At 38.1% G+C, this 57,671-nt stretch carries 59 protein-coding genes, 1 tRNA gene and 1 pseudogene (1 of these 61 only partly in view); 35 read left to right on the top strand and 26 right to left on the bottom strand.

Translation table 11 applies throughout. From position 1 onward, the window contains the following. Positions 1 to 1,031: 1,031 nt before the first annotated feature. From glgX to SAGCYANO_RS39615, 5 genes are all read left to right on the top strand, one after another. Positions 1,032 to 3,152, top strand: coding sequence for a glycogen debranching protein GlgX (gene glgX, locus SAGCYANO_RS39635; protein ID WP_202225037.1), 2,121 nt, complete (start codon positions 1,032 to 1,034; stop codon positions 3,150 to 3,152). A 508-nt stretch (positions 3,153 to 3,660) separates the two neighbouring features. Continuing rightward, positions 3,661 to 3,999 (top strand): anti-sigma factor antagonist, encoded by a 339-nt coding sequence (locus SAGCYANO_RS39630; protein ID WP_202225036.1) that lies wholly within the window; start codon positions 3,661 to 3,663, stop codon positions 3,997 to 3,999. Between the two features lie 696 nt (positions 4,000 to 4,695). Further along, a complete protein-coding gene (locus SAGCYANO_RS39625; protein WP_202225035.1) occupies positions 4,696 to 6,135 on the top strand; it encodes a PP2C family protein-serine/threonine phosphatase in 1,440 nt (479 codons plus the stop codon). Positions 6,136 to 6,174: 39 nt separating this feature from the next. Continuing rightward, on the top strand, positions 6,175 to 6,597 hold the full coding sequence (locus SAGCYANO_RS39620; RefSeq protein ID WP_202225034.1) for an ATP-binding protein: 423 nt from the start codon (positions 6,175 to 6,177) through the stop codon (positions 6,595 to 6,597). A gap of 330 nt (positions 6,598 to 6,927) precedes the next feature. After that, positions 6,928 to 7,089 carry a hypothetical protein gene (locus SAGCYANO_RS39615; RefSeq protein WP_202225033.1) on the top strand — a complete coding sequence of 54 codons (162 nt, stop codon included), beginning with the start codon at positions 6,928 to 6,930 and terminating at the stop codon, positions 7,087 to 7,089. A 58-nt stretch (positions 7,090 to 7,147) separates the two neighbouring features. Here SAGCYANO_RS39615 and SAGCYANO_RS39610 read toward each other — a convergent pair whose 3' ends face one another. The 3 genes from SAGCYANO_RS39610 to SAGCYANO_RS39600 form a co-directional block, all read right to left on the bottom strand. Then, positions 7,148 to 7,717, bottom strand: a complete 570-nt coding sequence (locus SAGCYANO_RS39610; protein WP_202220848.1) for an ISAs1 family transposase — start codon at positions 7,715 to 7,717, stop codon at positions 7,148 to 7,150. A gap of 75 nt (positions 7,718 to 7,792) precedes the next feature. After that, positions 7,793 to 8,020 (bottom strand): hypothetical protein, encoded by a 228-nt coding sequence (locus SAGCYANO_RS39605; protein WP_202219317.1) that lies wholly within the window; start codon positions 8,018 to 8,020, stop codon positions 7,793 to 7,795. Continuing rightward, positions 8,007 to 8,246 carry a transposase family protein gene (locus tag SAGCYANO_RS39600; protein ID WP_202219316.1) on the bottom strand — a complete coding sequence of 80 codons (240 nt, stop codon included), beginning with the start codon at positions 8,244 to 8,246 and terminating at the stop codon, positions 8,007 to 8,009. Before SAGCYANO_RS39600 ends, SAGCYANO_RS39605 begins: the two co-directional genes overlap by 14 nt. 396 nt (positions 8,247 to 8,642) lie before the next feature. Between SAGCYANO_RS39600 and SAGCYANO_RS39595 the strand changes: the two genes are divergently transcribed. Both SAGCYANO_RS39595 and SAGCYANO_RS39590 read left to right on the top strand, forming a co-directional pair. Then, positions 8,643 to 9,548: an LD-carboxypeptidase gene (locus tag SAGCYANO_RS39595; RefSeq protein WP_202225032.1), complete on the top strand. Its 906-nt coding sequence runs from the start codon at positions 8,643 to 8,645 to the stop codon at positions 9,546 to 9,548. 15 nt (positions 9,549 to 9,563) lie between these two features. Continuing rightward, positions 9,564 to 9,809 carry a hypothetical protein gene (locus SAGCYANO_RS39590; RefSeq protein WP_202225031.1) on the top strand — a complete coding sequence of 82 codons (246 nt, stop codon included), beginning with the start codon at positions 9,564 to 9,566 and terminating at the stop codon, positions 9,807 to 9,809. Positions 9,810 to 9,937: 128 nt separating this feature from the next. On the opposite strand, the gene SAGCYANO_RS51125 is transcribed toward SAGCYANO_RS39590, so the two are convergent. After that, complete coding sequence (locus tag SAGCYANO_RS51125) at positions 9,938 to 10,267, bottom strand: hypothetical protein (RefSeq protein WP_375340085.1); 330 nt, start codon at positions 10,265 to 10,267, stop codon at positions 9,938 to 9,940. 84 nt (positions 10,268 to 10,351) lie between these two features. Between SAGCYANO_RS51125 and SAGCYANO_RS51120 the strand changes: the two are divergent. From SAGCYANO_RS51120 to SAGCYANO_RS39555, 7 genes and pseudogenes are all read left to right on the top strand, one after another. Continuing rightward, positions 10,352 to 10,441: pseudogene (locus SAGCYANO_RS51120) on the top strand (IS1 family transposase); the annotation flags it as partial. A 101-nt stretch (positions 10,442 to 10,542) separates the two neighbouring features. Beyond that, a complete protein-coding gene (locus tag SAGCYANO_RS39580; protein WP_202225030.1) occupies positions 10,543 to 11,397 on the top strand; it encodes a hypothetical protein in 855 nt (284 codons plus the stop codon). Between the two features lie 44 nt (positions 11,398 to 11,441). Continuing rightward, positions 11,442 to 12,398 carry an NACHT domain-containing NTPase gene (locus tag SAGCYANO_RS39575; protein WP_202225029.1) on the top strand — a complete coding sequence of 319 codons (957 nt, stop codon included), beginning with the start codon at positions 11,442 to 11,444 and terminating at the stop codon, positions 12,396 to 12,398. A gap of 14 nt (positions 12,399 to 12,412) precedes the next feature. Further along, positions 12,413 to 13,210, top strand: a complete 798-nt coding sequence (locus SAGCYANO_RS39570; RefSeq protein ID WP_202225028.1) for a hypothetical protein — start codon at positions 12,413 to 12,415, stop codon at positions 13,208 to 13,210. An 88-nt stretch (positions 13,211 to 13,298) separates the two neighbouring features. Next, positions 13,299 to 13,982, top strand: coding sequence for a hypothetical protein (locus SAGCYANO_RS39565; RefSeq protein ID WP_202225027.1), 684 nt, complete (start codon positions 13,299 to 13,301; stop codon positions 13,980 to 13,982). Further along, a complete protein-coding gene (locus SAGCYANO_RS39560) occupies positions 13,973 to 14,140 on the top strand; it encodes a hypothetical protein (protein ID WP_202225026.1) in 168 nt (55 codons plus the stop codon). Before SAGCYANO_RS39565 ends, SAGCYANO_RS39560 begins: the two co-directional genes overlap by 10 nt. 71 nt (positions 14,141 to 14,211) lie before the next feature. Then, positions 14,212 to 14,922 carry a hypothetical protein gene (locus SAGCYANO_RS39555; RefSeq protein WP_202225025.1) on the top strand — a complete coding sequence of 237 codons (711 nt, stop codon included), beginning with the start codon at positions 14,212 to 14,214 and terminating at the stop codon, positions 14,920 to 14,922. Here the strand turns inward: SAGCYANO_RS39555 and SAGCYANO_RS39550 are convergent. Beyond that, entirely contained in the window at positions 14,919 to 15,212 is a 294-nt protein-coding gene (locus SAGCYANO_RS39550; protein ID WP_202225024.1) for an IS1 family transposase, read from the bottom strand. The genes SAGCYANO_RS39555 and SAGCYANO_RS39550 overlap by 4 nt on opposite strands. Beyond that, positions 15,199 to 15,615, bottom strand: a complete 417-nt coding sequence (locus SAGCYANO_RS39545; protein ID WP_237397136.1) for a hypothetical protein — start codon at positions 15,613 to 15,615, stop codon at positions 15,199 to 15,201. Before SAGCYANO_RS39545 ends, SAGCYANO_RS39550 begins: the two co-directional genes overlap by 14 nt. A 456-nt stretch (positions 15,616 to 16,071) precedes the next feature. On the opposite strand from SAGCYANO_RS39545, the gene SAGCYANO_RS39540 reads away from it, so the two are divergent. The 4 genes from SAGCYANO_RS39540 to SAGCYANO_RS39530 all read left to right on the top strand — a co-directional run bounded on the left by SAGCYANO_RS39540 (position 16,072) and on the right by SAGCYANO_RS39530 (position 19,740). Further along, a complete protein-coding gene (locus tag SAGCYANO_RS39540; protein WP_237397135.1) occupies positions 16,072 to 17,115 on the top strand; it encodes an RNA-guided endonuclease TnpB family protein in 1,044 nt (347 codons plus the stop codon). Beyond that, positions 17,087 to 17,395 carry a hypothetical protein gene (locus tag SAGCYANO_RS46775; protein ID WP_237397134.1) on the top strand — a complete coding sequence of 103 codons (309 nt, stop codon included), beginning with the start codon at positions 17,087 to 17,089 and terminating at the stop codon, positions 17,393 to 17,395. Before SAGCYANO_RS39540 ends, SAGCYANO_RS46775 begins: the two co-directional genes overlap by 29 nt. A gap of 176 nt (positions 17,396 to 17,571) precedes the next feature. After that, entirely contained in the window at positions 17,572 to 19,404 is a 1,833-nt protein-coding gene (locus tag SAGCYANO_RS39535; RefSeq protein WP_202225023.1) for an ABC-ATPase domain-containing protein, read from the top strand. Between the two features lie 132 nt (positions 19,405 to 19,536). Beyond that, positions 19,537 to 19,740 carry a hypothetical protein gene (locus SAGCYANO_RS39530; RefSeq protein ID WP_202225022.1) on the top strand — a complete coding sequence of 68 codons (204 nt, stop codon included), beginning with the start codon at positions 19,537 to 19,539 and terminating at the stop codon, positions 19,738 to 19,740. A gap of 396 nt (positions 19,741 to 20,136) precedes the next feature. On the opposite strand, the gene SAGCYANO_RS39525 is transcribed toward SAGCYANO_RS39530, so the two are convergent. After that, positions 20,137 to 20,682, bottom strand: a complete 546-nt coding sequence (locus SAGCYANO_RS39525; protein ID WP_202225021.1) for a pentapeptide repeat-containing protein — start codon at positions 20,680 to 20,682, stop codon at positions 20,137 to 20,139. Positions 20,683 to 20,741: 59 nt separating this feature from the next. After that, a complete protein-coding gene (locus SAGCYANO_RS39520; RefSeq protein WP_202225020.1) occupies positions 20,742 to 22,571 on the bottom strand; it encodes a hypothetical protein in 1,830 nt (609 codons plus the stop codon). 94 nt (positions 22,572 to 22,665) lie between these two features. Here SAGCYANO_RS39520 and SAGCYANO_RS39515 point away from each other — a divergent pair, with 94 nt between their 5' ends. The 8 genes from SAGCYANO_RS39515 to SAGCYANO_RS39490 all read left to right on the top strand — a co-directional run bounded on the left by SAGCYANO_RS39515 (position 22,666) and on the right by SAGCYANO_RS39490 (position 29,574). Next, positions 22,666 to 22,917 carry a type II toxin-antitoxin system ParD family antitoxin gene (locus tag SAGCYANO_RS39515; protein WP_375340083.1) on the top strand — a complete coding sequence of 84 codons (252 nt, stop codon included), beginning with the start codon at positions 22,666 to 22,668 and terminating at the stop codon, positions 22,915 to 22,917. Beyond that, on the top strand, positions 22,892 to 23,017 hold the full coding sequence (locus SAGCYANO_RS48640; RefSeq protein WP_255502883.1) for a hypothetical protein: 126 nt from the start codon (positions 22,892 to 22,894) through the stop codon (positions 23,015 to 23,017). Before SAGCYANO_RS39515 ends, SAGCYANO_RS48640 begins: the two co-directional genes overlap by 26 nt. Positions 23,018 to 23,166: 149 nt before the next feature. Continuing rightward, positions 23,167 to 26,070 carry a tetratricopeptide repeat protein gene (locus SAGCYANO_RS39510; RefSeq protein WP_202225019.1) on the top strand — a complete coding sequence of 968 codons (2,904 nt, stop codon included), beginning with the start codon at positions 23,167 to 23,169 and terminating at the stop codon, positions 26,068 to 26,070. A gap of 4 nt (positions 26,071 to 26,074) precedes the next feature. Then, on the top strand, positions 26,075 to 26,266 hold the full coding sequence (locus tag SAGCYANO_RS39505; RefSeq protein ID WP_202225018.1) for a hypothetical protein: 192 nt from the start codon (positions 26,075 to 26,077) through the stop codon (positions 26,264 to 26,266). A 219-nt stretch (positions 26,267 to 26,485) separates the two neighbouring features. Further along, positions 26,486 to 26,644, top strand: coding sequence for a hypothetical protein (locus tag SAGCYANO_RS46770; protein ID WP_237397133.1), 159 nt, complete (start codon positions 26,486 to 26,488; stop codon positions 26,642 to 26,644). Next, the gene (locus SAGCYANO_RS39500) at positions 26,583 to 27,560 is read left to right on the top strand and encodes a CHAT domain-containing protein (protein WP_307786302.1); all 978 of its coding nucleotides are present in this window, start codon (positions 26,583 to 26,585) and stop codon (positions 27,558 to 27,560) included. The genes SAGCYANO_RS46770 and SAGCYANO_RS39500 overlap by 62 nt, the downstream gene beginning before the upstream one ends. Before the next feature lie 488 nt (positions 27,561 to 28,048). Then, a complete protein-coding gene (locus tag SAGCYANO_RS39495; protein ID WP_202225017.1) occupies positions 28,049 to 28,795 on the top strand; it encodes a sigma-70 family RNA polymerase sigma factor in 747 nt (248 codons plus the stop codon). A 2-nt stretch (positions 28,796 to 28,797) separates the two neighbouring features. Continuing rightward, complete coding sequence (locus SAGCYANO_RS39490) at positions 28,798 to 29,574, top strand: DUF1822 family protein (protein WP_202225016.1); 777 nt, start codon at positions 28,798 to 28,800, stop codon at positions 29,572 to 29,574. Between the two features lie 351 nt (positions 29,575 to 29,925). Here the strand turns inward: SAGCYANO_RS39490 and thrB are convergent, their stop codons facing one another. Both thrB and SAGCYANO_RS39480 read right to left on the bottom strand, forming a co-directional pair. Further along, entirely contained in the window at positions 29,926 to 30,843 is a 918-nt protein-coding gene (gene thrB, locus SAGCYANO_RS39485) for a homoserine kinase (protein ID WP_202225015.1), read from the bottom strand. Positions 30,844 to 31,025: 182 nt separating this feature from the next. Next, positions 31,026 to 31,097, bottom strand: a tRNA-Cys gene (locus SAGCYANO_RS39480). A gap of 372 nt (positions 31,098 to 31,469) precedes the next feature. On the opposite strand from SAGCYANO_RS39480, the gene cpdA reads away from it, so the two are divergent. Both cpdA and SAGCYANO_RS39470 read left to right on the top strand, forming a co-directional pair. Then, a complete protein-coding gene (gene cpdA / locus SAGCYANO_RS39475) occupies positions 31,470 to 32,273 on the top strand; it encodes a 3',5'-cyclic-AMP phosphodiesterase (RefSeq protein WP_202225014.1) in 804 nt (267 codons plus the stop codon). Between the two features lie 316 nt (positions 32,274 to 32,589). Continuing rightward, entirely contained in the window at positions 32,590 to 33,453 is an 864-nt protein-coding gene (locus tag SAGCYANO_RS39470; RefSeq protein ID WP_202225013.1) for a DUF72 domain-containing protein, read from the top strand. A 153-nt stretch (positions 33,454 to 33,606) separates the two neighbouring features. Here SAGCYANO_RS39470 and pbpC read toward each other — a convergent pair whose 3' ends face one another. Further along, positions 33,607 to 35,985 (bottom strand): penicillin-binding protein 1C, encoded by a 2,379-nt coding sequence (gene pbpC, locus SAGCYANO_RS39465; protein WP_202225012.1) that lies wholly within the window; start codon positions 35,983 to 35,985, stop codon positions 33,607 to 33,609. A gap of 84 nt (positions 35,986 to 36,069) precedes the next feature. Here pbpC and SAGCYANO_RS39460 point away from each other — a divergent pair, with 84 nt between their 5' ends. Next, the gene (locus SAGCYANO_RS39460) at positions 36,070 to 36,225 is read left to right on the top strand and encodes a hypothetical protein (RefSeq protein ID WP_202225011.1); all 156 of its coding nucleotides are present in this window, start codon (positions 36,070 to 36,072) and stop codon (positions 36,223 to 36,225) included. Between the two features lie 172 nt (positions 36,226 to 36,397). Here the strand turns inward: SAGCYANO_RS39460 and SAGCYANO_RS39455 are convergent, their stop codons facing one another. From SAGCYANO_RS39455 to SAGCYANO_RS39425, 7 genes are all read right to left on the bottom strand, one after another. After that, positions 36,398 to 36,736 (bottom strand): DUF433 domain-containing protein, encoded by a 339-nt coding sequence (locus tag SAGCYANO_RS39455; RefSeq protein WP_202225010.1) that lies wholly within the window; start codon positions 36,734 to 36,736, stop codon positions 36,398 to 36,400. 143 nt (positions 36,737 to 36,879) lie between these two features. Continuing rightward, entirely contained in the window at positions 36,880 to 37,440 is a 561-nt protein-coding gene (locus SAGCYANO_RS39450) for a Uma2 family endonuclease (RefSeq protein ID WP_202225009.1), read from the bottom strand. Positions 37,441 to 37,993: 553 nt separating this feature from the next. After that, positions 37,994 to 38,206, bottom strand: coding sequence for a hypothetical protein (locus tag SAGCYANO_RS39445; RefSeq protein WP_202225008.1), 213 nt, complete (start codon positions 38,204 to 38,206; stop codon positions 37,994 to 37,996). Between the two features lie 237 nt (positions 38,207 to 38,443). Continuing rightward, positions 38,444 to 38,590, bottom strand: a complete 147-nt coding sequence (locus SAGCYANO_RS39440; protein ID WP_202225007.1) for a hypothetical protein — start codon at positions 38,588 to 38,590, stop codon at positions 38,444 to 38,446. Then, a complete protein-coding gene (locus tag SAGCYANO_RS39435; protein WP_202225006.1) occupies positions 38,591 to 38,776 on the bottom strand; it encodes a hypothetical protein in 186 nt (61 codons plus the stop codon). Positions 38,777 to 38,782: 6 nt separating this feature from the next. Further along, on the bottom strand, positions 38,783 to 39,256 hold the full coding sequence (locus SAGCYANO_RS39430; protein ID WP_202225005.1) for a type II toxin-antitoxin system VapC family toxin: 474 nt from the start codon (positions 39,254 to 39,256) through the stop codon (positions 38,783 to 38,785). A 215-nt stretch (positions 39,257 to 39,471) separates the two neighbouring features. After that, entirely contained in the window at positions 39,472 to 39,693 is a 222-nt protein-coding gene (locus SAGCYANO_RS39425) for a hypothetical protein (RefSeq protein ID WP_202225004.1), read from the bottom strand. A 62-nt stretch (positions 39,694 to 39,755) separates the two neighbouring features. On the opposite strand from SAGCYANO_RS39425, the gene SAGCYANO_RS39420 reads away from it, so the two are divergent. Beyond that, positions 39,756 to 39,992, top strand: a complete 237-nt coding sequence (locus SAGCYANO_RS39420; protein ID WP_202225003.1) for a type II toxin-antitoxin system Phd/YefM family antitoxin — start codon at positions 39,756 to 39,758, stop codon at positions 39,990 to 39,992. 2 nt (positions 39,993 to 39,994) lie between these two features. On the opposite strand, the gene SAGCYANO_RS39415 is transcribed toward SAGCYANO_RS39420, so the two are convergent. Then, a complete protein-coding gene (locus SAGCYANO_RS39415) occupies positions 39,995 to 40,192 on the bottom strand; it encodes a hypothetical protein (protein ID WP_202225002.1) in 198 nt (65 codons plus the stop codon). 472 nt (positions 40,193 to 40,664) lie between these two features. Between SAGCYANO_RS39415 and SAGCYANO_RS39410 the strand changes: the two genes are divergently transcribed. Together SAGCYANO_RS39410 and SAGCYANO_RS39405 are read left to right on the top strand one after the other, a co-directional pair. Beyond that, positions 40,665 to 41,816 (top strand): ABC transporter substrate-binding protein, encoded by a 1,152-nt coding sequence (locus tag SAGCYANO_RS39410; protein ID WP_202225001.1) that lies wholly within the window; start codon positions 40,665 to 40,667, stop codon positions 41,814 to 41,816. A 525-nt stretch (positions 41,817 to 42,341) separates the two neighbouring features. After that, on the top strand, positions 42,342 to 43,190 hold the full coding sequence (locus SAGCYANO_RS39405) for a carbohydrate ABC transporter permease (RefSeq protein ID WP_202225000.1): 849 nt from the start codon (positions 42,342 to 42,344) through the stop codon (positions 43,188 to 43,190). Positions 43,191 to 44,823: 1,633 nt separating this feature from the next. Here the strand turns inward: SAGCYANO_RS39405 and SAGCYANO_RS39400 are convergent. After that, complete coding sequence (locus SAGCYANO_RS39400; RefSeq protein WP_237397132.1) at positions 44,824 to 45,192, bottom strand: endonuclease domain-containing protein; 369 nt, start codon at positions 45,190 to 45,192, stop codon at positions 44,824 to 44,826. A gap of 681 nt (positions 45,193 to 45,873) precedes the next feature. On the opposite strand from SAGCYANO_RS39400, the gene SAGCYANO_RS39395 reads away from it, so the two are divergent. Next, positions 45,874 to 46,743: a carbohydrate ABC transporter permease gene (locus SAGCYANO_RS39395; protein WP_202224999.1), complete on the top strand. Its 870-nt coding sequence runs from the start codon at positions 45,874 to 45,876 to the stop codon at positions 46,741 to 46,743. Positions 46,744 to 47,327: 584 nt separating this feature from the next. On the opposite strand, the gene SAGCYANO_RS39390 is transcribed toward SAGCYANO_RS39395, so the two are convergent. The 3 genes from SAGCYANO_RS39390 to SAGCYANO_RS39380 all read right to left on the bottom strand — a co-directional run bounded on the left by SAGCYANO_RS39390 (position 47,328) and on the right by SAGCYANO_RS39380 (position 50,694). Continuing rightward, entirely contained in the window at positions 47,328 to 48,236 is a 909-nt protein-coding gene (locus SAGCYANO_RS39390) for a GUN4 domain-containing protein (RefSeq protein WP_202224998.1), read from the bottom strand. A gap of 160 nt (positions 48,237 to 48,396) precedes the next feature. Then, positions 48,397 to 49,473 carry a glycoside hydrolase family 104 protein gene (locus SAGCYANO_RS39385; RefSeq protein WP_202224997.1) on the bottom strand — a complete coding sequence of 359 codons (1,077 nt, stop codon included), beginning with the start codon at positions 49,471 to 49,473 and terminating at the stop codon, positions 48,397 to 48,399. 291 nt (positions 49,474 to 49,764) lie between these two features. Next, complete coding sequence (locus SAGCYANO_RS39380; protein ID WP_202224996.1) at positions 49,765 to 50,694, bottom strand: cobalamin-binding protein; 930 nt, start codon at positions 50,692 to 50,694, stop codon at positions 49,765 to 49,767. Positions 50,695 to 50,815: 121 nt separating this feature from the next. Between SAGCYANO_RS39380 and SAGCYANO_RS39375 the strand changes: the two genes are divergently transcribed. Both SAGCYANO_RS39375 and SAGCYANO_RS39370 read left to right on the top strand, forming a co-directional pair. After that, entirely contained in the window at positions 50,816 to 51,550 is a 735-nt protein-coding gene (locus SAGCYANO_RS39375; RefSeq protein WP_202224995.1) for a pentapeptide repeat-containing protein, read from the top strand. 1,200 nt (positions 51,551 to 52,750) lie between these two features. Next, the gene (locus tag SAGCYANO_RS39370) at positions 52,751 to 53,599 is read left to right on the top strand and encodes a hypothetical protein (protein WP_202224994.1); all 849 of its coding nucleotides are present in this window, start codon (positions 52,751 to 52,753) and stop codon (positions 53,597 to 53,599) included. 613 nt (positions 53,600 to 54,212) lie between these two features. Here the strand turns inward: SAGCYANO_RS39370 and SAGCYANO_RS39365 are convergent. The 3 genes from SAGCYANO_RS39365 to ptsP all read right to left on the bottom strand — a co-directional run. Next, positions 54,213 to 55,346, bottom strand: a complete 1,134-nt coding sequence (locus SAGCYANO_RS39365; protein WP_202224993.1) for a retropepsin-like aspartic protease — start codon at positions 55,344 to 55,346, stop codon at positions 54,213 to 54,215. Positions 55,347 to 55,604: 258 nt separating this feature from the next. Next, positions 55,605 to 56,249 (bottom strand): dihydroxyacetone kinase subunit DhaL, encoded by a 645-nt coding sequence (gene dhaL / locus SAGCYANO_RS39360; protein ID WP_202224992.1) that lies wholly within the window; start codon positions 56,247 to 56,249, stop codon positions 55,605 to 55,607. A gap of 434 nt (positions 56,250 to 56,683) precedes the next feature. Next, positions 56,684 to 57,671, bottom strand: partial view of a phosphoenolpyruvate--protein phosphotransferase gene (ptsP, locus tag SAGCYANO_RS39355; RefSeq protein ID WP_202224991.1) — the final stretch only. It continues 1,538 nt past the right edge of the window; 988 of the gene's 2,526 nt are visible here — the last part of the coding sequence; its start codon lies beyond the right edge, outside the window; its stop codon occupies positions 56,684 to 56,686.

Raw genomic sequence — 57,671 nt, 5'->3', positions numbered from 1 at the left:
CTCACTTTCGGGAGATGGATGGGGTGATTTATCTATTGTCCAATAGTTATGTTGAGTTTAGATAGAGTCAGACTCAAGGGATAGAACATCCATTCCGCTAGAGCGATCGCTCACTTTCGGGAGATGGATGGGGTGATTTATCTATTGTCCAATAGTTACAGCAGTTACCGCGCATTATTGTTTTACATATCGGGAGTCTAGTCGCAGCTATATACTTTCATGCAACAAAGCCATTAATAATTAATAATTAATAATTAATAATTAATAATTACTGTCCAGTACAAAGTTATTCAAAAAAAATGACTTAATCTCAAGGCTGAAAATATTACTAGAAAAGGCTTGCAGCACATACAGTTGCTAAAGTGCTAGTTTATAACCTTAAGATTGCCGAAAGCTTTAGCTAGCAATAGTTTTTCCAAGAAGTTTGTACTGTCTAGTAATAATTACCTCTCCTTCAAAATAAGAGGATCGACTTAAAGGAAAATTTTGTCTTTTCTCTTGGTCGATTGGATATGGTGAGGAGACCTCGTCATCCCACCCTACGGGAAGCTCCGAAGATAGAACTCCGTTCCGAGATGCGCGTTTCGCGTCAGCGTTGCGTTGCGCCAGCTTTGCGTTGCGCCAGCTTTGCGTTGCGCCAGCTTTGCGTTGCGCCAGCTTTGCGAAGCAAAAGCAAAAGCAAAAGCAAAAGCAAACGACCGCTTTTTCCCTTTTAAAGAAGAGGCTTTAAATCCTAATTATTCGGTAAAATCTTGTTAAGCTGTTTAGCATTTAAAGTAAATATCCAATTTTTGTGAAAGGGACTAGGAAATATAAAATCTATAGGACTTACGCAGATACGCTATATATAGTGCTCAAAACTATTGTCCAATAGTTACTGGGTCCTATACATAGTGCCTTTGCGTAAGTCCTGATCTAAATCCTTCTTAGCTTACCTAAAACCTACAACCTAAAACCTACAACCTAAAACCTACAACCTCTTCCTCCTAAAACCTACAACCTACAACGTATTCTCTCTTTAATCAAAAGTCATGCAATTAGATCGTATTGATATTCATCCTACCCACAGTCACGGTGACTTGAAACTGCGTAGTGGGAAACCCTTTCCATTTGGTGCAACTCTGGTGCCTGGAGGAGTGAATTTTTCCATATTCTCCTCTAATGCTACATCCTGTACATTGGTCTTGTTTAAAAAAGGCGCTCTCCAACCAATGGCAGAAATTCCCTTTCCTGAAGAATTTAGAATTGGGAACGTTTATTGTATGGTCATCTTCGACCTGGATATAGAAAATATCGAATATGGCTACCGGATGGACGGACCGAATAACTTCCAGGAAGGTCAATGGTTCGACAAAAATAAAATTCTCATGGACCCCTACGCCAAGATTATTGGAGGTCGGGATGTTTGGGGAGTTTTTCCTAACTGGGATGACAATTATCAACATCGAGCGAGAATTGCTTATGATGATTTTGACTGGGAAAATGACCGCCCTCTAGAAATTCCACCAGAAGACCAAATTATCTATGAAATGCACGTTCGGAGTTTTACCGCTCATCCCTCTTCTGGAGTCAAACATCCCGGAACATTTGCTGCCATCCGCGAAAAAATTCCCTACCTCAAAGAATTGGGTGTTAATTCAGTAGAATTGATGCCTATTTATGAATTTGATGAATTTGAAAATTCCCGCCCCAGCCCAATTACAGGAGAAATGCTTTACAATTATTGGGGTTATAGTACAGTCGGGTTTTTTGCCCCAAAAGCAGGTTATGCAGCCACAGGTAAGTTAGGAATGCAGATGGATGAGTTAAAAGCTCTCGTTAAAGACCTGCATAAAAATGGGATAGAGGTAATTCTAGATGTTGTGTTCAATCACACAGCAGAAGGGAACGAAAACGGTCCGACTATTTCCTTCCGGGGTATTGACAATAAGGTATATTATATGCTAACGCCAGAAGGTTATTACTATAACTTTAGTGGCTGTGGTAATACTATTAACTGTAATAATCCCATCGTTCGTGGTGTAGTGTTAGATTGTTTGCGTTATTGGGCAAGTGAATATCATATTGATGGTTTCCGGTTTGATTTGGCTTCAATTCTCGGTCGTGACCCCTGGGGAGCACCATTAGCAAATCCTCCACTTTTAGAAACTCTGGCTTTTGACCCAATTTTAGCTAACTGTAAATTGATTGCAGAAGCTTGGGATGCAGGAGGTTTATACCAAGTAGGTTCTTTTCCAGCTTTTGGACGTTGGGCAGAATGGAATGGTAAGTACCGCGATGCAATTCGCAAATTTATTAAAGGTGATTGTACCGTAGGGGAGATGGCACAAAGATTACAAGGTTCCCCAGACCTATATGCTTGGCAAGGTCGCGCTCCCGCAACATCTATTAATTTTATTACCGCCCATGATGGTTTCACTTTAGCCGATATGGTTTCTTACAATGAGAAACATAACGAAGCTAATGGCGAAAATAATAACGATGGTGCTAATGATAACGAAAGTTGGAATTGTGGGGCAGAAGGTTGGACAGATAACCAGGGAATTAATGCTTTGCGTAGCCGTCAGATGCGAAATGCGATCGCAATTATGATGGTTAGTCAAGGTGTACCTATGTTGTTGATGGGAGATGAAATAGGACGCAGTAAACATGGTAATAATAATACCTATTGCCATGACTCGGAGCTAAATTGGCTTAACTGGGAATTTCTCAAAACTAATGCTGAGTTATTTAGATTTGTGAAAAATTGCATTGCATTTAGGAAAGCACACCCAGTATTAAGAAATCGTAACCATTTCAGAAATCAAGATTATATTGGTAGTGGTTATGCAGATATTACTTGGCATGGAACCCAGGCGTGGAATGCAGATTGGTCTGAAAGCTGCCGTACTATTGCTTTTATGGTCTGTGGCAAACATGCTAAAGAAGGAAAACAGCCAGATAACTATATTTATGTAGCAATGAATATGCACTGGGAAACTCAATGGTTTAATATCCCTGGTTTGCCCCAAGGAATGCAGTGGCACGTTTTTGCTAATACTGCCTGTCCATCGCCAGAAGATGCTTGGGAACCAGGAACTGAACCTGTACTGGGAAATCAACAGGGGTTATTAGTTGGCGATCGCTCAGTAGTTATTCTGGTAGGAAAATAATATCATGTCTGGTTGAGACGAAGGAGTCGTAGGGGCGAATGCCATTCGCCCTTCATTAATTGATAATTGATAATGGATAATTGATAATTACCTCGGGTTTTAACCGTTACGGAATTGAATATAAGAAAACATTATTTCTTCTCTTGGTCGATGGTTGCCCAGCGAGAAAACCTCGCCATCCCACCCTACGGGAAGCTCCGAATATCGACCGCTTTTTTCCCCTTAAAAGGGAGGTTTTAAACCAGAATTATTTAATTATTAATTATTAATTATTCGGTAAAAATCCAAAATCAAATCAATTATTATCCATAAATTATCAATTATTCCCCTCCTGGGAGGGGTTAGGGTGGGTTCCCTGTTCCCTGTTCCCTGTTCCCTGTTCCCTCTTTTGGGGGAGATGTCTACTAATTATCCGAACATGATATAACTCAGGAATGATATGATAGAAAAACCAAAAATATTGCTCAGTAGTATAAATTACGACGAAATTAATAAATAAGGGAAAATTATGGCTTTTGAAGCAACTCTAGAAACAACAAACGGCATCGCTAAAATAACTTTATCTGGAGAGCTAGATGGGTCTACCGCTCCAGCTTTTAAGAAAAAAGTAGAGGAAGCAGCAGCCGAAAACCCGAAAAGACTTGTTTTAATAATGAATGACCTAGAATATATGGCAAGTGCGGGTCTACGGGTATTGATTTTTTCTAAACAAAAAATGGGAACAGGTGTTGATATTTATATGGTAGGTGTTCAAGAAATGGTGCTGGATACCATCAAGAAAACAGGTTTCGATCAAAGTATTTATTTACTGGATGAATATGATGCAGCTAAAATAGAGAATATTTGAGAAAAATTTATCCATTGAAGAAATAGTCAGTAGTAGGGGCGAACGGTTGTTCGCCCTTTGAAAGGGGGGAAGCACAAGGGAAAATTGCTTATGAATTAAACCAAACAATTTTAAGCACTCCCGTTGACCGTGGGGTATTAAACCAGCAAAAGACTATATAGAAAATCATAGATTTTTTACAGATAGTTGTAGGTTTCTAAGAAAGGGTGTCAGTTCTCACTCATTAGACATCTCCAGAAAAGAAGCAGTAAGCAGTACGGGGAAAGAATTGATAATTTCTGCACGATCATTGATTTGATTTTTTGGCGTTGGTAATTTGAGGTATGATAGTCTGGATAAGAGCGCTATAGAACTCCGTGACCTTTACGCTCCCCGAAAAACTGTCTCCTTCTATTCCTCTTTCTTCTTCTTTCTTCCCTCCTGACTTCTGTACGGGCGAACGGCCGTTCGCCCCTACTACCTGACTCCTAAGTAATTAAGATTTATATCATACACGCGCTTTACCAACGCCGATTTTTTATTATTGGAGATGTCTATTAGTAACTAGCTATATAAAAATAGGTGGTGGTGCATTGTCATTATTTTTTACGAAGCACGGCAGTGGGAGCATCTTGCTCCCGTACCATATATTCCTTTTTCCTGTATACAATTACTATGCAGGACTACCTAAAAATAAGGCTAAGAATATTATAAACAATGGTATCTACAGAAGAAAACTTGAGAGCAGAAATAGACTCACTACGTCAGGAGATAACTAAACTCCAGGATGAAATGGTGGCTTTCCGACTCGCTCAAAAAGTACTGATAGAAGTCACAACAGGGTGTCATTCCTCACCAGGAGGAATTATTAGAGGAGCTTTACAAAAAACTTTAGACGTTTGTGCTGACGTATCCTGTAATAATGCGGAAAAAGGAAGTTTATTTTTACTAGACCCTGCATCCGGAAAAATTATAGATGCTATTCTGACTCGCTCTGAAGTAACTCCCAAACAACGTGCTAAATTAATTGGTAATGTTTTAGATAAAGGGTTAGCAGGTTGGGTAAGTCGCAATCTTGAGCTAGGATTAATTACAGATACCGAACAAGACGAACGCTGGCTGACTTTACCAGATCAACCTTATATAGTTCGTTCAGCATTGGGTGTTCCAATTATCAATGGCAAAAAAGAGTTGCTTGGAATCATTACCTTGCTGCATTCTCAAACAAATCATTTTACTTCGAGAATGGCAGAGTTAATGCAAACTATAGCGGAACAAATAGGGTTGGTATTAGAAAATGCTAGACTTTATGGGCAACTAGATACTTATTCCAAAGCTCTAGACAATGAATTAGAAAAGGGTAGACAGATTCAAATAGACTTTCTTCCCTACGATCTCCCTAAGTTGGATGATTGGGAAATAGTTGCTTGTTTTCATCCAGCAAAGCAAGTGGCAGGAGATTTTTACGATGCTTTCACATTTGATAACAATCAAATAGGATTAGTAATTGCAGATGTTTGTGATAAGGGAGTAGGGGCTGCATTATTTATGGCTCTATTCCGCAGCCTAATTCGTATTTTTTCTGGGGAAATTCAATTCCAAGGAACTGCAGCTCCCATACTTCAAGCACATAAACCTGTTAATGGTGATTGGATAGGCGAGTCAAATGCAACTAACTTAGCTCACCTGAATGCTCTTCAAGCTGTTCGTCTCACAAACAACTACGTTGCAGAAAAACATTGGCAAATGAGTATGTTTGCCACATTATTTTTTGGGATGCTAGATCCGAAGACAGGTATACTCAGTTATATTAATGGAGGACATGAACCGCTATTTATTGTTAATCAAGATGGTATAATAAAACAACTATTAAATTCTACCGGTCCTGCGGTAGGAATGATGCCAAATATGCAGTTTGGAATTCAGCAGGTTAAGCTAGAAAGGGGAGATATATTAATAGGTTATACTGATGGAGTAACTGAGGCAAAATCTCCCGATGGAAAGTTATTTACAGATAATAAGCTAAAAGAAATAGTAGGAAATCCTGCTAATTCTGCTTCAGAATTGATGGAACGCATTAAAGATAATTTATTTAATTATATGGATGATGCGCCACAATTTGATGATATTACAATGTTAGCGGTGCGTAGAAATTAATGAAAACTATTACTAAAAACTAACTAAAAAAGGAGCATTATGGAACCTTTAATTGTGTCAGGTAGCCTAGACTCTTTAGGGAAAATTGGTCAGTATATTATGTCGGCAGGAAAAGAAGCTGGTTTAGAAAAAAAAGCATCATATAAATTACGTTTAGCAGTAGATGAAATAGCAACAAATATTATTACTCATGGCTATGATGAAGCTGGTTTAGCAGGAGATATTTCTATACAAGCAGAAATAAATGAGCAAAATTTAACTGTTTATATTGAGGATACAGCCATACCTTACGACCCTACTCAAGCAGAAATGGTAACAGAAGAAACTTTACAACAAGCCTTAGAAAAACGGCCTATGGGTGGATTAGGAGTATATTTAGCAAAAGACAGTGTCGATAAGTTTATGTATAAACGAGTGGGTGACAGAAATCGTAATATTTTAGTTGTGAATAGAGTTGTATAGGAGAAGGAAGAAGGAAGAAGGAAGAAGGAAGACGGAAGACGGAAGACGGAAGAAGGCTTAAATTAACAGCAAGAAAAAAACTTAAATTTCCGGCGTTGCTGAATTGAAGTATGAATGCGCGATTGTTTGGTTCTCGCCTTCGCCCCCGCGCATCCCCCTTTCAACAAAAAGCGAAGCATCCTCTGGCTTCCCATTCAACAAAAAGCGAAGCAACATCTGGCTTCCCCCTTTTCAAGGGGGACGGGAGGGGGATTCCAAGGGGGACAGGAGGGGGATTAAGGGGGACTTTTAGAGTTTTATTCCCCCCACGCATTGGGCAGGGCTAATTCATTGTCGCCAGAGAAAAATATTGAGGAGTACAAGTTTGGCCATATTGTCAAGTATTTCATAGTCTTTTCCCTAAATTATCATACTTATACAGGAAAAATTTATGTCACAGACTCAGTCGCGATCGCTAATATCAGTCGCGATCGCCAATACCAGAACTATTGAAATCGAAAACTAGGGGGGAGTGAGGTTCTGTGTATGGGCCAATTTCAATTCTCAATGACTACAGTTCTAGATTTATAATCATCAGAAAAATCTGCTCCAAATCGTGAGCAATGGTACGAATCGCAGTAGTGAGGGAAGAATAACCATGAAGGCGACAGATAGCGATCGCCAACTGACGAATCACAGAAAAATTAGCAGCAGCTTGAGAGTGCCGAATTAGACTTGTGTCCTCTCGAAACACTACATCTTTAACCCAATGTAGTCGATTCTCAATTCCCCAATGTCCCTGAATTCCTACTGCAAATTCTGCTGCACTTAATTTCAGACTGCTAATGTAGTAAGCTGTTTGATAATAGTCAACACTTGCTCGTGTACCCTGACGCTCAACTCTAATCACAGACTTAATTCCTTCCCACTCAGAGCTAATTCCCAACAGATTATTAAACACAGACACTGTTCTACAAACCACACGATTTCTAGATCTATCTTCTGATATATCAACACTACTTGGTTGTGTTTGTTCAGTTGTTAGTTGTACTTGCTGGTACAGTTTTTTTTGATTACCCTTGACTGCTATTGTGTAATGGTTACCTCTGTCAATGATTAACTTGACGGTTTTTTTTGACAATGTAAAGCATCGCAACTAAAAACTACTCCTTCAAGGTTTAAACTAGCCAATATGGCTTGGACAACAGCAATTTCACTACTTTCTTCCCACGTGAAATTGTTCTATGGCTACAGGTACTCCTTGACAATTACTGAACACAGAAACAACATTGACAAAGTCTTGGTAAGAACCATAACAGTCACTGACAGTAGACCTAATACTCTTACCGTCCACTGCTAACCATTCGGCCTCTTGAATTGTTATTTGGTGTTGAGCCCATTGATTGAATACTTGAGCTAATTGAGCAAAATCAATTCTGGTCATAATTCGCCGAAATGTAGACTTCAGTTGGAAAACTCAAAGGCGATAGCTCTAGTTGTTGCTGTAATGCCAGATGATGACGACGAGCAAAATCTTCTAGGGCACAATAGGAGAAACAACCGCTCATTGTACCCATAATTACTAACAGTAATACTAACCATAATGGATAACGTCTCCCTCTAGCAGCTCGAAAATCTGGTAATTGGGCCAATATTTGTAATAAGTTCATTTCTATCTAAGCCCTAATATTGAGAATAGTTAGCTTAACTCAATACTTGACAACAATCATTGTACTCCTCAATATTTTTCTCTGGCGACAATGAATTAGCCCTGCCACGCATTGGGGGGCTAGGGGGGCTTGCATCATACCCAGAATCAGCAACGCCAAATTTCCTATATATACAGGACTTACGCACGAACACTAAATTCAGTGAGGGCGAATGCCATTTGCTAACGCAAAGCTCCGAATGGCGCCCCTACATATGGCGTTTTTAAGGTTGATTTGCGTAAGTCCTGATATATTCATATATTCACCCTTGGGTGTACACAAACGCGTCCGAACGGATATGATATTATTTATCCTTGTTCCCTATTCCCTATTCCCTGACTGAATTCTAATAATAATATGCTAAATCAAAATTGGTTAAAACCAGGTGACTTACTACAAGTTATTTCACCAAGTGGTTGTTTGCGAGAATTAGATGCTTTTGAAAAGGGAGTAGAAATTTGGCGATCGCGCGACTACCAAGTAGAATTAACACCAGGCTATGATGAGGAATGGGGTTATTTAGCAGGTACAGACGAAAGTCGCTTCACTCAATTAGTAGCAGCAATGAGTAATGAAAATTATCCTGGTCTTCTCTGTTCTAGGGGTGGTTATGGTACGACTCGCTTACTCGAAAACTGGCCAAACCTAAATGATTTTTCATTGCCTATCCCTAAATGGTTGATTGGTTTTTCTGATATTACTGCCCTGCTGTGGACTTTTTGTAAAATTAGCAATTTTTCCTGCGTTCATGGTCCATTATTAACTACTTTAGCTGCCGAACCAGAGTGGTCAATTCAACGACTATTTGACTTGGTAGAGGGTCGTTCCCTAGAACCTTTAGAAGGCAATGGTTGGGGTGGAGGTCAAGCCAAGGGCTATTTAATGCCTGCAAATTTGACTGTAGCTGGTCATTTATTAGGCACTAAGTATCAGCCAGATTTGACTGGGACAATTTTAGCTTTAGAAGATGTGAACGAAGCTCCTTACCGTATCGACCGAATTTTGACCCACTGGCGAATGGCTGGGATTTTACAGCAGGTGAATGGTATTGCTCTGGGGCGGTTTAGTCAGTGTTCCCCTGGCCTTATGAATAATACAGAATTCACTGTTGAGGATGTATTGCGCGATCGCCTGTCCGATTTAAACATTCCCATTGTTTCCGAGCTTCCTTTTGGCCACGATGGTCCTAATGCTGCTTTACCTGTGGGAGTAGAAGCTAATCTTGATGGTGACAAAGGTATTCTGGAAATTACTAGGAATTGAAAAAGTTGGAAGTTGTTGGTTAGCAATTACAGCAAATTCCAAGTATATGAAGTACAGATATTAAAAATTAAATCTTCCCAGTGCGAGCATCTTGCTCGCGATGGGTATAGTTCACCAAGAAGGTGGATGCTTTATCAAAATGTTGGCATTTATACCCGCGCTCTCCCGCAGGGGAGCGTCGGGATGAATGCCAATCAATCTTGCGGTTTTACAGATAATCTGTTAACTTACAAATATTGCTTAACTAAAAACCAAGGTTAAGACTACTGTAACTGTTCAATCAAGTCGCCGAGGGGCACTCGGAGACGATAAACGGACACGGAGGAAGCGTGCTTACTGGTTTTGCCAGCATTTTCCAGTGAGGTGTCAACCCGCCCTGAGTCATTTGGTCAGCGAGCGTCTGTTTGAATGATGGATGGGAATCCCGCGCTGCAGGTGCAGGTCAGCGTCGGGAGGATGTCAACATACTTGTTCCCTTGTGATGGGAGTACGACCTCTAAGCATTCTTCATCTTTTCCCTCAAATTGTTCGGGAGATCTATAGCCATAAGTGCCTACAGTTATCCGAGTTCCACCGTGTACTGCTGCTTGAACTGAACCCAAATCGATCAGATAAATTTGCCTAGTACTATGACCACTGCGGTCAGTTAATAAAATATTACTGGGTTTAATATCCCGATGAATAACAGGTGGTTGGCGACTATGCAGGTAATCTAAAATTTTGGTAGTCCTGCATAGTAATGGTAAAATCTAAATCAAAATTGAATTTTCTGGCTATGCACTGTCCTAAATTCCAATCTACTAAAATCATTATCGTTTTCCAAAAAATTAAGTAATCACATTGGAGCAATCTGGAACTTCGTACATCACTATAATTTCACAATTTGTACTTGATTACTACTATGCAAGACTACCCCTAAATCAATTAAATAGTTGTCAAAATTATGGGTTGATTTAATACAAATAACAATATATCCACAATATAAAACTGTATTATGACACTTCCTCCTGACTTGATTAGAATGATCGCAAGTGCAGCAAATCCCATTGCTAGTAAATTATTTGAACGCAATGATGTAGTCATTCAATTAAGAGAGAAATTTAATCTCAAGCATGAAAATCTTCCTGATAACTTTCCAGTTGTATATGCTTATACGCTGGTGGAGTATGGTGTCGGCAAAGAAGAAGCACTACTCAAGTTATTTGAACAGACAGAGATTCAAGATGCTTTTCGATGTGAGTTTAGAGAAAATAATCCAGCACGTTTAGAAGAAGCTATTGAAGAATCAGTTAATTGGGAATTGCTGGATTGGAATACATTAGGAGAACAAATTCAAAAGCTGGCTGCTAATAATCAACAAGATACAACAGAATATATACGAGGAGAAATAGAAGATTTTAGAAAAGTCTTTTACCAGAAAGTATTACCTTTAACTCTCAAACCATCTCAAATTTATCAGGATAGAAGAATACAAGAAATTATAAAAAGTTTGGAACAACTCAAAACCCTAGATGAGCTTCGTGACGGAGTTCGCACAATTCTTGAATTACTTAAAAATGTTTCAAATTATCAAAGTCAGTCTGATTCAACAGAAAGCGTTGCGCTTAATTCTGAATTACATAGAATTCTAAATTTGTATCTAGGACAGTGTTATCGCGATGAACGGGTAGCTAAATTAGATCAAGCAGGAGAAAGAGATTCAGAGCAAGAAACTTATCTGAATAATGTATTTATAGATTTGGATGTTAGTTTACGACAAGGAGTCGAAAAACAAAAGAAATTTATAGAAATTTTCGTAACAGAATCAACAAAATACAACAAGTTAATGAAGAAATTTCTGAGGGAATAAGTGAAGCAGATTTTTTCTACGATGATTCAAGAACATTATCAGTAATGGAATGTCTGTTACAAGAGTTGCATCCTAATATTGTTATCATCGGAGGCCCAGGACAAGGAAAATCAACTTGTGCTCAACAGCTTGCTCAAATACACCGTGCAAAACTGATAAAGGAAGACTACGATGATCGATTTCAGCCTAAAATAGTTCGTATTCCTTTCCAGATAGTTCTTAAAGACTTTGCTCAATGGCTAGCAGATGAACCTGAAATTGATGCCCTAGATTCTTATCTTGCAGAAAAAGTAGGTAAGTTAGCTAAACATCCAGGTGATATTCGTCCTCAAGATATACAAGAGATATTTAGTAAACGAGATTGTTTATTGCTGCTAGATGGACTTGATGAAGTAGTTGAACCAAAGTTAAAAAAGCAAATGCTTAAGAAGATTGAAGACTTCCTAGCAGAGCGAGAATTTTCAACAAAAAGCAATGTAGCAGTAGTAGCAACTTCTCGTCCTAACGGATATGATAACTACTTCGATCCAGAACAATTTATACATCTAGAATTAGAATTTCTCAGCCAAGAAAAAGTTACAGAATATGCTCAAAAGTGGGTAGAAGCTAAAAGATTAACTGATGAAGAAAGTTCTAAAACCTTAAACATACTCCAAGATTGTCAAGACGATAATCATATTCAAGGGTTATTAACAACTCCTTTACAAGTAACTATTATTCTAATAATTATAAAAAGTGGCAGAAGACCTCCTTCACAAAGAGAAGATTTATTTAATGAATATTGGTTAACAATTTTTAGAAGGGAAGAAAGTAAGGATGGTGGTAAAGCTATTATTAAAAGTAATGAAAGTTTCTTGCTCAGTTTACATAGTGTTTTAGGGTACTCTATACATCGTCGCGCTATTAAGAAAAATATTAAATCTTTATTGTCAGAAAGTGAATTTAAAGACTTAGTTACTAATTTTATCAATGGAAAAAAGGTAATTGCACCTCCGCAGTAGAAATTACTCAAGAAATGAATAGTCTGGTTAGGGAGGTGGGAGAAAGATTAGTTTTAATAGTTCAAAAAGAGGCTGGTTTTTACGGTTTTGATCTTCGTTCTTTTCAAGAATTTTTTGCAGCTATATATTTAGTTCAAGAAGCTAAAGACACGAAGCAACGTTTTGATAGACTAACTGCGATCGCTCCTTACGAACACTGGCGTAATGTTGCTTTGTTTGCTGCTGGTAGAATTGCTCGTAATTTTTCTGGAGAAGTTATTCAACTAACTGAGGTATGGCGTTCTATAGATAGAAAAGGAGTAAATCGCTATTTAAAACCTGGTGCGTGGTTGGCTTTACAAATTGCTGCTGATGGAGCATTAAGTGATGAGGCTAATTTACAGTATTCTGCTGTAGATGACGGATTAAAGGTTTTAGAAGCGGGTTTAACTTGGGAACAAAATGCTCAACTAACAACATTAACTGGTAGATTAACGAAAGAAGAAAAACGAAAAATTCTTTGTCCAGTATTAGAAGAAAAACTACGCCTTTTACCGGAATCTTGCTTGATTTCTGGTTTATCTATTTATAGAAAATACTTTGGTGCAAATGATTTCTTTATTAATAAACTAGATACTATACTTGAAGAGCCAAAAAAAGAAGCATTAATAAATTCAGCACTAAATTTAGCTATTAAATATAAGTCATATCCTACCTGGATAGCAAAGAAACTAAAAAACACTTTGATTATTTTGAAGCAAAATTTGAAAATATCTGTTTTGAAGATTTTGAATATTTTAAAAAGTATTAAATCAAGAAGAATTATCAAATGATAGTCGATTAGTTAATTTACTCAAAAGAATTTCACCTAGAAGTATACATCCTCTATATTATCGGGGTGTAAATAAGGATTCTTTATCTTTGTTGATTGCAGAAATTGGTGAGAAAAAAGCTTATTCAATTGGGGAACAACTAATTATTTGCATATTATTGAAATATGTAATTTACCAGCTAGCAAATAATAGAAGTTCTCAGAGCTATCCTTTAATATCAAGAACTAAGAAAATTGATCTAACGATAGATGATCAACAATACGATAAAATTTTTATTTACGATACGCGACTTGATTTCCTTGATAAATTAGGTTCAAGGAAAGAAAAATTGCAGAATCAAATTGAGTATTTATTGCAATATCAAGAGTTATTCCCTACAGTAAAACTTCTATCACAACAGTTACTATTATTACTCAACCCCAACAAAGAAAAATATATTTACGATCTATTAAATTGCTTGTCTCATGTTCAAATTGAGAATTTAGTCGATCAAAGAAATTTATTAGATAGTTTTTTGTCTAATCCACCTCTATTTTTATTCGCAAGTAGATTACAAATTAATCAAGAAAAAGAGGCATTCGATAAACTACTCCCTTTTTTAAGATATGAAAAGCAAGTAGAGATTGCCGAACAAATAGAAAGTACTATTGATAATAGTCTTAAATTCTTAGAAAAAGAGAAAATAGCTAATTTTCTTAAATCTATTTCTTATGAAATTGGTGTATATGATTTTTTTCAAATCTTATTCCTCTTGCTAATCAAATGGGAATAGAGTTAGAAAAATTAATTGATAATTTTATATTTGCTGTAATTTACAAAAACAAGGATAAATATATAGTTTTAGATAAAAAGCTTTTATCTAAAATAATGCCAGACGACAAAGATAAAAATTTGGACTTTGATGAATTTAAAAGATATTACATATTTTAACTTCGTCTGACTTTAAATGGTCTTTAGAAAAAGATGATGTCGAAAGAATAGTTGATTTCTTTGATCGAGTTATGAGCGTTCCAAAGTTTATAAACGAAGAAGATGATAGCAAGTTGATTTTTGGTCTAGGTTTAAAGCTAATTGAGTATACTGAGTCTGATACAAGTTTGCTCAAAGCAATTAATAGTATATCTATTAACAATTATTCAATTAGTCCAATTGCTTTTATATTTGAAATTGAACATTTATTAAATGAAGAAAATATTAAGATTTTAAAAGCATTACTCGAAAGTGAGGATAGAGACTTGTTTTTGAAAGGGGCAGTTATTTGGAAAGCAATATTAGATACAAAGGAAAGTTATTCGCATATATCAAGAAACTTAACAGAACTATTATCTGATATTTCTTTGTCTCCCAGCATAGGAAAAAGAGTATTTCAAGAATACGATAGTAGTTATTATCCTATAGGAATTACTTTGTTAAGGTATTCTGATTATTCCATTGAAAATATTGAAGAACAACAACAGCTTTTAAACTGGCTTATTAATGCTAATAGTGAAGCAGAAGAACAAGAATGGAGTGAATTTATTAAAAAAATTGCTATTAATGATGATGAGCAATCAATCTGGTCTTCTTTTTTGGAAAAAATATTAAGTGAACCCAAACAATTTGGGCATTTAATATTGAGTGTTGCAATGGAACGCTATCAAAGTTTGAATAATGCAGGTAAAATTACAATTTCTGAAGAACAAGAAAGAAAACTTGCTTTACTTTACTATTAACATACATCTGTAACCATCTTTCTGAAACACCTGTAATTATTGCGATCGCGTAGCGTCCCGCAGGCGATCGCAGCCAATGCTAATCGCTCTAACAACATTTTATCAATCATTGCTCTTGTTGCCTGATCAATAGGATCTGTGCTAGGATTCTCGACAAATTGTCGTCCACAATCTAGGCAACGAAACCGAAGCTTACCGTAGTGAGTATGTCCATATTTAATGATTTTAGTAGATTGGCATTTAGGACAGTGCATAGCTAGAAAATTCAATTTTGATTTAGATTTTACCATTACTATGCAGGACTACCAAAATTTTTAATAGCTCTTTGGCGATCGCTTTGATATCGACTTTGCTAAAGGTACGACCAAATTGTATCCAATCAGACAATGATTTAGCCTCAATATAAGTTTGAACTAAGGCAAAACCTTTTCCTAACTCCATCTCCACATCAAAGTAATCCAGGTATTGAGGAATAGAGGGATGTTCAAGAAATTTCAGCACCTCAGCTTCCCGCTCAAACAATTTCAGATTTTCCCAAGTTAAGTCGAGGCTAAATAGCAACAACTTAACCACAACTAATGAATCTGTTTGTAAATCTTTAGCAAGAAAAGTTCTAGGACTAATTTGACCGCCAAGTACAGATTGTATACGATAGCGATCGCCTAAAACTTGACCAATGAATTGCTCCATCATTTTTGCTGTTCATTTAGATAGTTGGACTCGTTGTTTGTCTGATACCCAAGTTTTTATCTTACTTTCAGTATAACTAAATTTAACGACTTTGTCCGATTATACTCAGTAGTAAAATATTTCTTATCTTTATTTTTCTGATTTTCAGGGTTGACATTATAGTTGAGCAAGAGTATCCTTAAAGGTTTGGATAAAATTATAAATTTTGGAAAATAATAGTTATCATTAGACCATAATTACAAATTTTAGTGTAAAGTTTTTGGTTACTGATTAAATATATGTTCTAATCTATAAAGATCGATCATCAAATACAAAATCTAAATTATCAAAAAGGACGAGAGTTTGAAAGCCATGTCTTTTTAAAGCATAGATGAAAAACGAGCGAGGAATTTTAACACCTTAAAAAGTTGTCCGGCATTTATTCTTTAATGTGATCATAATAATATGGAGGTGATCAAGATGTATGGATGTCAACAAGAGTTAATTAAAAGTCCAGACAATGTCCCATTTTTAGAATATTTATGTATCACAGCAAATAAACTTATTAATTGCGGGATTTATTTAGCTAGACAATGGTATTTTAAATTGGGGTATATCACAGGAAAATACGACTTAGAAAAAAAGCTAAAGTCCCATAGTAATTATCAGTTTTTGTATTCTCAAGCAGCACAACAAACTCTTAGGAAAGTAGCAGAAGCATTTAAGTCCTATAAAGAACTTTCTAATAAATACAAAAAAGGAGAATTAACCAATAAGCCTCAATTGCCTAAATACCGTAAAAAAGGAGGGATGGGAGTTATAACTTATCCCAAACAAGCTTTAAAACTTGAAAAGGGGAAAGTAAAAATACCTTTGGTAAGAAAGGTGAAAGCAGCATTTAAAGTTGATAGTTTTTTCTTAGAATTTCCCAGTAATCTTGAGTTTAAAGAAATCAGAGAAATGAGGATTCTACCCCGTAACGGTTGCTTTTATGTCCAATGGGTTTATGAGTTAAAAGCTGCTCAACCTCAGTTAGATCAAGCCAAAGTATTAGGCATTGACCATGGGATTGATAATTGGTTAAGTTGTGTCTCCAATGTCGGGGCAAGCTTCATTATTGATGGTAAATATCTGAAGTCAAAAAATCAATGGTACAACAAACAAATTGCGACAATTAAAGAAGGAAAACCTCAAGGGTTTTGGTCAAATAAATTAGCGTTTATAACGGAAAAACGCAACAGGCAAATGCGCGATGCTGTTAACAAAGCAGCAAGATTAGTGATTAATCATTGTTTAAAACATGGCATTGGTCGAATAGTTTTTGGTTGGAACAAACGACAAAAAGATAGCATTGACATCGGAAGCAAAAACAACCAAAAGTTTGTACAAATTCCTACAGCAAAACTGAAAGAACGGATTACTCAGTTATGTAAATTGTACGGCGTAAAGTTTATTGAAACCGAAGAATCGTACACCTCGCAAGCTAGCTTTTTAGATGGTGACTTCCTGCCAACTAGGGCGTGAAAAACCCAAAAGCTGGAAAGCATCTGGTAAACGAATTAAACGAGGTTTATATCAAACTCAATGCGGTTTATTAGTTAATGCAGATATTAATGGTGCAGCTAATATCCTCAAAAAAGTAGCGACAACTTTGAAATTTTCTCTCAAAGGAGTCAGTAGAGGCAGTTTGATAATGCCTTTAAGAATCCAATGGATGGATTGCTTAAGAATCCCCGCACCTTTAGGTCGGGGAGTATCAAGAAATCTTGATAGTGACCAAAAAATAAGGTCTCCTGTCCCTTGAAGAGGGATGAAAAAGCGGTCCAGGGATGGCGAGGAAACCTTGCCATATGCAATGGACTAAGAGAAAATAAACTTCAGTATTTCAAGCCTTTGACTTTCCTGCGGAATGCGGAGCAAACAGCCAGAGGAACTGATAACTGATAACTGATAACTGAAATGACACCTGATACCTGAAAAATGACTAATCAACAAACTCTGAGGCAGAAACTTTTAGACTTAGACAACTGTAACTACAAAGCTTACAGAGATATTCAAGGTAGTTACGAATTTCCGGACTTTACCTTAATTATTGATTATATTCAGGGAGACCCCTTTGGCGCTCCTAGTAAACTTCGGGTGCAGGTGCCTTATACAGTTGCTGCCTTTCCTCCAGAACTTTATCAAAGTCCAATTCGAGAAATTGCCCTACGGGATTTCCTAACTCGTAAATTTGACAGAATGGCTTATGAGGTTAGTGGACGCCGTGGCACTGGTAAAAGTGGGATGGTGGCAATTACGAAAATGGGACAGGAAGTGCTGGAACGAACATCAGTATACTTGGCTAATATAGACCCTCCAGCTCCTAAAGTTGTTTCTCCAGGGTCAAACCCCGCTTTACAAAGAGGAAAACCGATAAAATTAAAGAACAATCCTCAAAAAGGTGTTGAAGTACGATTAATAGCTGGATTACCTGCAAATGGTCGTCGTATTCTAGGCAGACAGGCAGCAGAAATGTTGTGTGATGATATGCCGTATATTGTTCATCGGAGTCTCAAATATGAACAATTAGATGCTGCTGCTTGTCGTCGTCATGTAGAAACTGTAGAAGATGCAGATTTTTTGCGGAAGCAGTTGGTAGAAAAAAATCTGGTTGCTTTTGTTGCTAATGGTGCAATGTTACCACGTCGTAGCGGGGTTGACGCTCGTCCTTTGTCTTCTGAGAATGTAGTGCCATTTCAGTCTCCTCCATCTTTGGAAGTAGAGTTTGAATGCCCGAATCAAGGTAAAATTTCTGGCATGGGAATTTCTAAAGGGGTTACATTAATTGTAGGTGGTGGTTATCACGGTAAGTCTACCCTTCTCAAAGCTATTGAATTAGGGGTTTATAACCACATTCCTGGTGATGGACGTGAATTTGTCGTGACAGATCCAACAGCGGTGAAAATTAGGGCAGAGGATGGTCGTAGTGTGGCAGGTGTAGATATTTCGCCGTTTATTAATCAATTACCTCAAGAGCGTTCCACTACTCAATTTACTACTGAAAATGCTAGTGGTAGTACCTCTCAAGCTGCAAATATTATGGAAGCTTTGGAGATAGGTATTAAAAACGATAAACCTGAAGAAGTTGCTACAACTGCTCCCATATTGTTAGTAGATGAGGATACGGCAGCAACTAATTTTATGATTCGCGATCGCCGGATGCAAGAACTTATTTCTAAAGAAGGGGAACCGATCACTCCTTTTATTGATAAGGTAAGGCAGTTATATACTGACTATCAAGTGTCAACAATTTTGGTGATGGGTGGTAGTGGTGATTATTTTGAAGTGGCAGATAAAATTATTGCTATGGAAAACTACCAAGCTAAAGAAGTTACAGAAAAAGCTAAAGAGATTGCCGAAAAATACGTTACTGGTCGTACTTCTGAAGGTGGTGAAAATTTTGGTGAAATTCGAGGGCGGATACCACTATCAGAAAGTTTAGACCCCAGTCGGGGACGACGAGATGTGCGTTTAAAAGTACGAGATGTTGATGAGGTTGTGTTTGGTAGCGAGGATGTTGACCTCTCTAGTGTCGAACAGTTAGTGAGTAAAGACCAATTAACGGCGATCGGTGCAGCTATGGTTTATGCTAAAAAACAATACATGGATGGCGATCGAACATTGTCAGAAGTTGTTGATGCTATTATGGCAGATATTGAATCTAAGGGTTTGGATGTTTTGGTTCCTTTTCCCCAAGGAGATTTAGCTATGTTCCGACGTTTTGAGTTGGCAGCAGCGATCAATCGTCTACGGACTTTGAAAGTCAAATAATTAGGGTTTGCTTATGGAAGTCTTTTGGTAGGGGCAGAGAGTCATTTCAGTTATCAGTTATCAGTACCTTTAGCTGAAGCATTGGGATTGAAATACCGAAGTTGATTTTTTCTTGGTCGAAAGGAGCGCATTTTGGGCAAACAAGGGCAGAAAAATCAAGGGACAATTTTTCCTCCTACCTCGTCTATAATATCATGTCCGGTTAAACAATTAGACTTTGGTGGAAGGAAGGCAGGAGGCAGAAGGTTTTCTGCTATTGTCACCTTAATTTTATACACAAACAATGCTACCGGACATGATATAATTCCCATTTCTCCTGTCTCCTACCCCTACTAAAAGACTTTTTCAGCAAACCCTAGTTAAACACGCTGGTGTTGCAAGGCACGCCTGGAATTGGAGATTATGGCTAACTATAAATATCCGTATGGCACAATTCCCATAATCCTGAGAGTAAACTTAAATTTCCTACTGCTATTGATTTGCATAAACTATTGGTAGCAATGGTTAAACCTAATAACTATTGGTATTATGAAGTTTCTAAGTGTGCCCCCCAATATGCTTTAAGGTACTTATCAGAAGCTTGGAAACGTTGTTTTGCTAAAATATCTGGTCAGCCTAAATTCAAGAAAAAAGGTAGAGATGATAGTTTCATTTTGCACTCGCCAACAGTATCTTCTCTAAGTTTTACACCATTTAGTCTAAACTTCAAGCTGGGGAGGAGCGAGGATAAATTTACAGACGTTTTTTCACAGGGAACGGAAAGAAAAGAAAATATCGTACTAAAATTACACCATCAGGTAGTCGGGTATGGTCAAATTTCGTAAACCAAGTTTCTGCCTCCAAAATTGATTGAGATTGATCTAAATCTGCACCAGTTAAATTAGCATTAGAAAGTACAGTATTGCTCAGGTTTGTATTTCTTAAATCAGCCCAGGATGCTTGGGCATCTCTTAAGTTAGCTCGGCTGAGATTAGCTCCTTTTAAATTAGTTGAGTCTAAGTTAACTCCTACCATTTTGGTCTTATGTAATTGTGCTTTTTTTAATGAGGCTTCGCTAAGATTTACTCTGTTTAAATTAACTTCACTTAGATTAATCCCATCTAAATTTAATCCTACTAAATTCGGGTTAATTAATCGAGTTCTCCGAAAATCTTTTCGACCTTGTTTTATCTCTAAATGAAACTGTTCGTTGTAGAGAGTTTCTATGCCAAATAGATTATAGAAACTTGTGACTAAATTCTCAAGAAAATTTTGCTTTTGTCGTTGTATTGGAACCATTTTTGTTACCTCTTTATTGGATTTATATTCGATATTTATTGGTAATTTATAGATCATAATTAGAGATTTACGATGATAGAATTATAGTTTTTGTGGATAGTTTGATCCAGTCGTTCTGCTAAACTGATGCTGGCAGTTAATACCTCCTCAAGATAGCCAATTGGTCGGGTGGCTAATGGTAAATTTAGAGGCGCATATTGTAGGTAAGCTTGAACATATTCAACAGTTTTAATTAGTTGCTTAACCCGGTAATCTTTGTGAAAGTAACGGGAGGCGAAAGCTTTAATAGAATCACAACCTTGATGGATTAAATTTCTGCCTGCCACAATTTCTAAATCACTGCTACTATTTTTGAACTGATGATAACCATTTTTTACCTGTTCTAAAGCTTTTTCAATTGTTTCCAAATCTTCTTGTAAATATCGAGTTTTTTCCATTTCTCTTGCGTATTTCACATACTCGACAAATGGTGGATATTCACAACGTCCGGTCTGTTTTAGATCCTCAACAAATACTTTAAATAAGTCGTGGTCTTCAGGACTAATTTTATTTTTATTCAAGTCAAAAATAGTTTCTTTAATAAAGACTTCTCTGGCTTTAATTACTGCCTCACTTTTAGACATTTGCACATCTTCTCGTTTAGAGTAAGAAATAGCCATAAAAATAGCTATAGTTGACGTAATAGCAGATATACTCATCACGAACAAACTCTGTCCAATATCTACCCACTGTCTGCTCAAAAGCTTGTGGGCGAATGAAATTGCTGCTACTCGTGTTGCTTGCGTTCCGGAACTAATATTTCCTGCTTCGTTGAAGCGACTTTCATAAATTTCAGGTTTATTTTTTTTGAGATAGGCTAAATAGCTACCATAATTTTTCACTTCAGTCAATTTTTGCTGGTATTTGTCTTGAGCTACTTTGAGCTGGCGATCGCTTGCTGCTGCTAGATCGTTAGCTTTTGGGCAGGCAGGCCATTGTTCTATGGGATCGTTTTCATAAGACTTGTAGCCACCTTGATTTATCCTATCTGCGTATAAACCATAGGCAGCCAGGTGCAGTTCATCCCTGTTAGGATCGTTCGGCGAGAGTCGCTCTAGTTTCCGTTGCAAAGTTGTACACTCTTGGCGAATTTTGGTTGCATCTTCCTTAATGACTAAAATTTCGTTCTCCAAAGGTTGAAAAATTGATTCTGCAACTAAGTCTTCTCCGAGTTTGCGACTCAAACCAGGTTGATTTAATAGTAGCTCCGAACCAACTCCTGATACGAAAGTTAGCACTAAGTTAAGGGTGATGAAACCGCTAGTGCCAATTCGAGCAAAACCTAAACTGATGGGTTGATGAGATGCTGCCCCCGTGGCTAGAGCGTTGCCGAGTTTAATTAAGCCTACATTAGCTAACACCGCAGCAGGAAAGGCAACTATTCCCATGCTTTCAAACATAAAAAGTAAGAAGGGTAAAGTTGTAAATGCGTTCCACCAGTTAGCAATGGTGGTTACGGAGGTTGTGACTAAAGTTGCTTTAGCTAATTCTTTGGAGACGTAGCTAGTACCATACAATTCCTTTGGGTTTACACACATCAAATTTATTAGCCATAACCACAATAAAAGGGTTACCTTTTCGTATCCTTCTGGGGTAATGTTTTCACGGGACTTTTTCTGATTAACTATTTGGCTTTGGAATTTCAGCCAGAAGATCGTATCTTTGGAGTCGGGAATCTTTGGTTGTTGTGGTAGCTTCATGGATTTTATGATTGGTTTAAGTTGGATTTGACTTTCACCGTTATTTTCCTCCGGTGTTATTTTTCTATCGTTCAGAAAATTAGATTTGTTGCAAATGTAGAGACATAAGCTAAATTGAAAAATAATTAGATTATGATAAGTTAAAATCATTAAACTTTCTGCAACAGCGAGCTAAAAAGTTTCGATAGATAAATAGTAATTTAAAGAGTTATTGTAGTAAATCCCAAATAAAGGAGAAATTTTGATGATTAACTTATCTTTAACACCAGAATTAGAACGCTTTATTAATTCGGCGGTGAAGCGAGGTCGGTATTCTTCTGCTGAGGAAGTCGTTAGTACGGCATTGCAATTGCTTCAAGAACGAGAGATGGAAACAACCACGCCAACTTCAGAACCACTTTTGTCGGAGTTGACAGGAGATTTAATTGGTGCTATTGATAGTCAAGCTGAACCTCATCATCAGTCTCAGATTGGAAACCCTCAGTCTCAGTTTTAATGAGAAGTTTATTGGTATTATTGAGCGATCGCGTGCCCGACAAGAAGCAGAAGGGGGGATTCCTATTGAGGAGATGCGACGACAACTCGGACTTGATTGAGTTTGTGTGGGGAAGGTTGTTGGAGGGGCAATATAACTGTTGCTAGTCTCTATCAACGCTCCTTCCCAACAAAGGATAGTTAATATCATATTCTGCGTTAAAATGCTAAAAATTTACTATTTTATTCAACTATAAATTCATTAAATATTATGACTAAAGAATTAGGGGAGTCAAAGGCTCAAAAAGCATCTAAACGGCAAAAAGCTTATGTAAGGTTGATTGTAGAATTGATCAATTGTTGGAGGAGTTCTACCAGTGGAGCAGAATTTAAGGAGGTTTTAAACCGCCACCAAGAGCTGGCTACCCCAGAGTTATTGCAGGTAATAGCCCAGGAGGCGGAAAGTTTGAGGGATAAGAAAAAATGGGATCATGCAAATTCCCTGTTAAGTCTGGCGCTGCAAGTGGCGGAGGTGTTGGGAAGTTCTGATAGAGAGGCTGTTTTCAGGAAGGAAACTGCGAATGTTTTGAAGAAAATGGGGGAACGCGAAGATGAAATTAGTCAGTATTCTCAGGCGATACAATTTGATAAACTGAGTTTAAAGATATATCGAGAGCTTCAAGACCGTCAAGGGGAGGTTGATGCCCTCAATAATTTAGGTCGTAGTTATATGTGTTTGGACGAAAATGAAATGGCAACCCCTCTGTACCATCAGTCTTTGACTATCGCTAGAGAAATTGAATATAATCAGGGAGAGGTTAATGCTCTTAATGGTTTGGGAGCGGTGGATAATTGTTTGGGAAAATATGATGAAGCAAAGGCTTATCGTCAAGAGGCTTTAGGTATTGCAGAGGCTATCGAGTATACTAAAGGGAAAGCTGCTGCTTTTAATGGTTTGGGTTGCATTTATGAAGATTTGGGAGAATATCAGCAAGCAATCAACTTCTATCAACAGTCTCTAGCTATTTATCAAAAACTCAAAATTCGTCAATGGGAAGCAATATCCCTGAATAATTTGGGTTTAGCTTACAATGGTCTAGGGAAGCACGAAAGGGCTGTTAACTTTCTCAAACATTCTCACATTGTTCATCAAGAAATTAAAAATCGTCCAATGGAAACTTATTCCCTATTTTGTTTAGGTAATGCTTTTTTTTCCTTAGAACAATACAAACAGGCCATGGACTCCTATTACCAATCTTTAGGTATTTGCCGAGAGATTAAATACAGTGAGGGTGAAGCTAATTCTTTGCAACGTTTGGGTCTTATATACTACTCTTTGGAAGAATACGAACAAGCAATACATTTCTATGAAAAGTCTTTAGCTATTTTCCGAGACATCAAAAACAGTGAGGGAGAAACTGATTGCCTAAAGGGCAAAGCAGATTCATTATCCCATCTTGCACTTCGGTGGTATAGGGGTAACCAATTCCCCCTTGCTCTTAACGCCTTGCAATCTGTTTATATAATTTATAGACAAATCAAAGATAGTCAAGGAGAAGTTATTTGTCTAGAGAAGTGTTTAGCTATAGCTAGGGAAACAAAAGATCGTCGAAAGGAAGCTTTTTACTTATGTTTATTAGGTGGAACTTATCGCCTTTTACAAAACGAAAAAGCGATCGACTTTTATCAAGAATCTTTATCTATCTACCGAGAAACTAGAGATCGCAAATGGGAGGCAATAGTTTTGAAAACATTAGGTAGTGTTTATACAATTTTCACACCAAAGCGAAAAGCGAAGGAAAAAGCGATCGAATTTTATCAACAATCTTTAGCTATCTGCCGAGAAACTAAAGAGCGTCAAGAAGAAATTAGCTGTCTGGGAAGCTTGGGAGAACTTTACAAGTCCCTGGGGCAATATGAGCAAGCAATAGACTATTATCAGCAATCTTTAGATATTAGTCGGGAAATTAAATACCCTAGAATGAAACCGTTGGAATTCTTGCGTTTGTTGAATTTGGGCCAAATTTACAACCTTTTAGGGCAATACGAAAAAGCGATACATTTTTATCAACTGTCCTTAGATGTTAGTCAAAAAATGAAAGACCGTTTCCATGAACAAACCTCTTTGAGTCACCTGGGTGACATTTATCGTTTTTATCTAGGCAAATACGAAACGGCGGTAGAGTTTTATCAAAGAGCCTTAACTATTGCACGAGAAAGGAAATCTCGTATAGGAGAACAAATTTATCTATCCTTTTTAGGTCGTACTTATTTTTCTTTAGGGCAAGACAAAAAGGGAACAGACTTTTGTCAACAGTCTTTAGATATTGTTGAGCAAGAACAAAAAAGTTTGACTAAATCTGCAAGCAAATTAGATTATTCAAATTTGTCGTCTTTGGGAAGCCTGTACAGTATACTAGGACAAAGTAGACAGGCGATCAATTTTTATCAACAGTCTTTAAGTGTTTCTCGAAAAGTTAATAAAGACTCTAAAGTAGAAAGGCACAGAAAACACGAAGCATCTTGTCTCAAAGCATTAGGCCGTCTTTACTACTCCCAGGGGCAATATCAACAAGCCCTAGACTTTTATCAAATGTCTTTAGCTATCTACGAAGAAATTAGCTATCCTGAAGGGGCAGTTTCCTCTATGAATGGTTTGGGAGATGTTTATTGTTCCTTGGGTCAAGGTCAACGGGCACTAGACTGCTACCAAAAGTGTTTAGCTTTAGAGATTACGTCTGATGCCAAATCTGATGCTCTAAATTCTTCTAATACTAAATTTACCGTTATCACTATCCCAGATATTGCTATTGTTGCCCCAAAAATAGGCGCTATAGAATTTATCCGGGGCAACTGGCAAGACGCAATAAATGCCTACCAACAAGCAATTGAGTCAATAGAATTTCTCAGAATCGGTTCCCCCAGCGATAACCGTCGCCAACAAGTAATGACCAACGCGATGGAAATCTACGCTAATACAGTTCAATGCTACGTCAACCTCCAACAATACGATCGTGCCCTAGAATACGCCGAACGTTCCCGCTGCAAGCAACTGGTAGATTTCATCGCCAGTAAAGACCTCTTCCCAAGACGGCAACATCCCCGAAACCGTCAAAGTCTTACTCCAAGAACACGAACGGCTCCAACGGCAAATAGACAACATCCGCAATATTGACCCCTTGGAAGAACCAAAACTACAACCAGATATAAGTATGGATGATAGCGGTGATATTCTCAACACCTCCAGAAATTGGCGAGCCATTACCCAAGCCCGTAACGAAAACGTCGCCAAATTAGAAACCCAAAAAAAGAGAAATCTGGGAACAAATCAGAAAAGAAGACCCGGTTATTGCCCAGGGTATTCAAGTTAACCACTTAGAATTTAACCAACTGCAACAACTTATTGACAGCGAACGCAGCGCCATCCTCAGTTTCTACAGCACCAAAACCGATACCTACATATTCATCCTCCGCCGAAACAGCATCCACCTCCACTCCTGTCCAGGAGAAGGCAACGACAACCTCCAAACCTGGATTCAGGAAAAATGGTTTAACCTCTACCTATCCGAAAATAAGTCCGACTACGAAAAATGGCAGCAGCAAATTCCCGACTTTCTAGCAGAACTAGCAAACCGCTTAAACATCCAACAACTCATCCACACCTACCTCGAAGACACGGACGAATTAATCCTTATCCCCCACCAACACCTACACCTAATCCCTCTCAGCGCTCTCCCCATCGGCAATAACCAGCATCTGGGTGACAAATACCCAATTCGCACCCTAGCCAGTTGCCAAGTCCTCAGTTTTGGCCAAAATCGCGATCGGCTCTCAACCGCCCCCACCTACGGCATTGTAGAAAACACCAAATTAGACTTACCTTTTAGCAGTTTGGAAGCCGAAAAAGTAGCCCAACTCTACCAAGTCAAGCCCGACAAACGACTCAAAGGCAAGGAAGCAACTCCCGTCAAATACAGAGAACTCCTACAACAAGTGAAGCGGGTTTTATCCAGCCACCATGCCGTTTCCCGAATAGACGATAACCTAGAATCTGCCCTCATCCTCGCAGACGAGCAAAAAATCACCCTCGGAGAACTGCTCACCCCCGCTTATCGTTTTCCAGAATTAGATGAAGTATTCCTCTCGTGCTGCGAAACCAACGTCGGCGTTGCCAAACCCACCGATGATATTCTCACCTTAAATACTGGTTTTTTGTCAGCCGGTGCCCAGGGCGTCATCAGTACCCTTTGGGAAGTTGACGATTTAGCAGCGTGCGTTTTTTCAATTATCTATCACGAATTGCGGGCAGAAGGTATAGACCGAGTGGTAGCAGTCCAAAAAGCTCAACAAACTATCAGAAATATGACCAAAAAGCAACTTAAACAAGAATACAAGAAATCCTTGGAAGAGATGCTAGAACCAAAATTGCGAGCTGCTAGCAAACTGGTAAGAGCATTAGAAACACAAAAGTCTAGTTATGTGGAAGGTTCTCCAGAATACAAAAGCTGGCAGAAAAAACTCGAAAAAGCCATAAACGATTACAATGGTGTTACCAAAGACAAGATCAACTTGGAAAGTAGGTTACAAAATGCGTATAAGCTAAAGTATCCTTTTGCCCATCCGGTTTATTGGAGTAGTTTTATTTGTGCGGGTTTGAGGGATTAGAAATAGGTGACACATTGAATTAACCTGTAAGGGCGAATGGCCATTCGCCCCTACATAACAATGTCCCAAAACATATTTTATAATTTTTAATTACCAATAATATCATGTCCGGTAGCATCGGTCTTGTATAACAAAGGTAAGGAAGAAGGAAGAGGGAACAGGGAAGAGGGAAGAGGGAAGAGGGAAGAGGTCCGAAGGCTACCCTCGCAAGAAAAAAACCATTATTTCCTGTAGATATTCACCCTTGGGTTTACACTAACGATATAAACGGACATGATATAAAACATTAGACACTTAAAAAGCTGTGAGAGGCAAATAGGGACTCCTGGAGTCCAGCTAACAAGTAGGGAGGGATAAACAGTCAATATGACCAAAGTCGTAGTTCAAGAAACCAGATTTTTCCAAAAAAACAGGTTTCTGAGGCATCAAATAACCAAAGGAAAATACTTGACTAGCTTTCCAGTAAAATCCAATCAGGAGAGCAAGCTATGAAAAAAAATTCCAACTTACCAGACGACTATCTAGCTAAAATCAGAGCTGTTTGTGATGGGAGCGCTGAGGATGACCAATTATATGAGGCGATCGCCAACTTTTGCCGACAACCAAATAACAGACGTCGGGAGACTTTTACTTGTCTTTTCAGAAAGCTTCAACATTTAAAGGGGTTGAAACGAGTTCAATATCCAGGTGCCGATACCGAAATTTGGATAAAGGTTTATGAGCAAATTGGTTCTAATTTTGAGCCACAGGAGAGATCTAAGTCTCTACGAAGTAGCCTGGTGACGTGGATTAACAAAAAATTAGGTATGGAATACGCGGATACGGAATGGATGCGCAAGGAACAGAAAGGGGAGCCGACGCTATCCCTTGATTATCCTGTTGATAAGGACGATAGCGTTAATAGCATAACACTGGAAGCTTTACAATTTAGTGAGGAACCAGAACCGATGGAGGAAGCTATTCAGGAAGAACAAAAACAAAATATTGCGATGTTATTCCAAATAGTGGACGATCCTGAAAATCATTTGCATAGCTGTCCTGAATGTACTTTTAAAGCGGTTTACGAAGGTTATATTTTTGCTAATCCTCGTAAAACTCTAAAGCAAATTGCATCTGAGTTCGGAGTTAATCAAAGTAGTTTACGCAGTTTTTGGCATCGTGCTTGCAAGAAAATTTTTAAGGAACTACCCCCAGAATTAAAACAAACATTAAAAGAATCTATTGAGGACAAATAATCATGGAAACAGAAACTTTAAAAATACCTATCACTAAAAATGACCACCAACACGCTAAAGAGTTCGCCGCCGAACAACGCAGTCAAGCTAAAAAAGCCAAGGTTTACTTAAATACTTTGGCTGTATGTGCGGTGCGTAATTTTCTGAATATCGTGCAAATAGAAACTGATGTGGAATTAAGTGGCACTTGGAACCCCATCGAACGCGCTTGTTTCGACATCGCCGATCTATTTATTCCCCATCTAGATACTTCTGTGGAATGTCGCCCCGTATTGCCAGAGCAAGAAGAGGTGACTTTGCCCCCAGAAGTGAAGGAAGATCGGCTCGGTTATGTTTTCGTCAAGTTCGATAACGACTTACGAGAAGCAGAATTATTAGGCTTTATGTCAGTTTTCGCTCCCTATGATGATTTGGAGGATATAGAGTTAGAGGAAAAATTGGAGCCTTTTGAGAACTTGTTCACTGTATTAGAGCGGGTGGAGAAAGCTGGTCAGGTTGATTTAGACTCAGTGTTAGCAGAAGTCGAAGCGCGTCTCAAAATCCAATCTCGCCAAGAGTTAATCCTTAAATTTGAGAGGATTTTACGTAACGTTCCTGACTATCAGCAAATAGCTGATGGAACTACCGAGTTTGCTAGTTATTATCAAGAGCAATCTTTAGCTGCTGCTAGTAGAAGTGAAGGAAATGTTAATGAACTTAGTAACGAGGAGTTAGGAAAATTGGGAGATTTAGCCGGAGAGTTGTTGGAGAAACTGGCTGAAATTTGGTCGGAGGAGTAGTAGTTGAGCGATCATTCTTACTTCAGATAGAGGCAATAATGCCTGATGCCACTCAACTAGGCGTAATATAAATCCGGTTTATAAGGAACTGTTATTATGAAGGTAAGGCAGAAGGCAAAAGGCAGAAGGCAGGAGGAAAAGAATAAAGTGAGAAGGTATAAAGTTTTTCATCAACTAGTTATCCAGATTCCATCTCATTCCTAGTCATATACATACATTATATAGCCGGATTATATATCAAATTACCAGCTAAGGAGCCATGTAAGAATAAGTTGTACAAATTTTATCTGGGATAAATTGTGAAATATAGCTTCCATCAAAAAAACTGTTCAAGTTATTTTTACACGACTACTAAGTACAAACTGCTCCTTTAGTATCAATTGCCAAACCTCGTACTTCTGTAACTACTCCCTGATTTTTCCAAGCTTCAGTCATTGCTGTTACTACTGTTGAACTTGTGGATAAATTTGTCAGTGCTAATAAAGTCGGGCCCGCGCCACTAATTACCACTTCATTGGCACCAGCATCTAAAGCAGCTAATCTGACTTTGTCATATCCTTTGATTAGAGACTTACGGTAGGGTTGGTGAATTTTATCTTGCATTCCAGCTTTTAACCAATCTCTATTACCAGTTTCTAAACCTCTTAACAAAATGCCTAAATGAGCAGCATTGAATATGGCATCGGCGCGACTGTACTCTGTTGGTAAAACTCGTCGCGCTTCTGCTGTTGAAAGTTCAAAATCTGGAATTGCTACTACTGGGACAATATCAGAATGCCAAGGAATATCACATATTTCCCAACCAGTAGGAGTGGAAGCAGTTAAACAACAGCCACCGAGTAAGGCAGGTACAACATTATCTGGATGTCCTTCAATGGCGATCGCTAAATTCATTACTTCTGTTTGACTCAAAGGATGTCCCGCCAGTTGATTTGCTCCAAGTAAACCTCCGACTATTGCAGTAGCTGAACTTCCTAAACCTCTAGCTAAGGGTACGCCTAAGTCAATTTCTATGTCTACAGATGGGGGTATTTGGTTGAGATGTTCATATAATTTGACGAATGCTTGATAGGCGAGATTGGTTTTATCTGTGGTGACTCGTGCAGCTTCTTTGCCAGTAACAGAAATTTTTAGTTCTGTTGCGCTATCCGCAATAGAAAATTTTAAGCGGTTATATAAGGAAAGAGCAGCACCGATGCAGTCAAAACCAGGGCCGATATTTGCGGTAGTTGCGGGAACAGTAACGGTAACAGAGGAAGGCGTAGTCATTTCAGTTATCAGTTATAGCGCTACGCGCTAGGGAATAGGGAATAGGTAACAGGGAATAGGGAACTGTAAAAGGATTTTAGGATTGAAAAATGTCCTAACCAATTCTTGTAGTCCTATATCAGTTATAAGTTATCGATACCTCCGGCTGAGGCCAGAGGCAAGAAATTAAGAACTCTATAAAAAGGCGGCACCCAGATTCGAACTGGGGAATAAGGATTTTGCAGACCCTTGCCTTACCGCTTGGCCATGCCGCCATTAACATACTTTTATTATCATACACCATCCACAAATATATGGCAAGTTCTAGCATAAATGTGATGTAGATCACTTAAACTGATGTTTTGAATTGCACTGTGGACTAATATCTTAAGTTATTTTAAAGGTTTAACACTCTTATAGTAGTTGAAGGAAAGGTTAGGACATATAAAAAGCTTACAGCAGTTTTGGAGTTGATGAGGTAAAAAATTTTAGGACTTTAGGGAGTAGGGAAAAAAAGATTAGCCTTAAAACCATACCTCACGCTTCCTAAAAAGTGCTGCAAAACTTAGACAAAGACAAAGTAAGATTTTTCCTTTTGCTTCTTCACTTACTGCCATATCACTTGTCACAAAATTGCCTCAGTAACCATGATTTCTCAACCTCCTGTGCTTGTTGCTCAAATCACCGATACTCATCTATTTGCAGACCCTATTCAGGGAACAATGTATGGACTTCCCACGGAAAGCTCCTTTGTGAAAGTCTTGGAGAAACTAAAACAGTTGCAACCCCAACCAGATGTACTGCTACTTACTGGAGACCTTTCCCAAGATGAAACTTCTGAATCATATCAACGTTTAGCATCTTTACTGAGTCCTCTGAACATTCCTACTTACTGGATAGCAGGAAACCACGATAATTTACCAGCAATGGAACGGGTGTTAAATTCTGCTCCTATTTCCGCGAAAAAATCTTTTGAAATGGGTGGATGGAATTTTTTTTTACTAAATACTAATGTGCCTGGACGTGTTCATGGCGAAATTTCTCCAGAAAATTTAGAGTGGTTAGAATATAACATTAAAATGACTGGAAATAAGCCAGTTATAATTGCTTTGCACCATCCTCCTGTAAAAATTAATTCTGAATGGATGGATAAAATTCTTCTGCATAACCCAGAAAATTTATTAAATATAATTAATCGTTATCCACAAGTAAAAATTGTTTTGTCTGGTCATATTCATCAAGAATTTGCCAAAGAAATAAATGGTATTCATTATTTATCAACTCCTTCTACTTGTATTCAATTTGAACCAAGAAATCCTAAATTTTTTCTAGATAAACAACCACCTGGATTACGATTACTTACTTTATATCCTGATGGAAATTATACTACCAAAATTGAAAGGATTGACTATATTTATGAATGTGATATGGCAGCTCGGGGATATAATTAATAATTAATAATTGATAATTGATAATTGATAATTGATAATTGATAATTAGCTCTCCTTTTCCCTATAAACCTACTTTATCAGCAGTGTCTAATTCTTCCTATTTGCTACATCACTCGCCCCCTAAATCCCCCAATTTTGGGGGACTTTTAGAGGCAAATTGACTCTTGTTCCCCCAAAGTTGGGGGCTAGGGGGCAAAATTCAATATCAAAAAACTTTTCAGATATCCTCTAAATTAGTAAAGCTTTTATCTCAAACTAAAAGTAATAGTTGATGGCTGATAGCTGATAGCTGATAGCTTACCTAAAACCTTCTTCAATGACTCAAAAAAAATTCTTTCTTGGCTGTGCCATTTGGGCATATAAACCTTGGGTGGGAGAGTTTTATCCTGCCAAAAGTCCTCCTTCTGAATTTCTCTCTCTCTACAGTCGCCGTTTCACTACTGTTGAAGGTAATACTACATTTTATGCTATTCCTAAACCAGAGACGGTGACGAAGTGGGCCATGCAAACGCCTCCTGGATTTCAATTTTGCCTAAAACTACCGCGCAATATAACTCATAATGGATTATTAAAACCTTTTATTCCAGATGCTTTAGACTTTCTCAAACAGATGCAACCTTTGGGCGATCGCCTTGGTGTATTTTTTGCTCAGTTACCGCCGAGTTATGACCCCTCTTCTTTTGATGACCTCACAGAATTTTTGCAAGCTTGGCCACGAGACGGGATGCCTTTAGCTTTGGAAGTTAGGCATCCTGACTGGTTTGAAGACTCTCAAGCTCAACAGTTAAATAGTCTTCTTAAACAACTGGGTGTAGGGAAAGTTTTGCTAGACTCGCGTCCTGTCTACACTGGTAAGGATAACCCCCAGTTGCGGTCTCAAAACCGTAAACCCAATTTACCTTTACAGTTAACGGTGACTGCTCCATTTACTATTGTGAGGTTTATTTCTCATCCTCAGTTATCAGTAAATCAAATTTTCTTCACAGAATGGGTAAGTCAAATTGAGCAATGGTTGCGTCAAGATATAACAATTTACTTTTTTATTCATTGTCCTGAAGAAGAGCGATCGCCTGGTACAGCACGTCATTTTCAACAGTTATTAGAAACAGCCAAAATTCCTATTCCATCTCTGCCTTGGAATTTACTTAATCAGGCGCCTACTCAGTTAAGTTTATGGTGATTTTTTCTGAGAGTTGCTGATGTTATATAGCAGAAGGAAGAAGGAAGAAGGAAGAGGGAAGAAGGAAAAAGGAGGAAGGCTTACAGCGCTTTTCAAATTGATGAACCACATCGTCATAACCAAAACCCTGTAGGGGCGAATGGCCATTCGCCCCTACGACTCCTGACTCCTCACACGAATAGAAAACCCATTATAAGGAGACTTATTCGGCAATTTTACTTCAAAATTCACTCGGTCTATAATATCTGCTGAACGTACTTCTAAAGTCCATTTACCTGGAGATAATTTCCAAAATAAAGAATTATCAGAATTAACAGCTAATTTCTCTCCATTCAACCACCATTCCACAGAATTTTCCCGTGAATTTACCAACTTAAATTCTAATTTTTTCTCTCCTCCAACATCATCCATTAAAAAATAATCATCTTCTTGAGGAAACAAAATTTTTAACTCTCCAGAAACTAAACTAGATTTATTCTGTTTTGCCAACCATTCATTATACTCATCAGGCAAATTTCCCACCGAATAATTATCAGATAAATGCTCATATTCTCCCAATTTTTCTGGATAAAAATACTCTGTTATTACCGACGGACAATCTGATTTCGGACGCAACCCAGAAATTGTACAAACTGGGCGTTGAACCATATTTTTTGGCGGTGGAAAAGCAGTCGGTTCCATCTTCTCGTGCAAATGTAACATAATCCTATTCCATAAAGGCGCAGCACCCATCACTCCCGATATTTGCACCATAGATTCTCCACTAAAATTACCCACCCAAACCGCCACAGTGTAATTATTAGTAAAACCTACTGCCCAAGTATCACGAAAATCTGAGGAAGTACCAGTTTTTACTGCTGCGGGAAACGGCAAATTTAAAGCTGAATTAACTCCAAATTCTGCTGCTCTTGCATGAGTATCGCTTAACATATTTGCGATTAACATCCATTTTGATTCTGCTTGAGGTAGTAGGGAGATATCTTGACTTTTTTTCTGTTGAAAAAGTGGGGAAGTTTTACTAGGAATAGTTGTAACGACAGGAATAATTTCTCCTTGTCTTGCCATAATTAAATAAGCTTTTGCCAACTCCCATAAACTGACTTCTCCACTGCCTAAACTTAAGCCTAAACCATAATGTTCTGGTGAGGCTTGTAAATGTGTAAAACCTAATTTATGTAGACGGTTTAAAAATTGCTCTACTCCTACTTTTTCTAATACTCTTACTGCCGGAATATTCAGAGAATTTGCTAAAGCAACTCTCACAATAACAGGTCCTAAAAATCTATCTTGATTATAGTTAGTAGGGCTATAAAGTTTGGCTCCAGGAATTGCATAATATGTTGGTACGTCTGGCAAAATAGTATTGGGATTAATTACTTGATTTTCTAATGCTAATTGATACAAAAAAGGCTTTAAAGTTGAACCTGGTTGACGTAGTGCTTGTACTCCATCATTACGACCCATTTTTTGCGTATTAAAATAATCTGGAGAACCGACATAAGCTAATACTTCTCCAGTCTGATTATTAATTACAATAGCAGCAGCATGATGCACATTATAAGGGGTAAGATTTTGAATTACTTGTTGGACTTGGGTAGTGACAAATTTTTGTAAAGGTCGGTCAATAGTAGTACGAATAACTGTAGGAGTTGTTGTTGTAGATAAGTTTTGATTTATGGCAGTAGATTGATTTTGAGATAGCCAAAATAGAAAGTGTGGCGCAGCAATAATACCTTGATTTTTTGGCTGTAGAGTTATTTTTTCCGCAAGCGCTTTTTCAGCTTCAGCACTGGTAATATAATTGTCTTCAACCATGCGGTTAAGAATGTAAATTTGGCGTTGTTTGAGGAGACTCCAATTATAGTAAGGGTTGAGGTCAGTGGGGTCGTTTGGTAAGGCAGCGAGAATAGTAGCTTGGGCAAGGTTGAGGTCCGTAGCTGAGATGCCAAAATAAGCGCGGGATGCTGCTTCTACGCCATAGATGTTTCCTCCCATCGGTAAACGGTTGATATATGCTTGCAGGATTTGATTTTTGTTCATCCCTGCTGTAATGCGCCAAGATAGCCAAATTTCACGAATTTTATTGCCGAAGGTGCGCGGTGTGGGTTCCAACATTCGGGCAAGTTGCATGGTGATAGTGGAAGCTCCACTGACTATTTGTTTTGCTTGGATAGCTTCGAGGAGCGATCGCCCTATTGCTTTGATGTCTAGAGCGTCGTGTTGATAATATCTTTTATCTTCCGCAGCGATGATGGCGTTGATAAATAGGGGTGAGATTTGTTCTAGGGGAACGACTACTGTATTTTCTTGGTCGCGGGTGAGGATGGTTCCGAGCGGTAAACCGTTGCGGTCGATAAATTCTAGGGTTTGTTGGTTTTGAGCTATGTCTTGAGGGCGAATGGGGGCAAACAGAGGGAGCGATCGCACAGTTAAGCACAATAGTACAAAGCTGAGAATAAATTTAGACCTTGGTTTGGTTTGCTGCCATTTTTGTTTAATACTTTTTGATATGTCTTTGGTGATTTTTATCATAACAAGTTTTATTATCAGCGCTTTTGAGATCGTACCAATTTGAAAAAAGAGTGTTACAAATAGTTATATTTCTATATAGTAGTAATGGTATATCAGAAAAAGGAATATCAGGCACGGGAGCAAGATGCTTCCACTGCCATACCTCATAACAAACATAAGGAATATCAGGCACGGGAGCAAGATGCTCCCACTGCCATGCTTCATAACAAACATAATGACAATGCACGACTATTACAATGATCACCTAGATAGCTAAAATTTAGACTATGAAAGGCATTTAACAATCCATCGTAACGCACGATTTTAGATGTGTGAATCCACTACCCCCAGTTTTTGTGTTCAGAGCAAACAAGAATTTTTCAGATAGATACACAGATCGGGGTAACAATAAATCCTTACATCCTTGCCAAAATCATTGTCTAGCTCTAGCTTCCTCATTTTCTTTGATAGCGCATTCGATTTCTTCTGCATTAGCTTCGGCATAAACCCAAGCATTAGCAATATCAGTAACCCGGAGATTTGGATAATCTTTCCGCAATTCCGACTCACTCACACCCAAACGACGAGCATTAACTAATACCCATACAGGAATGCGAGTACCAGCAATACAAGCATCACCACCACAAATACCGGGTGTTTTTTCAATACCAGACCAATTATTAGCTAAACTTTGAGTTAAAAGTTGGATAGCTTGAAATTTTTCTGCCGGAGTTAATGCCAAAAGTTGGGATTCTAAATCTTTTAATTTCATCTTAATTGAGTTCTCAATAAATTGCTCAGTGGGAGCATCCTGCTCCCGTTGTCAGAAATCACAATAAATTCTTTTGGTGCGTTACGCTTCGCTTAAACACACCCTACATATTCTGTATTAGCTTCAGCTAATGAATCCTACCTTCAAGTGACATCTTCATACAAATTATCAATGCTAGTCCGAAAGTCAATACTTGCCTGGTGAATTTCACTGCTTTGAGTGTAAGTGTGCAATACCCAAAGACCTTCAGCATTACGACGAAAGCATTCTACACGTTGGCGTTTTTGGTTAATTAAAACGTATTCTTGCAAAGTTGGTAATTGCTGATAGTTGGCAAATTTGTCACCGCGATCGAATGCTTCAGTGCTTTCCGATAAAACTTCCACTATTAAACAAGGATATTTTTTATGATTTGGCAAAGCTTTATCTCTGGTGTCGCAAGTTACCATAACGTCGGGATAGTAGAATGTATTGGTAGTTTCTATATGAGCTTTCATATCCGACATATAGACACGACAACCACTGCCTCGCAGATAATTTCTTAACAGTGCAAATAAGTTTCCAGCAATAGTGACATGGGCATCACTAGCACCTGCCATTGCGTATACTTGTCCATCAATATATTCGTGCTTAATGGGACTGAGTTCTTCCTCTGTTAGATATTCTTCAGGAGGAATATAATTTGTGTTTTGGTTAGCAATCATGGTTTTGGAGAAGGTTTAATGAGTACAACAACTTTTAGCGCGATCGCTTAATAATTTTGTACTTATTTCATTGTAACAATATTTTTGAAATTGGTATTACTTTGATGTTTTTTACCTATATTTAATCATTTTTCATAAGTTAATTGGTAGGCTATTTATTTTTGATAAATGGTGTTATATAAAAGAAGTTAAAGCCATAAATAAACAACTTAATATTTAGCTATTTTTAGGGTGTGTTTTGCTAGCGCAAAGCTCCGCTAAACGGCTAAGAGCCGACATGTTTGCAGAGCATTCCGTAGGAAAAAGCGCTAGCGTAACACACCAAAACCCTATATCTATTGTCAGTGCTTAAGTCCTGCCGATCATTGAGATACTACAAAGTACAGTTAATACTTCTCCATTCGGCCAATTCTCCTTTTCAGAATCTGAATAATAACAGTGAATGCTGCTCCTACAACACCAAAACCTAAACTTAAAAATAGTGCTTGAGTCAATGGATGGAAATTGTTAGAAGAAAAGGGTAGTAATAGAGGTTTTCCGGGTTCTGGTGAAATTATAACTGACGGGCAAGATTGATAAAAAAATTAGCCCTATTGCTATCGCCTTTTTCCTTAAAAACCTCTGCCACATATTCCATCATTTGTATTAACTCAGAATCTATTAAATTCTGATTAGCAGCCAAGATGGGATTTATTTCTTCATCACTGGTACAATTGAGCAATTTATTGATTAAATTGAGATGGGCTTCTTGATGCTGTTTATCCATAGTTGCTAATTAATAGTACAAACGATCGCTTAAATAACAAGGTTCGTAAAAAGGCTAAAATTTATCCAACATTTAATAATTTTAAACGGCTTTGTTGCATGAAATCTAAAGGTAGTTCAGTTTCCTCTTTTCCTCCAATGATTTTGCTAATTTAACAATAGGTCAGTCCCGTTTAGATAAAAGTTATTCAATTAGATTAAGATATTCTTGTTGATTTTGTTCATCCATAAAACTTAATCAAACAATAGCTAAAACAGAATATTGAACAACTTTTGGCAATTCAATTATTACAAAATAATCAGCAGGATAAAGATAATCTTCTCCACTTTCATCTACTATTCTTAAATCACCATCTTTTGTTGCCTCTTCATCAGTTAAAACCACTTAAGTTTCAACTAAAGACTTGTTTTCTTGGCGAGTAGGTTTGATTGGTGTCGAAATGATTTGTCTGCCACTAGCAGCTTGTTTTTTTTCTAAATCTTCAACCATAGCGTGTAAATTATAATTAAAGGATTTAGCATATTCTTCTCGGTATTTATAAATTTCTGCTAATACTTCATCATCCCACATATTTATTTAATCTCCTATTAGTTCCAAAGGTGTACAAATAGTTGGTAAAGGATATCCAAATTCTAGACTAATTTGTCCTAATTTTTTCTGAATCTGGGCGTTAGCAATATGCTTACAATTCCATGTTAACAGGTAATCTAAACCATAGAATGTAGCCAGGGCAATATGTAACGCATCATTAGCAGCTTTAGGGGGTAAGTTGCTTAGAGTCAAAAATTGTTTGGCTAAGTTTTCTACTGTTAAATTTAATCCAAGTAAGGGAAAATCTTGCAAAATATCCAGTCGTTTAGTAGCTATTTCGGCATCTCCTTCAGCTACTTCATCTAAAACTACCTGAGAGATGTAAAGTGTGAACTGACTCCGGCATTTTTCCCACCAATCCATAGTAATTTGTCGATTAGCCATCAGGATTAAGTTATTACTCGATCTGAGAGTTAGATAGCCAATTATACTGGTTTCGATATATACAGTTTCAGTCACAAATTTTGTTCATCCATAATTATTCACTTTCTAATAATAACTTAATCAAACAATAGCTAAAACAGCATCTTGAACAACTTTTGGCAATTCAATTATTACAAAATAATCTGCAGGATAAAGATAATCGGCGTTGCTGAATTGAAGTATGAATGCGTGATTGTTTGGTTCTGGTCCACGCCCCCTAAATCTCCCAAAATTGGGGGACTTTTAGAGTTTTATTCCCCCCAAAATTGGGGGGCTAGGGGGGCTTGCATCATACCCAGCATCAGCAACGCCAGATAATCTTCTCCACTTTCATCAACTATTCTTAAATCACCATCTTTTGTTGCCTCTTCATCAGTTAAAGCTACATAAATTTTATGTAATTCCAAAGAAGCAGGATAATCTTTATTTTTAATACAAACTGCAAATTGAGCTTCAGATTTCAGATTATTCATATCCCTATTCCCTCTTTTCTAATGTTAAAATTAGAATATAAAATCATTATCGCCGTGAAAGCATGAAACATCTGGACATAGACAAAACCAATATCGATCTAACAGTAATTATTAACGAAATTGCTGCTAACCAGTCTGAAGTTGTCATTACCCGCCAAGGTTTGCCAGTTGCTCGTATTGTTCCTTATACTATTTCTAACCCATCTACAAAAAATTATCCATTACGAGGAATGCCAATCAAAATTGCTGCTGATTTTGACGAACCGATGTCTGAACTTTGGGATGCTTTGGAAAAATAATTTTACTCAGTAGTCATATTTTTAATATGATTTCTCAACCATTCATTGACTAAAATTTGTACGTCAATTTTTCTCTGTTCAGCAATTTTAGTGATAAATTGTTCGACATCTGGTTCAAGATAAATGGAGTAATTAAACTTAGCATCGGGATGGTAGAACTTGCCTTGTTGTGCTTGGTAAAAATCGTATTCTGATTTCATAATTGCCTCTGTTGATAAACTTGAGTTTCAGTTAAAGTAGCTTTACGAGCTGAAATAATCCGAATTAGATAGGAGGATTTATTGATTTCTTTCTTAGAGGATATCTGAAAAGTTTTTTGATACTGAATTTCGCCCCCCGAGCAAGCCAATTCTGGGGGGAACAAGAGTCAATTTGCTTTTAAAAGTCCCCCAAAATTGGGGGATTTAGGGGGCTTGGATGATGAAAGTTATTCAATTAGATGAAGTCATTGTTTATTCTTGAATCTACGAAAATAATGAAATATACTAAATTTTTCAACTTTACTCTAGAAAAACTAATACCAAAAATTCATGCCTGGTTAAAATTCCTGATAATTAAACTAAAAAACAATTCCAAATAACCATTTTAATTGTAGCAACTTTCCTAAGTATTTTATATAGCTCAATTTCACCTGCACTGACCCAGGAAAAACCTGTAACTATCCAAGTATTAATGTCAGCTATCACAGCTACTCAATTAGAACCAATTCAAACAAACTTTAACAAAACTCACCCAAATATTAATTTAGAAATTGTCAAAGCTCCTAACGATACTAATTTAGTAGAAGACCTTTATACATCCTCTTTTTTACTAGGAGATTCACCATACGACCTAGCTTATATGGATACAGTTTGGGTGCCAAAATTTGCTGCTGCTAATTGGTTACAAGACCTTTCAGAAAAAATCGATAAACAACAATTACAAGAAACATATTTGTCAGGAGATATAGAAGGAGGAACTTACAAAAATAAACTTTATTGGATGCCATTAATCTCTAATGGAGGTATGCTTTATTATCGCACGGACTTATTAAAAAAAGGGGGATTTGAACCTCCTAATACCTTTGAAGAGCTAATCAAAATATCACAAGAATTACAACAACAAGGATTAGTTGAATGGGGATATCTTTGGCAAGGTAAACAATATGAAGGTTTATCCGCAATGTTTATGGAAATTCTCAAAGGTTATGGAGGTTTTTGGGTTAACCCAGAAACAAATGAAGTAGGTTTAGATAAACCAGAAGCGATAGAAGCAGTAGACTTTTTACGCACAACTATTACCGCAGGAATTTCTCCTCCTGGAGTAACTACTTATGCAGAAGAAGAAACTCGTCGTTTATTCCAAAGTGGTAAGACAGTTTTTCTGCGCAATTGGCCTTATGTATATCCATTAGCATCAAAATCAGAAATAGCTGGAAATTTTGCTATTAAACCAATGGTTCATGCTTCAGGAAAAGAAAGTGGAGCTTGTTCGGGTGGATGGGGGTTAGGAATAGTTAAAAGTACAAAACATCGAGAGGAAGCATGGGAAGTTATTCAATACTTCAACAAACCAGAAGTTCAACGTAAGTTTATTTTAGAAACAGGTCTTGTTCCTGCCAGAAAATCACTTTTTAACGACAAGATTTTAGTAGCAGAATTTCCTTACTTACCAAACTTATTTCCAGTAGTTGAAAATTCTGTATTACGTCCTCCCATTGCTCAATATGCTCAAGCTTCAGATATTTTACAACGTTATCTTAGTTCTGCTCTGACTGGTTCCCGTACTCCAGAATTAGCAATGAAAACTGCTGCAGCAGAAACTCGTGCTTTGTTAGGAATTTGAATCAGGTAGTGTGGGGAGTGTGGGGACCCACCCCTAACCCCTCCCTGGAGGGGAATATAGAGAGAGATTTGGTAATGGTACTCAGATGGAACATTTTTTTATACAATAAGCGGATTTGATGTTAAACCCATAATGGCAAAGATAATTATAATTTTAGAGCTATTTTTAGAATTAAAGATGCTCTTATTTTGAACTTATATAAGCTAATTTGTAGAAAAAAATCATTGATGTTTGTGCTACTTTTTCTATTAAAAATTGACCTGCGGAATATAGGTTATATATCTTTCTAGAAGTAGAATTCACCAACTTATACCAAATCTCAAAAAGTTTGCTATATATTTTTGCAGTGGCGAGGTAGGGACTTGTGAGATGGTAATCAAATATAACATTATTATTCAGAAATAGTATTAGCTCTGTAATTCAGCAACAAAAAGCTATCAGTTATTCCCAACTTATTCCTAAAAAACATTAGAGACTAATGAAAATAAATACAATTGAAAAAGAGAAAAATTAACAGGATGGCTCTTGATTTTACCAGCTATTCTAATATTACTATTCGTATTTGTTTATCCCATTAGCCGAGCTTTTTGGTTAAGTCTATTCACAGAAAATTTAGGTACCGAATTAAAGCCTATTTTTTCCGGCTTAACCAACTACAATCGAATGTTAAATGATGGTCGTTTTTGGCAAAGTTTATGGAACACTACAATATTTACAACCATCTCCATTTTTCTAGAATTAATATTAGGAATGAGTATCGCTCTTATCTTAGATAAATCATTCCGAGGACGAGGTTTTGTTCGTACTGTTAGTCTCATTCCTTGGTCATTACCAACCGCAGTTATGGGATTAGCTTGGGCATGGATTTTTAATGACCAATTTGGCATAGTTAATGACCTACTTTTCCGTTTAGGATTAATTCAAACTAATATTACTTGGTTAGGCGATCCATTCAGAGCAATGTTAGCATTAATTATTGCTGATGTTTGGAAAACAACCCCATTTATAGCCATTATTTTATTAGCAGGATTACAATCTATTTCTTCTGATTTATACGAAGCTCATGCTATTGATGGTGCTAACTCTATTCAAAGTTTTCGACAAATTACAATCCCATTATTAATCCCACAAATAGTAATTGCTTTATTATTCAGATTTGCTCAAGCATTTGGTACTTTTGACTTAGTACAAGTAATGACTGGAGGTGGACCTGCTGGAAAAACAGAAACAGTTTCTATCTATATATATGCCACTATTAGACGTTATTTAGACTTTGGTTATGGAGCTTCTTTAGTAGTAGTAACATTTTTATTATTAATTCTTGCTGTGGCGATCGCTAGTGTCGCCATGGGGAAGTTAAAAGTTAAAAGTTAAAAGCGAGTGTGTAATTCTGAGGTTTTCTCAAATGCTGGAATTTGCCCCCCTAACCCCCCAACTTTAGGGGGAACTAAGACTCGGAAAGTCTGCCAGATTACCTGCAACTCCCCCAAAAATGCTGGATTTTGCCCCCCTAACCCCCCAACTTTAGGGGGAACTAAGACTCGGAAAGTCTGCCAGATTACCTGCAACTCCCCCAAAAATGCTGGAATTTGCCCCCCTAACCCCCCAACTTTAGGGGGAACTAAGACTCGGAAAGTCTGCCAGATTACCTGCAACTCCCCAACTTTGGGCTTTCCTCAACTCAAAGTCCCCCAGAATTGGGGGATTTAGGGGGCTTTCCTGAACTCATTTGGTAGTAGTAACATTTCTATTATTAATTCTTGCAGTGGCGATCGCTAGTGTCGCCATGGGGAAGTTAAAAGTTAAAAGTTAAAAGCGAGTGTGTAATTCTGAGGTTTTCTCAAATGCTGGAATTTGCCCCCTAACCCCCAACTTTAGGGGAACTAAGACTCGGAAAGTCTGCCAGATTACCTGCAACTCCCCCAAAAATGCTGGAATTTGCCCCCTAACCCCCAACTTTAGGGGGAACTAAGACTCGGAAAGTCTGCCAGATTACCTGCAACTCCCCAAAAATGCTGGATTTTGCCCCCTAACCCCCAACTTTAGGGGGAACTAAGACTCGGAAAGTCTGCCAGATTACCTGCAACTCCCCCAAAAATGCTGGATTTTGCCCCCCTAACCCCCCAACTTTAGGGGGAACTAAGACTCGGAAAGTCTGCCAGATTACCTGCAACTCCCCCAACTTTGGGCTTTCCTCAACTCAAAGTCCCCCAGAATTGGGGGATTTAGGGGGCTTTCCTGAACTCATTTGGTAGTAGTAACATTTCTATTATTAATTCTTGCAGTGGCGATCGCTAGTGTCGCCATGGGGAAGTTAAAAGTTAAAAGTTAAAAGCGAGTGTGTAATTCTGAGGTTTTCTCAAATGCTGGATTTTGCCCCCCTAACCCCCCAAGTTTGGGGGGAACTAAGACTCGGAAAGTCTGCCAGATTACCTCCTACTTCCCCAAAAATGCTGGATTTTGCCCCCCTAACCCCCCAACTTTAGGGGGAACTAAGACTCGGAAAGTCTGCCAGATTACCTGCAACTCCCCCAAAAATGCTGGATTTTGCCCCCTAACCCCCAACTTTAGGGGGAACTAAGACTCGGAAAGTCTGCCAGATTACCTCCTACTCCCCCAAAAATGCTGGATTTTGCCCCCCTAACCCCCCAACTTTAGGGGGAACTAAGACTCGGAAAGTCTGCCAGATTACCTCCTACTTCCCCAAAAATGCTGGATTTTGCCCCCTAACCCCCCAAGTTTAGGGGGAACTAAGACTCGGAAAGTCTGCCAGATTACCTCCTACTTCCCCAAAAATGCTGGATTTTGCCCCCCTAACCCCCCAAGTTTGGGGGGAACTAAGACTGGGAAAGTCCGCCAGATTACCTCCTACTTCCCCAACTTTGGGCTTTCCTAAACTCAAAGTCCCCCAGAATTGGGGGATTTAGGGGGCGCTATATTGGTATAGTCTTTTAGAGAAATCACCTTATCTATACAATGTAGCCTCAGAATTGAGAGACTAGGGAGACTAAAGAGCAACACGCCTAATTTCTGCTAAAACTTTCGGCAAATCATCGATCACCTGTTCATTTCTGAATCTCAGCACTTTATAGCCATATTCCGCTAATTTAGCAGTTCTATCATCGTCATAATCAGTCTGGTGAGTGTGAATTTCTCCATCAAGTTCTACAACTAACTTACAAGAAGGACAATAGAAATCCAAAATAAAATTTCCTACGGGATGCTGAGAGCGAAAACGTAATCCTTCCAGTTGCTTATTTCGTAGTGCTTCCCACAAAAGAGCTTCTGCTGGAGTCAAATTTTTTCTTAAATTCCGTGCAGCTTGTTCTATTTCTGGAGTTGTACCGCGAATTCTATTTCTATGGTTATTTTTCACTTCCTGAAATTTTCTTTCTTAAACTTATCTGTTTGCTTTTGAACTTAATCTACAATACTTTAAAATAGCCGTGCCCAACTTTGGGCTTTCCTGAACTCAAAGTCCCCCAAAATTGGGGGATTTAGGGGGCTTTTAGAGTTTGCTGGTGAGGTCAATTCAGGGGAACTATTTTCATCAAAGTCCCCCAAAATTGGGGGATTTAGGGGCTTTTAGAGTTTGCTGGTGAGGTCAATTCAGGGGAACTATTTTCATCAAAGTCCCCCAAAATTGGGGGATTTAGGGGGCTTTTAGAGTTTGCTGGTGAGGTCAATTCAGGGGAACTATTTTCATCAAAGTCCCCCAAAATTGGGGGATTTAGGGGGCTTTTATAGTTTGCTGGTGAGGTCAATTCATCTTTCATTAATTGATAATGGATAATTGATAATTACCTCTGGTTAAAACCGAGAGGATTGAATATAAGGAAATATTATTTCTTCTCTTGGTTGATTGGATATGGCGAGGGGACCGTTCCCTCCGGGACGCTACGCGTTAACGTAGTTGTGCGTTAGCAAACGCCATCCCATCCTACGGAATGCTCCGCAAACAACCGCTTTTTTCCCCTTAAAAGGGGAGGCTTTAAACCATAATTATTTAATTACTAATTATTAATAATTAATAATTCGGTAAAATAAGGAATAAAAAATGTCTATAGCTGAAAAATCATCATCAAAAAATCGATCGTCAGTAAAAGTTAGCAGAATAATTCTGTGGGTAAGTGTAGTTTTAACTGTAATATTTTTCCTAGCTCCTGTTTTATGGCAATTACTCACTTCTTTCAAAACAAATGAAGCAATATCAGCAGTTCCTAATATCTATTTCCCAGCTCCCACCCAATTAACTTTTGACCACTATCTTAGTTTGGGTTTGAGTTTTCTCCGCTATGTTTTTAATAGTGCTTTTGTGTCTATTATTTCCACAGTTATTTGTTTAGGAATAGGAGCGCCTGCTGCTTATACTTTGGCACGGTTAAAACTCCCTGGAGAAAATATCATTCTTGCCTGCATTTTAATAGTCAGTCTATTTCCCTATGTATTATTATTTTTGGGTCTGTTAGAAATTATTAAATCTCTTGGTTTAGGTAACAACTACATAGCCCTAATTATTCCTTACACAGGAATAAATTTACCTCTGACAATTCTCGTCTTAAGAAGTTTTTTCCAACAGTTACCAAAAGATTTAGAAGACTCCGCCAAAATAGATGGTTACAACACAATTTCTATGTTGTGGAATATCATCTTACCTCTAACAATTCCAGCATTAGTAACCACAGGAATTTTAACCTTTATTTTTGCCTGGAATGAGTTTATTTTTGCCCTGACTTTTATTACTCGTTCCGAAATGTATACTATTCCCGTTGCAGTTGCTCAGATAGGAGGTACTTCTGTATTTGAAATTCCCTACGGACCAATTGCTGCTGCAACAGTAATAGGCACATTTCCTTTATTAATTTTGGTATTAATAGCTCAACGTCGAATTGTTCAAGGTATTACTGCAGGAGCTGTCAAAGGATAATGAAGTCAGTAGGGGCGAATGGCATTCGCCCGTACAACCCACATTCCGCACCACAAAATGTAGCATAAAAAACATAAGTCAAAATTCAAAATTCAAAAGTCAAAAGTTAAGAAGTAATATCATGTCCGGATAATTAGTTATAAAAAAACTTTCTCCTTCAACTCCAGTTCTTCCTCTTCCTTCCCCTCCCAGGAGGAGGGGCGAGGGTGGGTTGACTCCTGACTCCTGAGTTCCCCTCCCCTCCACGGTCGGGGTTAGGGGTGGGTTGGGAGGGGAGGGGTTAGGGTGGGTTGACTCCTGAGGACTCCGTAGTTATTTATTTATCACTGTTCAACCGGACATGATATAAGAAATAAACAGAAGTTATTTTTGTAACGGAGATTTGAGCTTCGCTCCAAAAATATTTCGCCAGTCAAGGCGAGGTTCGCGACCCAATTATTTTGATAAATATTTATGCTTACAGCGTTTTTGCCGTTCTCTAAACCACATCGTCATAACCAAAACCCTGTAAGGGCGAATGCCATTCGCCCCTACTGCCTACTGCCTACTGCCTACTCCAGCAAAAAGACTTTTGAGCGCAAACCCTACCTACTACAAATAGCTAGTCGCGATATTAAGGCAAAAAATGTTTCAGGAGCCATCATTTTACCAACTCCATAACAAGCACGTCGTCGCCATATAATTACAGGTAAGTGACCTTCTACAGCTTGTAGGTTAAAGCTAAGTTCATCATAATATTTCCAACTTTCTCCATCTCGCCATCCAACGCGATCGCAAAAATCTCCATATTGTCCACCTACACTTTCCCATATACGTTGTTGTACATTTAAGCCAAATAACCCATTACTGTAATATTCCCAAAGCCAATCAATAGTAAGAAGGTCTGTGCAGGGAAAATTTTCAATATCTACTAACTGTAGCCAACCTTCATCTTCCCGGAGGGTGACTTGCAGTAGCAACTCCCAGGTAAGTTCGTCTGCTTTTCGCCATTTTCCGGCAGCCAAAAGATTTATCAGTGGGTTATAGTCTATCCCTACTTCTGACATTGGTGCTTCTGGAGTTGCCATGGCATTTAGATTTTCTTCAATACGATATAGGGTATCTGTCAATATTTCTGGGTTAAGCTGTTCGAGGCGATAAAGTACCCACTCTAGCTGAGAATGAAGCTGAAAGCGTTCCATTGCTCCCCGGTCTAACTGAGCTTGCAGTCGATCTAGTTGTCTTTTGAGGTCTCCATTGTTTTGGTCGTGATTTATTTTATCTACTTGTGCAAAAGGTAAATTTATGGTGTTATTATCACCATTTTGATTTTTATGCTTTTGTACAATTTGCCACATTTGTCTAGCCCAGTTCAATTTTGCTTCTTCTTTTTGCTGGTATATTTCTGCTATGGAAGGGAAAGTGGTGTCTGATGTTAAATTCCAATTACAGACAGAGCAAAATTCTGGGGATGTGTCAATGTATTCTGTGCCACAGACAGGACATATTACCATACTAAAGTCAAAAGTTAAAAGTCAAAAGTCAAAAGTTAGAAGTTAGAAGTTGGAAGTGATATTTGATATCAAATCCATCCCCCCATCTCCCCATCTCCCCATCTCCCCATCCCCCCATCTCCCCATCCCCCCATCTCCCCATCTCCCCACCTCTTTCAAACTACATTTGAGATTCTTGTTCTGAAGATATCTCAGGGGGTTGATATCGAGCCAAGTTATTATTGTAAGTTCCTACAAGTTTAGGCATGAGTCGCTCAACTTCTGTAGGTGTTTCTCCAAATGAGGGCCAAACCATATATAACTTTCTAAAAGCTTCTTCAATTCTCCCTTGTTCAATGTCTTCCAGAGCATCTTTTTCTCGAATCAATTCTATTGCTACACGGTCTTGATAAGTGGGGCCAAAATGTTTAGCACCTACCATCGGAGCATAGAGGTCCCAAGATGTACTCAGAAATTGATATCTACCTGCTGCATCAGAACAAAGTTTTTCGTTATTCCGATCGATGCCACATTTCATCTCTCTAGGGTGGTCCTCAAAGCTAGAGAAATGGTCGTTTGTGTATTGGCGATAATAACCTTGAGGACCTGTGGTGCCTTCTGTTACAGCAATTGTATCCAGAAAAGCTCGTATTCTGGGTACATTGATTGGATAGGCCCAATTCTGAGTTGGCTCAATCTCAGGCATAGTAGCTATTGTTTCTGGCCATTTTTCATCGGCAGCATTGGCGCCTCCACTCACTTCTTGAAATAGTTTTAATATGGCCATAAGTAACACAAAAATAATTAATAGGCTAGAAGCTAGCTGGATGTTCAATAGTTTGGACCAATTTAAGGGCTTTTCCTGTATTTTTCGAGTAGTAGGATGATTTTCTGTTTTGTATGTAGAGGGAGCTGATTTGTTGAAGTTTTCAATATTAGGAGACAAGATCTTTTTTTGAGTATTAGGAAGTATGCCAGTTTGCCGACCAAATTTTAGCAGAGAATTAATAGTTTCTAATTTTTTATTTTGAGAATATTCTCGATTATTAGAGCGAATACCCTGAATATTTGCAAAGGCTAAAACATCTGCTTGAGTTACTTTTTTTAGTGGCTTTTTGACAAATTTCAGGAACATTTGAGCTATATATAAATGAGATGATTGATTTATAGGAGGAATTTGTTGTAACCAGATATTGATTAATTGAATGTCTGAAATTGTTTGAGGTTGATTTCTTTTTTGTACTTGTTGTTTGTACATGGTGCACCATCTGAATCTTTTAGAATTAAGCCATCAAACTAATTAGGCTAAATACAGAGATATAGGGTTTCTCAGGAAGCATAAACTATAGTTGTATTTTTCCTCCCTATTGCTTGTTGAAAAATTTACTTTACCGAATAATTAAGGTTTAAAGCATCTCCTTTAAAAGAGAAACAAGAAAAATCTTTCCCGTAAGTCAATCCTCTTTTTTTCAAGAAGAGGTAATTAACAATTAATAATTAATAATTAATAATTAATAATTGTTGAATACTTCTTCCTTTCCTCTTATGCTTAAGATAACTTCACCCAACCTATTCCTTGATAACCAAAATTAAACAATTCGGGATGTAAAATTTCCGCTAAAATTTCTAAAGAATCGACTAATCTCGGCCCTGGACGATTAAAATAAGAATTACCGTCCGTAATGTAAACTTTGCCCGATTTAACTACAGATAAATCTTGCCATTCTGGACGATTAATTAACTCCATAGTATCTTGGCGAGTACGTTCTAAATCAAAACCACAAGGCATAAAAATTATAATATCTGGATTAGCAATTAATAACTCTTCCCATTTTAACCATGGAGAATGTTTTCCCACTACTCCAAATAATGAATTTCCCCCAGCCAACTGAACTAATTCTGGTATCCAATTTCCTGCTGCCATTAGCGGATCGCTCCACTCAATACAAGCTACTTTCGGAATATCGCTAACTGGTAAATTTTGAGTTTTTTCCGCACAAGCTTTAACCCTATATTTTAACTGAGAAATTACTTCATTTCCATCCACTCCTAAACTCATTGCTACTTGTTCCATATCTGCCCAAACTTCTGCCAATAAATTAGGCTGTAATGAAATAATTTGAGGATGACTTTTAATTAAACTTCCCACTGCAGCTTCTACTTCTGCTAAACTAACGGCACAAACATCACATTGAGCTTGAGTAATAATATGAGTAGGTTCTAATTTCTCTAGAGTTTCTGTTTCTACACGGTAGACACTCAAAGCAGATTGTAATAACTCCGTAGCTCGATTATGAATTTCACGACTACTTCCTTCAGGATTAAATTTAGGCTGAGTACAAACAGGCAAGTTTCTAACTTCTGGAGGATAGTCACATTCGTGACTTCTACCCACTATAGCATCCGTTAATCCCAATGTTGCAACTATTTCTGTGGCACTAGGAATTAGAGAAACTATTTTTAATTGACTATCGATCATTTTTCCTCTTGAGTATATAGCGATCGCTTTTGTTTACTTAATAAAAAATTAAGCTTCATTATAATTGATTAATATTTTGGGATAATAGTATTTAGAACAAACCTAAATTATTTAGCTGTAGATGTCGATAAAAGATGCCAAGCAAATATTAGAAGATTATACTAATGGTAATAGAAACTTTATTGCTATAGAGCTGCCGGAAGTTGACCTTAGTGGTATTAATCTGAGTGGTGCTGATTTTAGTAATTCTGATTTGAGCGATGCTGACTTGACGAATGCTAACCTCAGTGAAGTCAATCTTAGTAATGCTAATTTGAGTGGTACAAATTTAGTAGGGGCAAATTTAAGTGAAGCAAACTTAACAAGTGCTAAACTATGTGAAGCTAATTTGAGTCATGCTAACTTAAGTTGTGCTAATCTCTCAAAAATTGATGCAAATCGTGCTTTTTTGTTTTGCGCTAATCTTTCTCAAGCTAATCTAGATAATGCTTTTCTCTTTAGTGCTAGTCTCAGTTATGCTTGTCTGATTCATGCGAAGATGAGATATATCAGTTTGATTGGTGCTAATTTATTGGGTGCAGATTTGAGTAAAGCTGATTTAACTGGTTCATATTTAATTGTTGCAGACTTGAGTAGTGCTAATCTGACTAAGGCTAATTTCAGTAAAGTAGACCTCAACAGTTCTAATTTATCCGGTGCTAATTTGACTAAAGCTAATTTTAATGGTGCTGATTTAAGTTGGGCAAATTTACTGGATACAAACTTGAGCCAGGTTAATTTAAGTCATGCGAATTTAGCTGATGCGATTTTACCGAAAAGCGACGTTGAGAGCAAGCGTGTTTTAACCAGGGGATGAAAACAAGCTAGTCGTTTAGACTAGACAACTTTAGTTGTCCTGTGATATTATCTGGATATACAAATGTTTAGACAAAAGTAAGCAGAAAGCTAGGTTTAGACTTAAGCTGACTGTGTAGGGGCACAATGACATCGTCCCCAAAGAATATATAATCTTTGGTCAGAATCATGAGAAACGAAGCAACAAGGATTTATCAGTGTTGCGTAGTATCAACTTAGAATCCCCTCGGCAAAAGCTGCGGGGAGTAGTCAGCTGATGGTTTCAATGTTAAAGACTCTGGGTCATTCAAAAATATTAAATCGAGTTTAGTTAGTAAAGCATAATTCCAGGTTTAAGGCCAATGGCGTTGGTTAATCAACATCAGAATTATGAATACCCCTTTCATTACTTGCTCCCGAACAACCCTTCAAGAATTTAGAATTTAGAAGGCGCGAATTTAGAATTACCGAATTATTAATAATTAATAATTAAATAATTCGCGCCTTGAAGCCTCCCCTTTTAAGGGGAAAAAAAGAAATAATATCTCCTTATATTCAATTCCGTAACGGTTAAAACCCGAAGTAATTATCAATTATCCATTATCAATTATCAATTAATGAACTCTCCTTTAAAACGGAATTGATTGACTAATCATGAAATTTTTTCTTCTCTTGGTCGATTGGATATGGCGAGGAGACCCGCTCTTATCAGAGCCACTCCGAAGATCGCCATCCCACCCTACGGGAAGCTCCGCTATGACCGCTTTTTATATCAAATCCGGTAGCATCGGTGTAATTAGATGGGGGACCCACCCTAACCCCTCCCTGGAGGGGAATGTGGGGGATGGGGGACCCACCCTAACCCCTCCCTGGAGGGGAATATGGGGGATGGGGGATGGGGACCCACCCTAACCCCTCCCTGGAGGGGAGAAATATTTGGTAATCGTTGAAGATGGAACATTTTTTACGTGCCGAATTAAACGGATTTGATATTATCCCCTTAAAAGGGGAGGCTTTATACCACAATTTTTCGGTAAACGAAATAATCTGTAGGGACGTTGCATGCAACGTCCCTATCTGTTCCCTCCATACCTATTCCTACAGCCACAAAAATCATAGTTAAATTCACCAACGCCCCTAAGTTTTTTGACAATAAATTTTAAGTAGTTATCACCAGCTATGATAATGTTTGGATAATTATTGAATTAGTGACAATAATCTCATGAGTAATATTTATGTGTTCCACGAAGGCAGAGGAGACAATGGGTGGCTTTGGTCTAATACCTTTGATGGTTCTGAATGGGTTGGCGACCAAAAAGTACCCAATACAGGTATTACTGCGGGTCCATCAGCAGTAGTATACAATGACCAAATCTATGTGTTTCACCAAGGCCGGGAAGATAGTGGCTGGCTTTGGTACAATGTTTTTGATGGTTCTGAATGGGTTGGCGATCAAAAAGTACCTAATACAGGCATCAGCGAGGGTCCATCAGCAGTAGTATACAATGACCAAATCTATGTGTTTCACCAAGGCCGGGGAGATAGTGGCTGGCTTTGGTACAATGTTTTTGATGGTTCTGAATGGGCTGGTGACACTGAGGTCAAGAAAACAGGAATTACTGCCGATCCATCAGCAGTGGTATACAATGACCAAATCTATGTGTTTCACCAAGGCCGGGGAGATAGTGGCTGGCTTTGGTACAATGTTTTTGATGGTTCTGAATGGGCTGGTGACACTGAGGTCAAGAGAACAGGAATTACTGCAGGTCCATCAGCAGTAGTATACAATGACCAAATCTATGTGTTTCACCAAGGTCGGGGAGATAGTGGTTGGCTTTGGTACAATGTTTTTGATGGTTCTGAATGGGTAGGTGACACTGAGGTCAAGAAAACAGGAATTACTTCGAGTCCATCAGCAGTGGTATACAATGACCAAATCTATGTGTTTCACCAAGGCCGGGGAGATAGTGGTTGGCTTTGGTACAATGTTTTTGATGGTGCTGAATGGTTAGGCGATACTGAGGTGCGAGGAACAGGTCTCACTGACGATCCAGATGCAGTTGTAATGTAGAAGAAAGGCAGAAGGCAGAAGGCAGAAGGCAGAAGGGATAAAGTTTTGGCGTTGGTGAATTTAGCTATGATTTTCGTGGCTGTAGGAACAGGTATGGAGGTAGGGATGTTGCATGCAACGTCCCTACATATCTTGATTACAGTTCGCCCAAATATCTTAATTCTTATGTTGATTCACCAATGCCAGTTTTTTTATGACTGATTATCCGGAAATGATATAACATTCTTTTTTCAAATTGGTATTAGGTTTCGCGATCGCTCAAACAATTGCTCAAAAGCATAGCGGTTTACAGAGCTTTGCAAGTTGATGAACCACATCTTCACAAACAAAACCTTGTAGGGACGTTCCATGGAACGTCATCACGCGCCCCCTAAATCCCCCAATTTTGGGGGACTTTTACTAGCTAATCGATTCTTGTTCCCCCCAAAATTGGGGGGCTAGGGGGGCAAAATTTAGTATTAAACAACTTTTCAAACATCCTCTCAATAATAAATTTGTAGAGTTTTATAGCAGTGTAAGTAAAGGGTACAGAAAGTTCAAAAGTTTGAAATCAGAGAACGCAATATTTTTCCTTTTTCCTTCTTTCCTCTTCCCTCTTCCTTCTGACGGTGAATCAAAGTTTGTCAAAAGGAATCAATAATAAACTTCCCTTTATGGGAAACTTTTGGGGATTTTTGTTACTAAACCGCCAATATTGCTGATAATTATTCAAAAAGTTTTGCCCTAAAATTCCATCCACTTCTAATAATTTCAATACAGGGGAGGATAAAATCACCGTTTCTAAATTTGTGAGTTGATAATTTCCCATTTTAACTTTAGTTAAAGAGGCATATTCTGCCATTTCTATGCCACAAAAACCTTGCACTCGAATTTCCTGTCTCTCAGCAACAGAAATATTTAACTGACTGGCTAATTTTTGAGAAATAAAAATACTTTCTGCCCCCGTATCTAACATAAAAATAAACGGACCTTTGCCATTAATTTCTACCTCAGCTAACATCACACCTAATTTAGTTTTAAGTGGAATAACATCATCAATATTTGCACTAGGTATTGGAGTAGGAGGCAATAATTTTAATTCTTGAGTTTGAGGATGAATTTCTACATCAAAATTACTCAAAATATCCATGCCTAAAACTCCGGATAATCCCTCTGGCATGATAGTAGTAGTAAATTCTAAAGCTGTTAACCCTTCTACTTTGACATTATCAATTTTTAACAGGGGTAAACTATGCAAATTAGCTTTCATTTCTGGACATTCATCTCCCGCTACTGCATAGGTTAAAAGTTCTTGCGGTACTGGTTTTCCCGTTAAACCTAATTCTTTTACAGTTTCTGTGGCAATAATGGAAGTAGAAGCACCCGTATCTAATAAGAAATTACCTGATTTTTTTCCCAGAGTAGCTGTTACAGTAAAAGCTGTTCCTCCTGCTAAAAATTGAAAAGGGATAGTTGCTTTACCTGTGACTTTTGGGCGGGGTAAATTTAAACCTTCTAATTCTACAATAGCTCCAATTTTTATGTATTTATGAATAGTATTTTCTGCAATTTCAGGACTTACACAAAGTTGTCTATTGTCTCCTATATTTTGTTTAGGTGTGTTGCCATATATCCTACTGGATTTCTGATTGGCTAGAGCTAAATTTTGGGAAAAAATAATAGGTTTTGATATAACTAAATTATGGGAAAAAACTTGGCAGCTAATAGAGCTGAAAATAATAGCTGCAATACTCCAAAATTTGTTCATAGTTGTTAATTAGCGCTTGCTGAATAAATCTAAAAGGATTGATAGATAAAGGTTGTAGCATTTTTAGGTCTAAAAAAACTGTTAGCTTTCCGGTGGAAAAAACTCAAAAAGCTAGTATTTTGGGACGATTATGGCAGAAAAATCTTGGGACAATTCTTACTCCTACCTCCTCTATAATTCCCATTTCTCCTGACTCCTGACTCCTGACTCCTGACTCCTGATTCCTACCCTCACCCATAAGACTTTTTTGAGCAAACCCTAATTAATCTGGCGATCGCTTTCTAAAGTATCTAACAAGGTCTTGAGTATGAGATAGGTTGAAGTTGCTCCTGGGTCTTGATGACCGATGCTGCGATCGCCTAAATAACTTGCTCTTCCTTTCTTGGCTAACATCGGAATCGTATTTTTCATCCCCTGTTCAGCAGCATCTACAGCTTGTTTCAAGCTCTCCACTAAACTACAACCATTTCCCGCTGCTTCTGTAAAAGTATCTGCTGCAGGTGACAAAGCATCTAACATGGTTTTGTCTCCCAAGTTAGCTTTACCTCGCTGCACCACTCCCTCAACTGCTGCTACTAATATTTTAGCCATATCTTCTGTAGTTATTTCCGACTTCCCCGCTACTACAGCACTTATTCGCAAAAATAAAGTGCCATATAGAGGTCCGCTAGCACCACCTATAGAAGAGATTAAAGTCATACTCACAGTTTTGAAAATACTGCCGATATCTTTGTCAGTAACAGTGGGTAGTTGAGTTACAACTTTCTGAAAGCCACGATTCATATTAATGCCATGGTCAGCATCACCAATGATGGCATCTAATTCTGTGAGATAATCTTTCTTTTCTTGTAACACTGTTGCTACTGCTTGTAGCCATTGGATAATTTGCTCTTTGTTTACCATAGTTAAGAAAAAGTTTTGACAAGGTATAAGTTTATCTTAAATCTATGAGTCCAGACATATCAAGAAAATTTTCAACAATTAATAATTAGGGTTTGCGCTCAAAAGTCTTTTAGTAGGAGACAGGAGACAGCAGGGAAGAGGGAAGATGTGGGGAGAAATAATATCAAATCCGGTTGAATACTGATTATACCAAATCCGTTTAATTCGGTATATAGCAGTCGCCACTATAGTTAGGAAATCGGGTAATTATGATGATTTATGACGCGAGCAAGATGCTCGCACTAATTGTCCTAACCGCCTTGGCGGTTACTATAAAAAAATCTTCCATCTTCAACTATTACCAAATATTTCTCCATCTCCCCTACTCCTCACTCCCCCACTCCCCTACTCCCCCACTCCCCTACTCCCCTACTCCCCCACTCCCCTACTCCCAACTATACAATAACTAGCCCTAGTTGACCAACAATATACTCTTTAACCGACTTCGCCCCATCTAACTGCAACACATAACGAGCGATCGCCTCTATCTGAGACCCATTTAACTGAGAAATCACTTTCTTGACCATAGATATTGCTGGTGGAGCTACACTCAACTCATCCACTCCCAACCCTAACAAAATCGGTACTGCTAGCGGACTCGATGCCAACTGACCACAAACAGTCACCGAAATGCTAGCCTGATGAGCAGCAATGACAGTTTGCTGAATTATCCGCAATACTGCAGGTTCCAAACCATCGGCAAGATGAGCAACTTTTGAGTTAGTGCGGTCAGCCGCCATTACATATTGACTTAAATCATTTGTACCAATACTGAAAAAATCTACTTCCTGTGCCAACTGGTCAGCCATCATCGCTGCTGCTGGTACTTCTATCATAATTCCTACTTTTATATTCCCCACACCAGGAAAAGAGGGAAGTTCTAGAAGTGAGTGCTCAACTTCTGTCAAAATATTCTTAGCTGCGCGTATTTCTTGCACAGATGTCACCATTGGGAACATCACCTTAATATTATGTCCGTGACTTACTCGCAGAATTGCCCGTAACTGACTCCTCAAAATTTCTGGAGTATCTAAACTTTCTCGAATACCACGACATCCCAAAACAGGATTTGCTTCTGACTCCTGCTTAATATAAGGAAGTACTTTGTCGCCACCAATATCTAAGGTACGGATAGTTAGAGGGCGAGTTCCCAGAATTTCAGCGATCGCCCGATAAGTTTCATATTCTTCTGCTTCTGTTGGCGCTGTGTTGCGTTCGAGATAAAGAAATTCAGTCCGCAATAAACCCACTCCTTCGGCACCGCACTCCAGAGCCAATTTTGTATCTGCTACCCCCAGAATATTTGCCATCAAGGGAATTTTTTTGCCATCTTGAGTAATTGCCTCTTGGGGCTGTTGAAATGTGCTGGAAGTGTGCGCTTGT

This window comes from Okeania sp. KiyG1 (assembly GCF_014132355.1).
GTDB lineage: Bacteria > Cyanobacteriota > Cyanobacteriia > Cyanobacteriales > Microcoleaceae > Okeania.
Note: the sequence above shows the minus strand (reverse complement) of the source record. Positions and strands in the feature narration are given on the sequence as shown.

Bases quoted from the DNA above. Each gene is read 5' to 3' on its own strand.
- SAGCYANO_RS39380 (WP_202224996.1), bottom strand. From the start codon at position 50,694: ATGATCGATAGTCAATTAAAAATAGTTTCTCTAATTCCTAGTGCCACA.
- SAGCYANO_RS39570 (WP_202225028.1), top strand. From the start codon at position 12,413: ATGAATAGTCTGGTTAGGGAGGTGGGAGAAAGATTAGTTTTAATAGTT.
- SAGCYANO_RS39450 (WP_202225009.1), bottom strand. From the start codon at position 37,440: ATGATTGCTAACCAAAACACAAATTATATTCCTCCTGAAGAATATCTA.
- SAGCYANO_RS39575 (WP_202225029.1), top strand. From the start codon at position 11,442: ATGGAATGTCTGTTACAAGAGTTGCATCCTAATATTGTTATCATCGGA.
- SAGCYANO_RS39520 (WP_202225020.1), bottom strand. From the start codon at position 22,571: ATGATTTTAACTTATCATAATCTAATTATTTTTCAATTTAGCTTATGT.
- SAGCYANO_RS39415 (WP_202225002.1), bottom strand. From the start codon at position 40,192: ATGAAATCAGAATACGATTTTTACCAAGCACAACAAGGCAAGTTCTAC.
- SAGCYANO_RS39460 (WP_202225011.1), top strand. From the start codon at position 36,070: ATGGTATATCAGAAAAAGGAATATCAGGCACGGGAGCAAGATGCTTCC.
- SAGCYANO_RS39510 (WP_202225019.1), top strand. From the start codon at position 23,167: ATGACTAAAGAATTAGGGGAGTCAAAGGCTCAAAAAGCATCTAAACGG.
- SAGCYANO_RS39595 (WP_202225032.1), top strand. From the start codon at position 8,643: ATGCTAAATCAAAATTGGTTAAAACCAGGTGACTTACTACAAGTTATT.
- SAGCYANO_RS39550 (WP_202225024.1), bottom strand. From the start codon at position 15,212: ATGGTAAAATCTAAATCAAAATTGAATTTTCTAGCTATGCACTGTCCT.
- SAGCYANO_RS39375 (WP_202224995.1), top strand. From the start codon at position 50,816: ATGTCGATAAAAGATGCCAAGCAAATATTAGAAGATTATACTAATGGT.
- cpdA (WP_202225014.1), top strand. From the start codon at position 31,470: ATGATTTCTCAACCTCCTGTGCTTGTTGCTCAAATCACCGATACTCAT.
- SAGCYANO_RS39555 (WP_202225025.1), top strand. From the start codon at position 14,212: ATGAGCGTTCCAAAGTTTATAAACGAAGAAGATGATAGCAAGTTGATT.
- SAGCYANO_RS39410 (WP_202225001.1), top strand. From the start codon at position 40,665: ATGTCAGCTATCACAGCTACTCAATTAGAACCAATTCAAACAAACTTT.
- SAGCYANO_RS39580 (WP_202225030.1), top strand. From the start codon at position 10,543: ATGACACTTCCTCCTGACTTGATTAGAATGATCGCAAGTGCAGCAAAT.
- SAGCYANO_RS39600 (WP_202219316.1), bottom strand. From the start codon at position 8,246: ATGAACTTATTACAAATATTGGCCCAATTACCAGATTTTCGAGCTGCT.
- SAGCYANO_RS39455 (WP_202225010.1), bottom strand. From the start codon at position 36,736: ATGAAATTAAAAGATTTAGAATCCCAACTTTTGGCATTAACTCCGGCA.
- pbpC (WP_202225012.1), bottom strand. From the start codon at position 35,985: ATGATAAAAATCACCAAAGACATATCAAAAAGTATTAAACAAAAATGG.
- SAGCYANO_RS39535 (WP_202225023.1), top strand. From the start codon at position 17,572: ATGACTAATCAACAAACTCTGAGGCAGAAACTTTTAGACTTAGACAAC.
- SAGCYANO_RS39495 (WP_202225017.1), top strand. From the start codon at position 28,049: ATGAAAAAAAATTCCAACTTACCAGACGACTATCTAGCTAAAATCAGA.
- SAGCYANO_RS39630 (WP_202225036.1), top strand. From the start codon at position 3,661: ATGGCTTTTGAAGCAACTCTAGAAACAACAAACGGCATCGCTAAAATA.
- SAGCYANO_RS39625 (WP_202225035.1), top strand. From the start codon at position 4,696: ATGGTATCTACAGAAGAAAACTTGAGAGCAGAAATAGACTCACTACGT.
- SAGCYANO_RS39445 (WP_202225008.1), bottom strand. From the start codon at position 38,206: ATGGATAAACAGCATCAAGAAGCCCATCTCAATTTAATCAATAAATTG.
- SAGCYANO_RS39385 (WP_202224997.1), bottom strand. From the start codon at position 49,473: ATGTACAAACAACAAGTACAAAAAAGAAATCAACCTCAAACAATTTCA.
- SAGCYANO_RS39470 (WP_202225013.1), top strand. From the start codon at position 32,590: ATGACTCAAAAAAAATTCTTTCTTGGCTGTGCCATTTGGGCATATAAA.
- glgX (WP_202225037.1), top strand. From the start codon at position 1,032: ATGCAATTAGATCGTATTGATATTCATCCTACCCACAGTCACGGTGAC.
- SAGCYANO_RS46770 (WP_237397133.1), top strand. From the start codon at position 26,486: ATGGCAGCAGCAAATTCCCGACTTTCTAGCAGAACTAGCAAACCGCTT.
- SAGCYANO_RS39435 (WP_202225006.1), bottom strand. From the start codon at position 38,776: ATGTGGGATGATGAAGTATTAGCAGAAATTTATAAATACCGAGAAGAA.
- SAGCYANO_RS39425 (WP_202225004.1), bottom strand. From the start codon at position 39,693: ATGAATAATCTGAAATCTGAAGCTCAATTTGCAGTTTGTATTAAAAAT.
- SAGCYANO_RS39390 (WP_202224998.1), bottom strand. From the start codon at position 48,236: ATGGTAATATGTCCTGTCTGTGGCACAGAATACATTGACACATCCCCA.
- SAGCYANO_RS39540 (WP_237397135.1), top strand. From the start codon at position 16,072: ATGTATGGATGTCAACAAGAGTTAATTAAAAGTCCAGACAATGTCCCA.
- SAGCYANO_RS39605 (WP_202219317.1), bottom strand. From the start codon at position 8,020: ATGACCAGAATTGATTTTGCTCAATTAGCTCAAGTATTCAATCAATGG.
- thrB (WP_202225015.1), bottom strand. From the start codon at position 30,843: ATGACTACGCCTTCCTCTGTTACCGTTACTGTTCCCGCAACTACCGCA.
- SAGCYANO_RS39560 (WP_202225026.1), top strand. From the start codon at position 13,973: ATGGGAATAGAGTTAGAAAAATTAATTGATAATTTTATATTTGCTGTA.
- SAGCYANO_RS39365 (WP_202224993.1), bottom strand. From the start codon at position 55,346: ATGAACAAATTTTGGAGTATTGCAGCTATTATTTTCAGCTCTATTAGC.
- SAGCYANO_RS39370 (WP_202224994.1), top strand. From the start codon at position 52,751: ATGAGTAATATTTATGTGTTCCACGAAGGCAGAGGAGACAATGGGTGG.
- SAGCYANO_RS39545 (WP_237397136.1), bottom strand. From the start codon at position 15,615: ATGATGGAGCAATTCATTGGTCAAGTTTTAGGCGATCGCTATCGTATA.
- SAGCYANO_RS39395 (WP_202224999.1), top strand. From the start codon at position 45,874: ATGTCTATAGCTGAAAAATCATCATCAAAAAATCGATCGTCAGTAAAA.
- SAGCYANO_RS39515 (WP_375340083.1), top strand. From the start codon at position 22,666: ATGATTAACTTATCTTTAACACCAGAATTAGAACGCTTTATTAATTCG.
- dhaL (WP_202224992.1), bottom strand. From the start codon at position 56,249: ATGGTAAACAAAGAGCAAATTATCCAATGGCTACAAGCAGTAGCAACA.
- SAGCYANO_RS46775 (WP_237397134.1), top strand. From the start codon at position 17,087: ATGGTGACTTCCTGCCAACTAGGGCGTGAAAAACCCAAAAGCTGGAAA.
- SAGCYANO_RS39420 (WP_202225003.1), top strand. From the start codon at position 39,756: ATGAAACATCTGGACATAGACAAAACCAATATCGATCTAACAGTAATT.
- SAGCYANO_RS39490 (WP_202225016.1), top strand. From the start codon at position 28,798: ATGGAAACAGAAACTTTAAAAATACCTATCACTAAAAATGACCACCAA.
- SAGCYANO_RS39620 (WP_202225034.1), top strand. From the start codon at position 6,175: ATGGAACCTTTAATTGTGTCAGGTAGCCTAGACTCTTTAGGGAAAATT.
- SAGCYANO_RS39525 (WP_202225021.1), bottom strand. From the start codon at position 20,682: ATGGTTCCAATACAACGACAAAAGCAAAATTTTCTTGAGAATTTAGTC.